The organism is Sphingobium jiangsuense, from assembly GCF_014196495.1.
In the GTDB taxonomy this organism is placed as follows: domain Bacteria; phylum Pseudomonadota; class Alphaproteobacteria; order Sphingomonadales; family Sphingomonadaceae; genus Sphingobium; species Sphingobium jiangsuense.
Map to the genome: position 1 here is coordinate 56,611 of NZ_JACIDT010000012.1, position 56,294 is coordinate 112,904.

The 56,294-nt window shown below is 66.9% G+C and carries 51 protein-coding genes (2 of these 51 only partly in view); 31 read left to right on the plus strand and 20 right to left on the minus strand.

Features of this window, described 5'->3' with window-relative positions; translation table 11 throughout:
- A protein-coding gene (purM, locus tag GGR43_RS15900) for a phosphoribosylformylglycinamidine cyclo-ligase (protein ID WP_188072978.1) crosses the window boundary here: on the minus strand, positions 1–1,088 show its 5' portion. Its footprint begins 31 nt before the window's first position; 1,088 of the gene's 1,119 nt are visible here — the first part of the coding sequence; the start codon lies at positions 1,086–1,088; its stop codon lies beyond the left edge, outside the window.
- A 132-nt stretch (positions 1,089–1,220) separates the two neighbouring features.
- On the opposite strand from purM, the gene GGR43_RS15905 reads away from it, so the two are divergent.
- From GGR43_RS15905 to GGR43_RS15920, 4 genes are read left to right on the plus strand one after another with little or no spacing between them, the layout of a single operon-like run.
- Positions 1,221–2,486 (plus strand): heavy-metal-associated domain-containing protein, encoded by a 1,266-nt coding sequence (locus GGR43_RS15905; RefSeq protein WP_188072979.1) that lies wholly within the window; start codon positions 1,221–1,223, stop codon positions 2,484–2,486.
- Complete coding sequence (locus GGR43_RS15910; protein ID WP_188072980.1) at positions 2,483–3,148, plus strand: HdaA/DnaA family protein; 666 nt, start codon at positions 2,483–2,485, stop codon at positions 3,146–3,148. The genes GGR43_RS15905 and GGR43_RS15910 overlap by 4 nt, the downstream gene beginning before the upstream one ends.
- A 3-nt stretch (positions 3,149–3,151) precedes the next feature.
- On the plus strand, positions 3,152–5,293 hold the full coding sequence (locus GGR43_RS15915; RefSeq protein ID WP_188072981.1) for an RNA degradosome polyphosphate kinase: 2,142 nt from the start codon (positions 3,152–3,154) through the stop codon (positions 5,291–5,293).
- Between the two features lie 13 nt (positions 5,294–5,306).
- Positions 5,307–6,839 carry a Ppx/GppA family phosphatase gene (locus tag GGR43_RS15920; protein ID WP_246343827.1) on the plus strand — a complete coding sequence of 511 codons (1,533 nt, stop codon included), beginning with the start codon at positions 5,307–5,309 and terminating at the stop codon, positions 6,837–6,839.
- Between the two features lie 44 nt (positions 6,840–6,883).
- On the opposite strand, the gene GGR43_RS15925 is transcribed toward GGR43_RS15920, so the two are convergent.
- Together GGR43_RS15925 and rnd are read right to left on the minus strand one after the other, a co-directional pair.
- Positions 6,884–7,195 carry an I78 family peptidase inhibitor gene (locus GGR43_RS15925; RefSeq protein ID WP_425502243.1) on the minus strand — a complete coding sequence of 104 codons (312 nt, stop codon included), beginning with the start codon at positions 7,193–7,195 and terminating at the stop codon, positions 6,884–6,886.
- Between the two features lie 115 nt (positions 7,196–7,310).
- A complete protein-coding gene (gene rnd, locus GGR43_RS15930) occupies positions 7,311–8,474 on the minus strand; it encodes a ribonuclease D (RefSeq protein WP_188072982.1) in 1,164 nt (387 codons plus the stop codon).
- A gap of 128 nt (positions 8,475–8,602) precedes the next feature.
- Here rnd and aspS point away from each other — a divergent pair, with 128 nt between their 5' ends.
- From aspS to GGR43_RS15960, 5 genes are all read left to right on the plus strand, one after another.
- Positions 8,603–10,384, plus strand: coding sequence for an aspartate--tRNA ligase (gene aspS / locus GGR43_RS15935; protein ID WP_188072983.1), 1,782 nt, complete (start codon positions 8,603–8,605; stop codon positions 10,382–10,384).
- A 74-nt stretch (positions 10,385–10,458) separates the two neighbouring features.
- Positions 10,459–11,244 carry a polyphosphate kinase 2 family protein gene (locus GGR43_RS15940; protein ID WP_188072984.1) on the plus strand — a complete coding sequence of 262 codons (786 nt, stop codon included), beginning with the start codon at positions 10,459–10,461 and terminating at the stop codon, positions 11,242–11,244.
- Between the two features lie 77 nt (positions 11,245–11,321).
- On the plus strand, positions 11,322–12,038 hold the full coding sequence (epsC, locus tag GGR43_RS15945; RefSeq protein ID WP_188072985.1) for a serine O-acetyltransferase EpsC: 717 nt from the start codon (positions 11,322–11,324) through the stop codon (positions 12,036–12,038).
- Between the two features lies 1 nt (position 12,039).
- The gene (locus GGR43_RS15950; protein WP_188072986.1) at positions 12,040–12,381 is read left to right on the plus strand and encodes a DUF2794 domain-containing protein; all 342 of its coding nucleotides are present in this window, start codon (positions 12,040–12,042) and stop codon (positions 12,379–12,381) included.
- A gap of 352 nt (positions 12,382–12,733) precedes the next feature.
- Entirely contained in the window at positions 12,734–14,122 is a 1,389-nt protein-coding gene (locus GGR43_RS15960) for an OprO/OprP family phosphate-selective porin (protein ID WP_188072988.1), read from the plus strand.
- Positions 14,123–14,427: 305 nt separating this feature from the next.
- Here the strand turns inward: GGR43_RS15960 and phoB are convergent, their stop codons facing one another.
- From phoB to GGR43_RS15995, 7 genes are all read right to left on the minus strand, one after another.
- On the minus strand, positions 14,428–15,126 hold the full coding sequence (gene phoB / locus GGR43_RS15965) for a phosphate regulon transcriptional regulator PhoB (protein WP_188072989.1): 699 nt from the start codon (positions 15,124–15,126) through the stop codon (positions 14,428–14,430).
- Positions 15,127–15,143: 17 nt separating this feature from the next.
- Positions 15,144–15,830 (minus strand): phosphate signaling complex protein PhoU, encoded by a 687-nt coding sequence (gene phoU, locus GGR43_RS15970; protein ID WP_188072990.1) that lies wholly within the window; start codon positions 15,828–15,830, stop codon positions 15,144–15,146.
- A 27-nt stretch (positions 15,831–15,857) separates the two neighbouring features.
- Positions 15,858–16,640, minus strand: a complete 783-nt coding sequence (pstB, locus tag GGR43_RS15975; protein WP_188072991.1) for a phosphate ABC transporter ATP-binding protein PstB — start codon at positions 16,638–16,640, stop codon at positions 15,858–15,860.
- A 4-nt stretch (positions 16,641–16,644) separates the two neighbouring features.
- Positions 16,645–17,925: a phosphate ABC transporter permease PstA gene (pstA, locus tag GGR43_RS15980; RefSeq protein ID WP_246343829.1), complete on the minus strand. Its 1,281-nt coding sequence runs from the start codon at positions 17,923–17,925 to the stop codon at positions 16,645–16,647.
- Positions 17,922–19,352, minus strand: coding sequence for a phosphate ABC transporter permease subunit PstC (pstC, locus tag GGR43_RS15985; protein ID WP_188072992.1), 1,431 nt, complete (start codon positions 19,350–19,352; stop codon positions 17,922–17,924). The genes pstA and pstC overlap by 4 nt, the downstream gene beginning before the upstream one ends.
- A gap of 42 nt (positions 19,353–19,394) precedes the next feature.
- Entirely contained in the window at positions 19,395–20,450 is a 1,056-nt protein-coding gene (locus tag GGR43_RS15990) for a substrate-binding domain-containing protein (protein ID WP_188072993.1), read from the minus strand.
- Between the two features lie 93 nt (positions 20,451–20,543).
- The gene (locus GGR43_RS15995; RefSeq protein ID WP_188072994.1) at positions 20,544–21,833 is read right to left on the minus strand and encodes a sensor histidine kinase; all 1,290 of its coding nucleotides are present in this window, start codon (positions 21,831–21,833) and stop codon (positions 20,544–20,546) included.
- A gap of 167 nt (positions 21,834–22,000) precedes the next feature.
- Between GGR43_RS15995 and GGR43_RS16000 the strand changes: the two genes are divergently transcribed.
- The 4 genes from GGR43_RS16000 to GGR43_RS16015 are packed head-to-tail and all read left to right on the plus strand — an operon-like array spanning position 22,001 to position 24,568.
- The gene (locus GGR43_RS16000) at positions 22,001–22,396 is read left to right on the plus strand and encodes a hypothetical protein (RefSeq protein ID WP_188073038.1); all 396 of its coding nucleotides are present in this window, start codon (positions 22,001–22,003) and stop codon (positions 22,394–22,396) included.
- 17 nt (positions 22,397–22,413) lie between these two features.
- Positions 22,414–22,701: an HPr-rel-A system PqqD family peptide chaperone gene (locus tag GGR43_RS16005; protein ID WP_188072995.1), complete on the plus strand. Its 288-nt coding sequence runs from the start codon at positions 22,414–22,416 to the stop codon at positions 22,699–22,701.
- A complete protein-coding gene (locus GGR43_RS16010; protein WP_188073039.1) occupies positions 22,701–23,576 on the plus strand; it encodes an HprK-related kinase A in 876 nt (291 codons plus the stop codon). The genes GGR43_RS16005 and GGR43_RS16010 overlap by 1 nt, the downstream gene beginning before the upstream one ends.
- Positions 23,573–24,568 carry a nucleotidyltransferase family protein gene (locus GGR43_RS16015; protein WP_188072996.1) on the plus strand — a complete coding sequence of 332 codons (996 nt, stop codon included), beginning with the start codon at positions 23,573–23,575 and terminating at the stop codon, positions 24,566–24,568. The genes GGR43_RS16010 and GGR43_RS16015 overlap by 4 nt, the downstream gene beginning before the upstream one ends.
- Here the strand turns inward: GGR43_RS16015 and gph are convergent.
- Positions 24,565–25,233 (minus strand): phosphoglycolate phosphatase, encoded by a 669-nt coding sequence (gene gph / locus GGR43_RS16020; protein WP_188072997.1) that lies wholly within the window; start codon positions 25,231–25,233, stop codon positions 24,565–24,567. The genes GGR43_RS16015 and gph overlap by 4 nt on opposite strands.
- 97 nt (positions 25,234–25,330) lie before the next feature.
- On the opposite strand from gph, the gene glmU reads away from it, so the two are divergent.
- Both glmU and glmS read left to right on the plus strand, forming a co-directional pair.
- A complete protein-coding gene (gene glmU, locus GGR43_RS16025) occupies positions 25,331–26,683 on the plus strand; it encodes a bifunctional UDP-N-acetylglucosamine diphosphorylase/glucosamine-1-phosphate N-acetyltransferase GlmU (protein ID WP_188072998.1) in 1,353 nt (450 codons plus the stop codon).
- Complete coding sequence (gene glmS / locus GGR43_RS16030; RefSeq protein WP_188072999.1) at positions 26,684–28,507, plus strand: glutamine--fructose-6-phosphate transaminase (isomerizing); 1,824 nt, start codon at positions 26,684–26,686, stop codon at positions 28,505–28,507.
- Positions 28,508–28,698: 191 nt separating this feature from the next.
- On the opposite strand, the gene GGR43_RS16035 is transcribed toward glmS, so the two are convergent.
- The 3 genes from GGR43_RS16035 to GGR43_RS16045 form a co-directional block, all read right to left on the minus strand.
- On the minus strand, positions 28,699–31,218 hold the full coding sequence (locus GGR43_RS16035; protein WP_188073000.1) for a TonB-dependent receptor: 2,520 nt from the start codon (positions 31,216–31,218) through the stop codon (positions 28,699–28,701).
- A gap of 111 nt (positions 31,219–31,329) precedes the next feature.
- Complete coding sequence (locus GGR43_RS16040) at positions 31,330–31,509, minus strand: YezD family protein (protein ID WP_188073001.1); 180 nt, start codon at positions 31,507–31,509, stop codon at positions 31,330–31,332.
- Positions 31,510–31,675: 166 nt separating this feature from the next.
- Entirely contained in the window at positions 31,676–32,341 is a 666-nt protein-coding gene (locus GGR43_RS16045) for an RBBP9/YdeN family alpha/beta hydrolase (protein WP_188073002.1), read from the minus strand.
- A 278-nt stretch (positions 32,342–32,619) separates the two neighbouring features.
- Here GGR43_RS16045 and trxB point away from each other — a divergent pair, with 278 nt between their 5' ends.
- Positions 32,620–33,594: a thioredoxin-disulfide reductase gene (gene trxB, locus GGR43_RS16050; RefSeq protein ID WP_188073003.1), complete on the plus strand. Its 975-nt coding sequence runs from the start codon at positions 32,620–32,622 to the stop codon at positions 33,592–33,594.
- Positions 33,595–33,708: 114 nt separating this feature from the next.
- Here trxB and GGR43_RS16055 read toward each other — a convergent pair whose 3' ends face one another.
- Together GGR43_RS16055 and GGR43_RS23900 are read right to left on the minus strand one after the other, a co-directional pair.
- On the minus strand, positions 33,709–33,996 hold the full coding sequence (locus tag GGR43_RS16055) for an acyl carrier protein (protein WP_188073004.1): 288 nt from the start codon (positions 33,994–33,996) through the stop codon (positions 33,709–33,711).
- Between the two features lie 15 nt (positions 33,997–34,011).
- Positions 34,012–35,004 carry a GNAT family N-acetyltransferase gene (locus GGR43_RS23900; RefSeq protein ID WP_188073005.1) on the minus strand — a complete coding sequence of 331 codons (993 nt, stop codon included), beginning with the start codon at positions 35,002–35,004 and terminating at the stop codon, positions 34,012–34,014.
- Between the two features lie 111 nt (positions 35,005–35,115).
- Here GGR43_RS23900 and GGR43_RS16065 point away from each other — a divergent pair, with 111 nt between their 5' ends.
- The 12 genes from GGR43_RS16065 to GGR43_RS16120 all read left to right on the plus strand — a co-directional run bounded on the left by GGR43_RS16065 (position 35,116) and on the right by GGR43_RS16120 (position 50,851).
- Complete coding sequence (locus GGR43_RS16065) at positions 35,116–36,681, plus strand: acyl-CoA ligase (AMP-forming), exosortase A system-associated (protein ID WP_188073006.1); 1,566 nt, start codon at positions 35,116–35,118, stop codon at positions 36,679–36,681.
- On the plus strand, positions 36,678–37,913 hold the full coding sequence (locus tag GGR43_RS16070) for a pyridoxal-dependent decarboxylase, exosortase A system-associated (protein ID WP_188073007.1): 1,236 nt from the start codon (positions 36,678–36,680) through the stop codon (positions 37,911–37,913). The genes GGR43_RS16065 and GGR43_RS16070 overlap by 4 nt, the downstream gene beginning before the upstream one ends.
- Positions 37,914–38,162: 249 nt before the next feature.
- Entirely contained in the window at positions 38,163–38,807 is a 645-nt protein-coding gene (locus tag GGR43_RS16075) for an XrtA/PEP-CTERM system exopolysaccharide export protein (RefSeq protein WP_188073008.1), read from the plus strand.
- Positions 38,808–38,857: 50 nt separating this feature from the next.
- Positions 38,858–40,369, plus strand: coding sequence for an XrtA system polysaccharide chain length determinant (locus GGR43_RS16080; RefSeq protein ID WP_188073009.1), 1,512 nt, complete (start codon positions 38,858–38,860; stop codon positions 40,367–40,369).
- Between the two features lie 11 nt (positions 40,370–40,380).
- On the plus strand, positions 40,381–41,406 hold the full coding sequence (locus GGR43_RS16085; protein ID WP_188073010.1) for a P-loop NTPase: 1,026 nt from the start codon (positions 40,381–40,383) through the stop codon (positions 41,404–41,406).
- Positions 41,406–43,034, plus strand: coding sequence for a TonB-dependent receptor (locus GGR43_RS16090; RefSeq protein WP_188073011.1), 1,629 nt, complete (start codon positions 41,406–41,408; stop codon positions 43,032–43,034). The genes GGR43_RS16085 and GGR43_RS16090 overlap by 1 nt, the downstream gene beginning before the upstream one ends.
- A 42-nt stretch (positions 43,035–43,076) precedes the next feature.
- The gene (locus GGR43_RS16095) at positions 43,077–44,180 is read left to right on the plus strand and encodes an XrtA/PEP-CTERM system-associated ATPase (RefSeq protein WP_188073012.1); all 1,104 of its coding nucleotides are present in this window, start codon (positions 43,077–43,079) and stop codon (positions 44,178–44,180) included.
- 31 nt (positions 44,181–44,211) lie between these two features.
- A complete protein-coding gene (locus GGR43_RS16100; protein ID WP_188073040.1) occupies positions 44,212–45,072 on the plus strand; it encodes an XrtA system polysaccharide deacetylase in 861 nt (286 codons plus the stop codon).
- Positions 45,054–46,112, plus strand: a complete 1,059-nt coding sequence (locus GGR43_RS16105; protein WP_188073013.1) for a FemAB family XrtA/PEP-CTERM system-associated protein — start codon at positions 45,054–45,056, stop codon at positions 46,110–46,112. Before GGR43_RS16100 ends, GGR43_RS16105 begins: the two co-directional genes overlap by 19 nt.
- 17 nt (positions 46,113–46,129) lie before the next feature.
- Positions 46,130–47,371: a TIGR03087 family PEP-CTERM/XrtA system glycosyltransferase gene (locus GGR43_RS16110; RefSeq protein WP_188073041.1), complete on the plus strand. Its 1,242-nt coding sequence runs from the start codon at positions 46,130–46,132 to the stop codon at positions 47,369–47,371.
- Positions 47,371–48,900 carry an exosortase A gene (xrtA, locus tag GGR43_RS16115; protein WP_188073042.1) on the plus strand — a complete coding sequence of 510 codons (1,530 nt, stop codon included), beginning with the start codon at positions 47,371–47,373 and terminating at the stop codon, positions 48,898–48,900. Before GGR43_RS16110 ends, xrtA begins: the two co-directional genes overlap by 1 nt.
- Positions 48,901–48,958: 58 nt before the next feature.
- Complete coding sequence (locus GGR43_RS16120) at positions 48,959–50,851, plus strand: XrtA/PEP-CTERM system amidotransferase (RefSeq protein ID WP_188073014.1); 1,893 nt, start codon at positions 48,959–48,961, stop codon at positions 50,849–50,851.
- 3 nt (positions 50,852–50,854) lie between these two features.
- Here the strand turns inward: GGR43_RS16120 and GGR43_RS16125 are convergent, their stop codons facing one another.
- The 3 genes from GGR43_RS16125 to fmt all read right to left on the minus strand — a co-directional run bounded on the left by GGR43_RS16125 (position 50,855) and on the right by fmt (position 53,115).
- Complete coding sequence (locus tag GGR43_RS16125; RefSeq protein ID WP_188073015.1) at positions 50,855–51,175, minus strand: DMT family transporter; 321 nt, start codon at positions 51,173–51,175, stop codon at positions 50,855–50,857.
- 273 nt (positions 51,176–51,448) lie between these two features.
- Entirely contained in the window at positions 51,449–52,201 is a 753-nt protein-coding gene (truA, locus tag GGR43_RS16130; protein WP_188073016.1) for a tRNA pseudouridine(38-40) synthase TruA, read from the minus strand.
- Positions 52,198–53,115 (minus strand): methionyl-tRNA formyltransferase, encoded by a 918-nt coding sequence (gene fmt, locus GGR43_RS16135; RefSeq protein WP_188073017.1) that lies wholly within the window; start codon positions 53,113–53,115, stop codon positions 52,198–52,200. Before fmt ends, truA begins: the two co-directional genes overlap by 4 nt.
- A gap of 54 nt (positions 53,116–53,169) precedes the next feature.
- Here fmt and recR point away from each other — a divergent pair, with 54 nt between their 5' ends.
- The 3 genes from recR (at position 53,170) to GGR43_RS16150 (ending at position 55,931) form a co-directional block, all read left to right on the plus strand.
- Positions 53,170–53,766, plus strand: a complete 597-nt coding sequence (gene recR, locus GGR43_RS16140) for a recombination mediator RecR (RefSeq protein WP_188073018.1) — start codon at positions 53,170–53,172, stop codon at positions 53,764–53,766.
- A gap of 58 nt (positions 53,767–53,824) precedes the next feature.
- Positions 53,825–54,355, plus strand: a complete 531-nt coding sequence (gene def / locus GGR43_RS16145; protein WP_188073019.1) for a peptide deformylase — start codon at positions 53,825–53,827, stop codon at positions 54,353–54,355.
- Between the two features lie 88 nt (positions 54,356–54,443).
- The gene (locus GGR43_RS16150; RefSeq protein WP_188073020.1) at positions 54,444–55,931 is read left to right on the plus strand and encodes a DNA recombination protein RmuC; all 1,488 of its coding nucleotides are present in this window, start codon (positions 54,444–54,446) and stop codon (positions 55,929–55,931) included.
- 213 nt (positions 55,932–56,144) lie between these two features.
- On the opposite strand, the gene GGR43_RS16155 is transcribed toward GGR43_RS16150, so the two are convergent.
- A protein-coding gene (locus GGR43_RS16155) for a holin family protein (protein WP_188073021.1) crosses the window boundary here: on the minus strand, positions 56,145–56,294 show its 3' portion. The gene runs 264 nt beyond the window's last position; only the last 150 of its 414 coding nucleotides appear in the window; its start codon lies off the right edge, out of view; the stop codon is at positions 56,145–56,147.

The following is a 56,294-nucleotide window of genomic DNA, read 5'->3' on the forward strand; positions in this document are numbered from 1 at the left end:
CGCGCGCTCCACGCCTCGGCCGAGCCGCGCACGGTGCAGCCCTTGGCGCCCGGCTCGATCGCGCCGATGCGGTGAACCGTCTCGCCCGCCGCTTCGAGGTCGGTGGTGACGCGGGCGACATTCTCCTCCGCCACGGCCAGCACCATGCCGATACCGCAATTGAAGGTGCGCGCCATCTCGGCGGGCTCTATATTGCCCTGCGCCTGGAGGAAGGCCATCAGCCGGGGCTGCGCCCAGCCGTCCGCATCGACCACGGCGTGGCAGCCGTCGGGCAGCACGCGCGGGATATTCTCCAGCAGGCCGCCGCCGGTGATATGGGCGAGCGCGTGGATATCGCCCTTGCGGATCGAGGGCAGCAGCGCCTTCACATAGATGCGCGTCGGCGCCATCAGCGCGTCGATCAGCAGCACGTCCTGATCGAACAGGGCGGGGCGGTCGAGCTTCCAGCCCTTGTCGGCGGCGAGGCGGCGGACCAGCGAATAGCCGTTGGAGTGGACGCCGGAAGAAGCAAGGCCCAGCAGCACGTCGCCCGCCTGCACCTTGCTGCCGGTCAGCGCCTCGTCCCGCTCCACCGCGCCGACGCAGAAGCCAGCGAGGTCATAATCGCCATCGGCGTACATGCCCGGCATTTCCGCCGTTTCCCCGCCGATCAGCGCGCATCCGGCCTGCTTGCAGCCTTCGGCGATGCCCGCGATCACGCGTTCGGCAATGCCGTTCTCCAGCCGTCCGGTAGCGAAATAATCGAGGAAGAACAAGGGCTCGGCGCCCTGCACGATCAGGTCGTTGGCGCACATGGCGACAAGGTCGATGCCCACCGTGTCGTGCCGCCCGCTGTCGATCGCCAGCTTCAGCTTGGTGCCCACCCCGTCATTGGCCGCGACCAGCAGCGGATCGCGGAAACCGGCCGCCTTCAGGTCGAAAAAGCCGCCGAAGCCGCCGAGGTCCGCATCCGCACCGGCGCGACGGGTCGCCTTGGCCAGCGGGGCGATCGCCTTGACCAGCGCATTGCCCGCGGCGATGTTCACGCCGGCTTGCGCATAGCTGTAGGATTGAGGCCGATCGGTGGAGGAGTCGTTCGCATTGCTCATGCCAACGCCGCCTATCCTATTTGCCGATTTTATCAAGCCGAAGGCGCATCCGCCGCCGGAAATGCGTCGAAATTATCGGCGCGGGCGAATTGCCCGCTTGGATTTCGGACGATTTGCCGCCAAAAGGACGCCGTGATCCAGATTGCGCGCCTCCCGTTCCTTCCCGCGTCCCTGCCTGCCGCCCGGCTGCTCGCCCTTCCCGCCGCCGTGGCGCTGGGGCTGACCGCCGCGACTCTGGTCGCGCAGATGGAGGGGGAGCGGGGCGTCCCGCCGATCGCCAGCAGCGGCGATTTCGAGGTGGGCGACATCCGTGTCGACGTGCAGGCCGACAGCGCCGAGGCCGCGCGCACCGCGGGCTGGCGGCAGGCGCAGCGGCTCGCCTGGCGCAAATTGTCGGCGAGCATGCGCGGCGGGGCGATCGGCCTGTCCGACAGCCAGATCGACCAGATCGTTTCCGGCATAGAGGTGGAGCAGGAGCAGATTGGCCCCAACCGCTATATCGCGACGCTGCGGGTGCTGTTCGACCGCGCGCGCGCGGGGCAGATACTGGGCGTGCGGGGCAGCGCGATGCGATCCCCGCCGCTGCTGGTCATCCCGATCCTGCGCGAGGGCGGCAGCTCCACCGTGTTCGAGACGATCAACGAATGGCAGAAGGCCTGGGCGCGCTATCGCACCGGCGACAGCGCCATCGACTATGTCCGCACCAGCGGCACCGGGCAGGACGCGCTGCTGCTGAACGCCGGGCAGATCGGGCGACGCGGCCGTCTGTGGTGGCGCAACATTCTCGATCAATATGGCGCGGCGGACGTGATCTTCCCCATCGCCCGGCTGGAACGGCAATGGCCGGGCGGGCCGGTGATCGGCAGCTTCGCCGCCCGTTACGGCCCGGACAATGAGCTGCTGGGCAGCTTCTCGCTGCGCGCCAATAACGAGGCGGCGATCCCGAAGATGCTGGACGAGGCGATCGCCCGCATCAACGGCATCTACAGCCAGGCGTTGCTCGACGGCCGCCTGCGGCCCGACCCGTCGCTGGTGATCGAGGAGCCGGTGAGCGCGAGCGAGATCGACCTCGGCAATGTGACCGACCTGCCGGTCGAGACGAGCGACGTGCCGGTCATTTCCGCGCCGGGCGTCGCCAGCTATTCGATCCAGTTCGATACGCCGGACGTGAATTCCGTCAGCGCGGGCGAGGCCCAGCTGCGCTCCATCCCCGGCGTCAAGTCCGCCGCGACGAGCAGCCTCGCGCTGGGCGGCGTGTCGGTGATGCAGGTCAGCTTCGACGGCACGGCCGATGCACTGAAGGCCGCGTTGCAGGCGAAGGGCTATCAGGTCAGCGGTTCGGGCACCACGTTGCGCGTCACCCGCCGGAGCGGCGGCAGCCCGGCAGGTGGTCAGTGACCAACCAGATCGGCCTGCCCTTCGACTGGCAGGCGCAGGCCCGGACCGGCAGCTTTCTGGTCAGTGAGGCCAACCGCCTCGCGCAGCGCCATGTCGAGCGCTGGTCGGACTGGCCGATCCCCATATCCGTGCTCTCCGGCCCGGCCCGGTCGGGCCGGTCGACCCTGGGCCGCCATTTCGTCGCCCTGTCGGGCGGCCTGCTGATCGACGATGCCGACCGGGCCGAGGAGCGGCAGCTGTTCCACCAGTGGAATATCGCGCGGGACAGCGGCCGGCCGCTGCTGCTGATCGGGCGGGAGGCCCCGGCGCTCTGGCCGGTGGAGCTGCCCGACCTCAAATCCCGCCTTGCCGCCGCGCCCCATGTGCGCATCGGCGACCCGGACGACGCGCTGATCCGCCAGCTGATCGAGACGGGGCTGGCGCAGGCCGGGTCCGCCTATGTCGCCGACGTGCCCGAATGGCTCGCCCGCCGGGTGGAGCGCAGCTATGCCGCCGTGGCGGAGATGCTGGTGCGCCTCAACCGCCTTTCGCTGGAAGCATCGCGCAGGATTTCGGTGCCCTTCCTCAAAGAAGCGCTGCAAATGCAACATTTCTCCCCTATAGTCGGCGACGACGACACGCCGCCCCCGGCGGCAAACGATGCACAGGAAGAAGAGCGCTGAGCCATGTCCGAGGCCGACCCGATCCTGAAACTGGCGGAAACAGGGGAGCGCTATTTCAATCGGGAGCTGTCCTGGCTGGCGTTCAACCGGCGGGTTCTGGAAGAGGCGACCAACATCGCGCATCCGCTGCTGGAACGGCTGCGCTTCCTGTCGATCAGCGGCAATAATCTCGACGAATTCTTCATGGTGCGGGTGGCGGGCCTCAAGGGCCAGCAACTCGACAATGTGGAACTGCGCTCCGCCGACGGGCTGACCCCGGTGCAGCAGCTTGCCGCCATCGGCGCCGAGGCGGACCGGCTGATGCGCGACCAGCAGCAGGTCTGGCACCGGCTGCGCGAGGAACTGGAAGCCGTCGGCATCGATGTCATCAGCAGCTATGAGCCGCTCGACGCCGGGGTCGAGGCGTGGCTGGAAGAGCATTTCCAGTCGCAGATCTTCCCGATCCTGACGCCGCAGGCGCTCGACCCGGCGCATCCTTTCCCGTTCATTCCCAATCTGGGCCTTTCCGCGCTGTTCGACCTCATCCGCCTGTCGGACGGGGAGAATGTGCGGGAACTGGTGATGATCCCGTCCTCGCTGCCGCGCTTCGTGCGCATGCCGGGCACGCCCGCGCGCTACATGGCGCTGGAAAGCGTCATCCGTCGCTTCAGCCATCGCCTCTTTCCCGGCTATGAGGTACGGGAAAGCGGCCTTTTCCGCGTGATCCGCGACAGCGATATCGAGATCGAGGAAGAGGCGGAGGATCTGGTCCGCACCTTCCGCAGCGCGATCAAGCGCCGCCGCCGGGGCCGGGTGATCCGGCTGGAGATCGAATCGGGTATCCCCGATTCGGTCGAGGAGATGTTGCAGGAGCTGATGCACGGGCAGGAGGCGATGATCGCCGACATCAATGGCTTCGTCGGCATAGGCGACCTGTCCAACATCGTGGACGAGGACCGGCCCGACCTGAAGTTCGAGCCCTTCGCCGCCCGCTTTCCGGAACGCATCCGCGAATATGGCGGCGACTGCTTCGCCGCGATCCGCGCGAAGGACATCGTCGTCCACCATCCCTATGAGAGCTTCGACGTCGTCATCACCTTCCTGAAGCAGGCGGCGGCGGACCCGGACGTGGTGGCGATCAAGCAGACGCTCTATCGCGCGGGCAAGCAATCGGCGGTGATTCGCGCGCTGATCGACGCGGCGGAGGCGGGCAAGTCGGTGACGGCGGTGGTCGAGCTGAAGGCCCGTTTCGACGAGGAGCAGAACCTGCTGTGGGCCAGCGCGCTGGAACGGGCGGGGGTGCAGGTGGTCTATGGCTTCATCGACTGGAAAACCCACGCCAAGATATCGATGGTGGTGCGGCGGGAAGGGGATGCGTTCCGCACCTACTGCCATTTCGGCACCGGCAATTATCATCCGGTGACCGCGCGCATCTATACCGACCTCAGCTTCTTCACCGCCGATCCGCGCATCGGGCGGGACGCGGCGGCGGTGTTCAACTATATCACCGGCTATGTCGAGCCGCAGCATCTGGAACTGCTCACCATGTCGCCGCGCAACCTGCGCCAGAATCTGAGCGACCTGATCGACGCGGAAATCGCCGATGCGCGCGAGGGCAAGCCCGCCGCCATCTGGGCGAAGATGAACAGCCTGGTCGATCCCGCGATCATCGAAAAGCTCTATCAGGCGAGCAATGCCGGGGTGGAGGTGGATCTGGTGGTGCGCGGCATATGCTGCCTGCGCCCCGGCGTTCCGGGCATGTCGGAAAATATCCGCGTGAAGTCGGTCGTCGGCCGCTTCCTGGAGCATAGCCGCATCGCCGTATTCGCCAACGGCAAGCGCCTGCCGCACAACGGCGCGAAGGTGTTCATCAGCTCTGCGGACTGGATGCCGCGCAATTTCGACCGGCGGGTCGAATATATGCTGCCCATCCTCAACCCGACCGTGCACGATCAGGTGCTCGATCAGGTGATGGTCGCCAATCTCATCGATACCGAGCAAAGCTGGACGCTGGAGCCCGATGGCCGCTATGTCCGCGTCGATCCGGGGGAAAAGCCGTTCAACCTGCACCGCTATTTCATGACCAACCCGTCGCTGTCCGGGCGGGGCGCCGCGCAGACCCATGGCGATGCCGCGCCCAAGCTGAGCCTGCGGCGCAGGGGCTGAGGACGGTCGGCGCATGAGCCTGTTGCAGCAACTGGCGCGGAACCACGACGCTTCCTTGGCCCCGTCCGCCGCCCCGGTGCCGGACATGACGCCGCGCCGCCGGGCGATCGTCGATATCGGCTCGAACAGCATCCGCCTGGTCGTCTATGACGGCCCGGCGCGGGCGCCTTTCCAGCTGTTCAACGAGAAAGTGACGGCCGGGCTGGGTGCGGCGCTGAGCACCACCGGGCGGATCGACGACACCGCGATGCAGCGCGGCATCGAGGCGCTGATGCGCTTTTCCGGCCTCATCCGCGCGATGGAGGTGCGCGACGTGCGCTGCATCGCCACCGCCGCCGTCCGCGATGCCCGCAACGGCGGCGATTTCGTCGCCCGCGCCCGCGCGGAGGCGGGGATGGAGATCGAGATATTGTCCGGCGACGAGGAAGGCCGCGCCTCCGGCCTCGGCGTCATCGGCGCGATACCGGGCGCGGACGGCATAGTCGCGGACCTTGGCGGGGGCAGCCTTGAACTGGCGCGCGTGCGCGGCGGAGAGGTGCTGAAAGTGCTCTCGCTGCCGCTCGGCGTGCTGCGCCTTGCCGCGCTGCGCGAGCGGGGCAAGGACGCGCTGGCCAAATATGTCGCGCGTGCGCTGCACAAGGCGGGCTGGAACGACACCGGCCTGCCGCTCTACATGGTGGGCGGGTCGTGGCGCGCGCTGGCGCATCTCGACATGCAACTGACGAAATTCCCGCTGCCGGTGATCCACCATTACCGGATGGAGGCGTCGCGCGCGGCCTATCTGGTGCGGGTGACGGCGCAGATGGGCAAGGCGCGGCTGCGCAAGATCCGGTCGATCCCGGCGGCGCGCATCCCCACGCTGGGCAACGCCACCGCGCTGCTGGCGGTACTGGTGCGCGAACTGGCGAGCGCGGAACTGGTCGTTTCGGCCCATGGCCTGCGCGAAGGGCTGATGTTTAAAAGCCTGTCGGCGCAGGAGCAGGCGCTCGATCCGTTGCTGGTCGCGACCGAGGCCGAGGGCGAGGCGCAGGGGCGGTTCGCGGGGCACGGCCGTCAGATCGACGCGTGGATCGCGCCGCTGTTCGAGGCCGACCCCCCGGCATGGGCGCGCCTGCGCCGGGCGGCGTGCTTTCTGGGCGATGTGGCGTGGCGCGCGAACCCCGATTTCCGGGCCGAGCGCGGCGTAGAGATCGCGTTGCACGGCAATTGGGCGGGCATCGACGGCGCGGGCCGGGTGATGCTGGCGCAGGCGCTTTATGCCGCCTTCGGGGGCGCCGCGCCGATGAAGGCGGGGTTCGAGCGGCTCGCCGGGGCCGAAGCGCTGGCGCGCTCGACGCAATGGGGCCTGGCCATCCGGCTTGCCCAGCGCCTGTCGGGCGGCGTCGCGCAGCCGCTGGAGGCGACCTCGATCGCGCCCGTCGAGCGCGACCTCGTCCTGTCGCTGGAGCCATTGAGCGCCGACTTGAAGGGGGAGGCGGTGGCCCGCCGCCTCAAGACGCTGGCGCAGGCGATGAACCTTTCACCCCGCATCGAGCCAGCGGGATAAGAGGCAGGGGCGGAACGCATCTCCGCTGCGCCCCGCCGCTTGCTTTATCCGCAGGAAAGGCGTTCGATCACCATATTCTGGTCATAGATCACCGTCAGCCGGTCGGGCCGGAAATCCATCGTCATCGCGGTATTGGGCCCGCCCCAGCGCAGCGTGCGCGCGCCGGAGAATTTCAGCATCTCCGCGCCGAGTTCGGCGGTCGCCTTCTGGCCGACGAAACGGTCGAGCCCGTCATTGCTGCATTGCGCCATCGGCGGCGCGGCGGGCTCTGCGCCCCCATCGGTGGCGGAGGACGCCGCGCAGCCGCCGCAGCCCAGCATCGCGCCGCCTGCCATGATCATGATCGGCCATTTCATATCTCTGTCTCCTCTGCTCCGATGCGGGAACAGGCGAAGATAGGACGCCCCGCCTCAACCCTGCATGAACGCCTGTATGAACGACGGTGAGCGGCGGAATATCCCTTCCGCCCGCTCAGGTGCGCGTCATCCTGAGGCGGCCGTCGACGACCGCGAAGGCCAGCCGCCCCTCGACCAGATCGAGCGCGTCCTGCCCGAACTGCTCGAAACGCCAGCCGTTCAGGATGGAAAGCTCCTGCCGCACGCCCGCGGCCAGCATCTCCAGATCCTCGGTCCGGGCGATCAGGCGCGGCGCGACGTCTATCTCCTTCGCGCGGATCTTGAGCAGCAGCTTCAGCAGGTCGGCGACCAGCGCGCCGTCCTTGCCGAGGCTGGGCTTGCGCGGGTCGCGCTCCGGCATCTCGTCGCGGGACAGCGGCTTCGCGTTCTCGATCGCGCGGATCAGGCGGCAGCCGATGTCGTTGGTCTTCCACGCCGGGGAAAGGCCGCGCACCTTGGCGAGATCCTCCTGCCGCTTGGGCGGGTGAGAGGCGATGTCGGCCAGCGTCTCGTCCTTCACGATGCGTCCGCGCGGCATGTTCTTGTCCCGCGCTTCCTGCTCGCGCCATGCGGCGAGCGCCTTCAACCGACCCAGCACGTCGGGCTTCTTGCTGGAAATGCGCACGCGCCGCCACGCATCCTCCGGCGTGTTCTGATAGTTGGCGGGGTCGGCGAGCCGCTCCATCTCCTGATCGAGCCAGTCGCCCCGCCCGGTACGGCGCAGCCTTTCCAGCATCTTCGGGAAGATCTGGATCAGATAGGTGACGTCGCCGATCGCATAGTCGATCTGCCGCTTGTCGAGCGGGCGGCGCGCCCAGTCGGTGAAGCGGGCGCCCTTGTCCAGCGCCACGCCCATCCACGCATCGACGAGGTTGCCATAGCCGATCTGTTCGCCCAGCCCCAGCGCCATCGCCGCGATCTGCGTGTCGAACAGCGGGAAGGGCGTCTTGCCGGTCAGGTTGTAGATGATTTCGAGATCCTGTCCGCCCGCGTGGAAGACCTTCAGCACCTCGTCATTTTCGACCATCAGGTCGAGCAGGGGACCAAGGTCCAGCCCCGGCGCCTTCGGGTCTATCGCCGCCGCCTCGTGCTCGTCCGCGATCTGGACGAGGCACAGGTCGGGCCAATAGGTGTTTTCCCGCATGAATTCGGTATCCACCGCCACCCAGGGGGAGCGGGCGAGTCTTTCACAAAGTTGGGCGAGGTCTTTGCTGGTGGTAATCAGCGGATGAATTTGCATATGTTGGTCGATCACATTATGGGCAAGCACTCAGGACGGACGTTCCCAAGCAAAAGGAATAGCGCGGCCATAGCCCGATTACATCGATTTGTCATTTCCAAGCAACGCTTAGACAAGAAACGGTTCCCATGCACGCATATCGCACCCACACCTGCGCGCAACTGCGCATTTCCAATGTCGATGAAACGGTCCGCGTGTCGGGGTGGGTGCACCGCAAGCGCGATCATGGCGACCTGGTGTTCATCGACCTGCGCGACCATTACGGCATGGTGCAGATCGTGACCGAGGTGGACGGCCCTGTGTTCCAGGTGATCGAATCGCTGCGCGCCGAAAGCGTGGTGACGGTGACCGGCAAGGTCGTCGCCCGTGCGAAGGAGGCGATCAATCCCAATCTCGCCACCGGCGAGATCGAGATCCGCGCCGAGGACGCGGTGGTGCTTTCCGCCGCCGCCGACCTGCCGCTGCCGGTCGCGGGTGAGCAGGATTACCCTGAGGATATCCGCCTGCGCTATCGCTTCCTCGACCTGCGTCGCGAAACGCTGCACGCCAATATCGTCAAGCGCACTAGGATCATCTCGGACATGCGCCGCCGGATGGAAGCGGCGGGCTTCACCGAATATTCGACGCCGATCCTGACCGCCTCCAGTCCGGAGGGCGCACGCGATTTCCTGGTGCCCAGCCGCATCCATGCGGGCAAGTTCTACGCGCTGCCGCAGGCGCCGCAGCAATATAAGCAACTGCTGATGGTCGCCGGCTTCGACCGCTATTTCCAGATCGCGCCCTGCTTTCGCGACGAGGACCCGCGCGCCGACCGGCTGCCGGGCGAATTCTACCAGCTCGACCTCGAAATGAGCTTCGTCACGCAGGAGGACGTCTGGACCACGATGGAGCCGGTGATCGCCGGCGTGTTCGAGGATTTCGCAGACGGCAAGCCTGTTACCCCGGCGGGCAGCTTCCCGCGCATCCCCTATGACGAGGCGATGCTGAAATACGGGTCGGACAAGCCGGACCTGCGCAACCCCATCCTCATCAAGGACGTGACCGAGCATTTCCACGGGTCGGGCTTCGGCATCTTCGCCTCGCTGGTGGAAAGCGGCAGCGTGATCCGCGCGATCCCCGCGCCCGGCGCCGGGGCGGGCAGCCGGAAGTTCTTCGACGACATGAACAACTGGGCGCGCGGCGAGGGCTATTCGGGTCTCGGCTACATCAACATCAAGGATGGCGTGCCCGGCGGCCCGATCGCCAAGAATCACGGCGAGGAAGCGACCGCGAAGCTGATCGAGGCGCTGGGCCTCGGCCCCAATGACGGTGTGTTCTTCGCCGCAGGCAAGGAGGGTCAGGCGGCCAAGCTGGCGGGCCTCGCCCGCATCCGTATCGGCGAACAGCTGGACCTCATCGACAAGGACCGGTTCGAGCTGTGCTGGATCGTCGACTTCCCGTTCTACGAATATGACGAGGACGAGAAGAAGGTCGATTTCGCGCACAACCCCTTCTCCATGCCGCAGGGCGGGCTGGATGCGCTCAACGGGCAGGACCCGCTGACGATCAAGGCCTATCAGTACGACATGGTCTGCAACGGCTATGAGATCGCGTCGGGCTCGATCCGCAACCAGTCGCCGGAGCTGATGGTGAAGGCGTTCGAACTGGTCGGCCTTTCCCGGCAGGATGTCGAGGATCGCTTCGGCGGCCTCTATCGCGCGTTCCAGTATGGCGCGCCGCCCCATGGCGGCATGGCGGCGGGCGTCGACCGCATCGTGATGCTGCTCTGCGGGGCGCAGAACCTGCGCGAGATCACGCTGTTCCCGATGAACCAGCGCGCCGAGGACCTGCTGATGGGCGCGCCCAGCCCGGCCGAACCCCGGCAGTTGCGCGAGCTGCACATCCGCGTGGTCGAGCCGCCCAAGGGCTGACCTGCCCCGTTTTGGGTCACTTTCCGGCCGCGCGCTGCTCGACAGGCACGGCCGGGAGCCGCTAGGGTGCGATCATGGCGATCCATCTGTCCCATTATGAAAAGGGCGAGAAGTTCGAAGGCGATTTCGACAAGGCGCTGCGCAAGCTCCAGCAACGGATGGAGCGGGTGCAGGTCGCCCACATCGTCCATCGCCGCAAGAGCATCATCCTGTTCGAAGGCTGGGATGCCGCGGGCAAGGGCGGCATCATCAAGCGGCTGACCGCGCTGCTCGACCCGCGCTATTACGACGTCTGGCCGATCGGCGCGCCGACGCAGGAGGAAAAGGACCGCCATTTCCTCTGGCGCTTCTGGACCAGGTTACCCACCGCGCGGGAAATCGCCATTTTCGACCGCAGCTGGTACGGTCGCGTGCTGGTGGAGCGGGTCGAGGGCTTTGCGAGCGAGCGCGACTGGAAGCGCGGCTATGACGAGATCAACGAGTTCGAGGCGCAGCAGATCGACGCCGGCACCAACATCGTCAAGCTGTTCGTCCACATCACGCAGGAGGAACAGGACCGGCAGCTGGCCGAGCGGCTCGACGTGCCGTGGAAGCGCTGGAAAACCGGCGCGGAGGATTATCGCAACCGCGCCCGCCGCGCCGACTATCTGGAAGCGATGCACGACATGTTCCGCAACACGGACACCCGCTGGGCGCCGTGGACGGTGATCGACGGCAACGATCGCAAGGCGGCCCGCATCGCCGCCATCACGACGATCGTGGAGCGGCTGGAGCAGCTGGTGCCGATGGACATGCCCGACGCCGATCCGGCCATTGTCCGGCTGGCGGAAAAGGCGTTCGGTTACCGGCCGGAGGATTAACGACACGGTGCCTGCGCGCCGCATCTGGAAAAAGGGGCCCGGTGCGCCTATATGGGGCGCCTGAAAGGGGAACGGTCATGTTCGGCGCGCTTGTCGCTTATCTCGATTCCATAAAGGCGCGCGACCCGGCGCCCCGTTCCCGCGTGGAAATCCTGCTCTATCCCGGCGTCTGGTCGGTGGTGTGGCACCGGCTGGCCCATCGCCTGTTCAAGGCGCGGCTCTTCTTCCTCGCGCGCATGGTGAACCATCTCGCGCGCTTCCTGACCGGCAACGACATTCACCCCGGCGCGATCATCGGCCGCAACCTGTTCATCGACCATGGCTTCGTCATCATCGGCGAGACCGCCGAGATCGGCGACAATGTGACCTTGTACCAGAGCGTGACGCTGGGCGGCACCGATCCGGCCAACGGCATCGGCGGCAAGCGGCATCCGACGCTGATGGACGGGGTCATCATCGGGTCGGGCGCGCAGGTGCTGGGGCCGATCACCGTCGGCGCGCGCGCGCGCGTCGGCGCCAATGCCGTCGTCACCAAGGACGTGCCCGAAGGGGCGACGATGGTGGGCATCCCCGCGCGGCAGATGCTGGTCGACATCACGGCCTATCAGCGTGACTTCGTGCCCTATGGCACGCCCTGCCGCGATGCGTTCGACCCGGCGACGCAGAAGCTCGAAATGTTGCAATGCGAGGTGGAGCGCCTCAACAAGCGGCTGGGCGAGGTGATGGCCGAGCTGGAGGAGCATGTGAAGCGCAACGGCAAGGACGGCGAAGATCAGGAGCGCGGTTGCGCCTGACATGGGTGAGATAACCCCTTTTCCCCGCCCATTGCCCGCAGCACAGACCGGTTTCGACCGCGCGGAACTTTCCCGCATCATGGATCTTTACGGCCGTATGGTTTCGGCCGGGCACTGGCGCGACTATGCGCTGCATTTCGGCAAGGATGTCGCGGTCTTCTCCGCCTTCCGCCGCGCTGCCGAGCGGCCGGAATACCGAATCGAGAAGCGGCCCGCCCTGCGCCACCGGCAGGGCATGTGGGCGCTGGTCGGGGAAGCGGGCGCGGTGCTGAAGCGCGGGCAGGAACTGGCGGGCGTCCTCGCCCCGGTCGAACGCAAGCTGGTGCGCCTGATCGAGAAATAGGCGATCATATTCTTTGCGGACGGTTTCGGGTGGAAAGCACTGAGCCTGTCGAAGCCCCGCATTTTCTTAAGGTTGCAAGGCGTCGTTGAAATAGAAGGACATGGCCTTGCTACCCGTCGCCAAGTGCAGTGCGGTCATATTCCCGTCATTTCCGCAGCCGAAGCAGGGGACGGCCGCCTTCGTCCAACAGGAGCGCGTGGTGGCTGACATAAAAATGAAACATGACAGTCATTCAGATGTCATGAAAGGGAAATAGCGGCGTCACACGACCGGAGGTGAAAGCTGTATGTCCTTGCCATTTCGATCCATCAGCCAGGTTGCGCTTCTTGCCGGATGTGCGAGCCTTTCGACCATGGCGCACGCCCAGCAGGCCCATAACCCTCAACAGGCGCTGACTGCGGAGGATGCCGCCGCCCTGCGCGCGGAAATCGCAGCGCTGCGGGCGCAGGTCCAGTCGCTGCAACAGCGGGTGGACCGGGCCGATGCCGAGCGGGCGGCGGCGATCGCTTCCGCCGCATCTCCCGCTTCGGCCTCCACCGCGCCTTCGAATGTCGCGCAGGCAGGGCAGGCGGCCCCGACCCCGCCTGCCGCGGCCGCGAAGCCCGCGGTCGAAACGGCGTGGAAGGGCGCGCCGCAGATTCGGCAGGGCGACTGGAGCTTCAAGCCCAAGGGGCGGATGCAGTTCGATACCGTCGCGGTCGCCGCGCCGGACAGCATCCCGGACAAGGGGCTGGGCCTCGCCACCGAGGTGCGCCGCATCCGGCTGGGCGGCGAGGGATCGATGCCCGGCAACTTCGGCTACAAGCTGGAGGTCGAGCTGTCGGACAACAAGGTCGATCTGGTCGACAGCTATATCAGCTGGCAGTCCGGCCCCTTCGGCATCAGGCTGGGCAACCAGAACCAGTTCCAGTCGCTGGACGAGCTGATCGGCGACACCAGCGGATCGGTGATGGAGCGCGCTGCCTTTACCGACGCGTTCAATTTCGAGCGCCGCCTCGGCCTCGCCGCCGAATGGCAGAAGGGGCCGTGGCTGGTGCAGGGCGGGCTGTTCACCGATGACGTCAACGCGCTGTCGGCCAGCAATGGCGACGAGAACAACAGCTATGGCGTCGATGGCCGCCTGGTTTTCGCACCGAAGCTGGGCGATACCCAGCTGCATTTCGGCCTGTCCGGCCACTGGCGCGACCTCAACAGCACCGGGGAGGCCGGGGTCCGCTATCGGCAGCGGCCCTATTCCCACGTCACCGACACGCGTTTCCTCGACACCGGCACCTTCAAGGCGAGCAGCGAGACCCATTATGGGCTGGAATTCGCGGCGGTCCGGGGCCGCTGGCATGTCGCGGCGGAAACGCACTGGCTGACCGCCGGCCGGATCGGCGGCGCGGACCCGACCTTCTTCGGCGGCTATGCGGAGGTCGGCTATTATCTGACGCCCGGCGATACGCGCGCCTACAAGGGCGGGATATTCGACCGCTCCGCGCCGAAAAACCCGGTCGGGCAGGGCGGCATGGGATCGTGGCAGCTGACGCTGCGCTACGATTATCTGGACCTCAACGATCGCGACATCCGGGGCGGCACGCAGAACGGCTATATCGCCGGGCTGGTCTGGTCGCCGATCAACTATCTGCGGTTCAACCTCAATTATGCCCATCTCGATTATCGCGACGCCGTGCTCTATGCGGGCAGCCGCAACGATTATGGCGTCAATGTCGTAGGCTTCCGGGCCGAACTGGATTATTGAGGCGCGGCCCCGGTACCCCGGCGCAGGTTGAAGGCGTTGGCTTTGGCGCGCCGCCTCCTGAGAGGCCAGCCTGCGCTGGCATGGCGGTAAGACAAAGAGGGTCTTACATCCGTTCGGGCTGTTGAGCGAGACACTCGCCTCGCTTCAACGTCGAAGCCCTGTCCTCCTTTGCCTCAATAGAAAAGCAGTCGTTGGGCTTCGCCAGCCTTTCGGGTCGATAAGCTCAGCCCGAACGGTGAAAACGGGTATAAAAAAAGGCGCATCCGTCATGACGGTGCGCCTTTTTTCTATCCTTTGATAGGGGCTCACCCCGCCGCTTCAGAATCCAGCGCATAGCCTGCCGAACGCACGGTGCGGATGATGTCGCGCCGCCCGCCGATGTTGATTGCCTTGCGCAGGCGGCGGATATGCACGTCGACCGTGCGCAGCTCGATATCGCTGTCCCGGCCCCAGACGCTGTCCAGCAGCCGCTCGCGGGAAAAGACCCAACCCGGATGCTCCAGGAAATGCTTGAGCAGGCGATATTCGGTCGGGCCCAGCGGCACCGTTTCGCCGTCGCGCCTCACCTTGTGGCCGACCGTGTCCATCTCGATATCGCCGAAGGTCAGCGTCTCTCCGGCCAGCGCCGGGCGCACGCGGCGCAGCACCGCGCCGACGCGGGCGACCAGTTCGCGCGGGGAGAAGGGCTTGGTCACATAATCGTCCGCGCCGGTTTCGAGGCCGCGCACGCGGTCCTCCTCCTCGCCGCGCGCGGTCAGCATGATGATCGGCACATTGGCGGTGGCGGAACTGCGCCGCAGCCGGCGGCAGACCTCTATGCCCGACAGGCTTTCGACCATCCAGTCGAGCAGCACGATGTCGGGCGTATGCTCCTGCGCCAGCAGCAGCGCCTCTTCGCCGTCCACCGTGTGGGCGACGTCGAACCCTTCCTTGCGGAAATGCCAGATGAGCAGCTCCGCCAGCGCGGCGTCGTCCTCGACCAGCAGCATATGGGCTTGATTCATGGGGATGCGTCCTCCCGTCAGCTTTCGATCCCGGTGTCGCGCCCGCGTTCCGGCAGATAGTCGCCGGTCGCGGCATAATAGACCATCTCGGCCATGTTGGTCGCATGGTCGCCGATCCGCTCGATATTCTTGGCGATGAACAGCAGATGCGCGCATTCGCTGATCGTCTTGGGGTTTTCGACCATATAGGTGAGCAACGCGCGGAAAATGCCGTTGTAGAAGCTGTCCACCACATGATCGCGGGCGACCACCGCCTCGGCCAGCGCCGCGTCGCGCGCGGCGAAGGCGTTGAGCGCGTCGCCCACCATCTCGCCCGCCACCTGCGCCATCGCGGGCAGCAGCGAGAGCGGCTCGATGGTCGGATGCGCGCCCAGCTGCGGCACGCGCTTGGCGATGTTCTTCGCATAATCGCCGATGCGCTCGACCACGCCGACAATCTTCAGCGCGGCGATCACGTCGCGCAGGTCGTTGGCCATCGGCGCGCGCAGGGCGATGATCTGGACGACCAGCTTTTCGACCTCCGCTTCCAGCAGGTCGATCTTGCGGTCCTCCGAAACGACGCGGCGGGCCTTGTCGTTGTCATGCTCGACAAGGGCCGCCATCGCGTCCTCCAGCGCGGTTTCGACGCGGCCGCCCATTTCGGCGACCAGCCCCCGCAGCCGGTTGATCTCTTCGTCAAAGGCCTTGATCGTGTGTTCGGGCATAAATCCTCCTCCAGTCGCCAGTCCGGGTCAGCCGTAGCGGCCGGTGATGTAATCCTTCGTCCGGTCCTCGCGGGGATTGGTGAAAATCTCCGAGGTCACGCCATATTCGACCAGCGTGCCCAGGTGGAAAAAGGCGGTCCGCTGCGAAACGCGGGCGGCCTGCTGCATATTGTGGGTGACGATGGCGATCGCGTAGCGGCCGCGCAGCTCGTGGATCAACTCCTCGATCTTCGCCGTCGCGATCGGGTCGAGCGCGGAGCAGGGCTCGTCCATCAGGATCACCTCCGGCTCCACCGCGATGGCGCGGCCGATGCACAGGCGCTGCTGCTGCCCGCCGGAAAGGGCGGTGCCGCTGTCCTTCAGCCGGTCCTTCACCTCGTCCCACAGCCCGGCGCGGCGCAGCGCGGATTCGACGATCACGTCGAGGTCCGCCTTGCTGTTGGCGAGGCCATGGATGCGCGGGCCATAGGCGATATTGTCGTAGATCGACTTGGGAAAAGGGTTCGGCTTCTGGAACACCATGCCGACGCGGGCGCGCAGTTGCACCACGTCCATCGACGGGTCGTAGATATTCTCTCCGTCGAGCGTGATGTCGCCTTCGACCCGCGCGCCCGCCACCGTGTCGTTCATCCGGTTGAGCGTGCGCAGGAAGGTCGACTTGCCGCAGCCGGACGGGCCGATGAACGCGATCACATGATCATTGTCGATCTCTATCGACACGTCGCGGATCGCCTGTTTGTCGCCGTAGAAGACGTTGACGTGGCGGGCCGCCATCTTGGGCGGGGCGGATGGGGTCGTCTGTTCGGTCATTATGTTACCACCGCTTCTCGAATTTGTTGCGCAGGTAGATGGCGATGCTGTTCATGCCGAGCAGGAACAGCAGCAGCACGATGATCGCCGCCGAGGTCTTTTCGACGAAGCCCTTGCTGATCTCGTCGGACCACAGGAAGATCTGCACCGGCAGCACGGTCGCCGGGTCGGTCACGCCGCCGGGCGGGCTGGCGATGAAGGCGCGCATGCCGATCATCAGCAGCGGCGCGGTTTCGCCCAGCGCGCGGGCCATGCCGATGATCGTCCCGGTCATGATGCCGGGCAGGGCGAGCGGCAGCACATGGTGGAACACCACCTGCACCGGTGAGGCGCCGATGCCCAGCGCGGCGTCGCGGATCGAGGGCGGCACCGCCTTGATCGCGTTGCGCCCGGCGATGACGATGACCGGCATCGTCATCAGCGCCATGGTGAGGCCGCCGACCAGCGGGGCGGAGCGGGGCAGGTGCATCATGTTGAGGAACACGGCGAGGCCGAGCAGGCCGAAGATGATCGAGGGCACCGCCGCCAGATTGTTGATCGACACCTCGATCATGTCGGTCCAGCGGTTGCGGGGCGCATATTCCTCCAGATAGAGCGCGGCCAGCACGCCCACCGGAAAGCTCAGCAGCAGCGTCACCAGCATGGTGAGCAGCGATCCCTTGAATGCGCCCCAGATACCGACCTGCGTCGGGTCGGTGGCGTCGCTGGCGGTCAGGAACGGCATGTTGATCGCGCGGGAAACATGGCCGCCCTGCTTCAGCCGCGCATAGGCGGCTTCGGCCTGCGCCGTTCCCTGGCTCTTGGCGGCGAGGTCGATATCCGCCGAGGCGGGCAGGGACAGCACCGCCTCGCGCTGGAGGATGGAGGGATCGTCGCGGATCGCGTCGCGCACCGTCAGCCACGCATTGGAGGAGATGAGCGCATCCCCGCCCTCTCCCAACGCGGCATTGGCGGCCTGCGCGGTGACGACGGGCAGGTTGGCCCCGGCAAGCACCTGATCGGCATTGCCGCCTTCCAGCATCGCCGGGTCGACGACCATCGGTGCCCTCGGAAAATCGAACTTCACCGCGATTTCGGTGCGGGTGAAGCCGGAAAGGCCGTTGCCCAGCATCGAGACGAGCAGGAAGGCGAGGAACCCGGCGGACAGCAGGATGGAGGCGAGGCCGATCAGGCGGAAGCGCCGCTCGGCGCGGTAGCGCGCGGCGATGCGCCGTTGCATCGCCTGTCCCTTCCAGTCGGTCGGGATGCGCCGCGTCAGGGTTTCATCCGGGGGTGGGCTGGTCATTCATAGGCCTCCCGATAGCGCTTCACGACCTGAAGCGCGACGATGTTGAGCAGCAGCGTGACGATGAACAGCACGAGGCCGAGGGCGAAGGCCGCCAGCGTCTTGGCGCTGTCGAATTCCTGGTCGCCGGTCAGCAGCTGGACGATCTGCGTCGTCACCGTGGTGACGCTGGCAAAGGGATTGAGGGTGAGGTTGGCGGCAAGCCCGGCCGCCATCACAACGATCATCGTCTCGCCGATCGCGCGGCTGACGGCGAGCAGCACGCCGCCGACCACGCCGGGTAGCGCAGCGGGCAACAGCACCTGGCGGATCGTCTCGCTGGTGGTCGCGCCCATGGCGAGGCTGCCGTCGCGCATCGCCTGCGGCACCGAGCTGATGCTGTCGTCGGCCATGGAGGAGACGAAGGGGATGATCATCACCCCCATCACCAGCCCGGCGGCCAGCGCGCTTTCCGACGAAGCGCTGGAAATGCCGATGGAAACCGCGAAATCGCGCATCGCAGGCGCGATCGTGAGCGCGGCGAAATAGCCGTAGACCACGGTCGGCACCCCGGCGAGCACCTCCAATATGGGCTTGAGCCATTTGCGCGCGGCGGGGCGGGCATATTGGGTGAGGTAGATCGCGCTCATCAGGCCGAGCGGGATCGCGACCGCCATCGCGATGATCGCGCCGATGAAGATCGTGCCCCAGAACAGCGGCACCGCGCCGAACGCGTTTTCATTGCCATAGCCGAGCGCTGCCGATTGCGGCGACCATTTGGTGCCGAACAGGAAATCGACCGGATTGACCAGCGAGAAGAAGCGGATCGATTCCCACAGCAGCGAGGCGACGATGCCGACCGTGGTGATGATCGCGATCAGCGAGGCGATCAGCAGGCCCAGCATCACCAGCCGCTCGACCCGCGTGCGGGCGCGGAAATCCGGGCGGATGCGGGTGAAGGCATAGGCGCCCCCGGCAAAGGCCAGCAGCAGGGCGATGACCCCGCCGCCGATCGAATAGAAGCGCTGCGCCTCGCGATAGGGCTCGACGAAGGCGTTGGAACGCGGGTCGAAGGCGGCGGCAGCCTTGCCCTGCGCGATGGCGCGGCCCTCGCTCAGGATCGCGCCGCGCGAAAAGGCGTCCTGCGGCAGGGTGGCGGCGGCCGGATCTTGCAGCACCCGGTCGGTCACGAGTCCCGGCATGAGGCTGGTCCACACGGTGAGGAACAGCAGCGCGGGCACCGCGACCCAGATCGCGGCGTACCAGCCATGATAGGAGGGAAGGGAATGGAGGAGCGGACCGCGTGGGCGCGCTTCCGGTGCCGGCGAGGGCGCGGAGGGCGGACTCGCCCGTCCCGCGTGGGCGAGGCGCAGCGCCCTTGCCCGCGCGCTCAGCCAGGCGATGAGGCCCAGCCCGATGATCAAGATGGTGATGGCGGTGCCGCTCACGTCCGTTTCCTTCCGCCGTTTTCGTTGCGGGGCGTCCCGATATTATTTGAGCATCGAACCGTCGAGGACGGTCAGGTTCCGCACGATTTCCGCATTTTTCGCGCGGACCTCCTCGGGTGCGGCGACCATGCCCCGCTTGGCCAGATAGCCGTCCGGCCCCCAGCCGGACGCGACCTCCTCGATATATTCCTTGAGGCCGGGGATGACGCCCAGATGCGCCTTCTTGACGTAGATGTAGAGCGGGCGCGCGCCGGGATATCGCCCGGTGGCGACCGTTTCATAGGTCGCCTCGACGCCGTCGATCGGCACGTCCTTCAGCTTGTCGCGATTTTCCTCCAGATAGCTGAAGCCGAACACGCCCAGGCTGTTGGGGTTGGCGGCGAGCTTCTGGACGATCAGATTGTCGTTCTCGCCCGAATCCACATATTTCCCGTCCTCGCGAATGCGGGTGCAGGTCGCCTTGAACCGGTCCTCATCCTTCTCCTTCAACTCCTTCATCGCCGGATCCGTCAGGCAGCCCTTTTCGAGGATCAGTTCGGCGAGGGAATCGCGGGTGCCGGAGGTGGAAGGGGGGCCGAAAACCGATATCGCGACCTTGGGCAGGCTCGGGTCGACATCCGCCCAGGTCTGCGCCTTGTTCTTGCCCTTGCCGAACGGATCGTCGGCCAGCGCCTTGTAGATGAGTTCGGGCGTCAGCCTGAAGCCCGGCCCCTTGTTCGATTCCGCAAGGGCGATGCCGTCGACGCCGATCTGGATCTCGACGATATCCGTCACGCCATTGGCGCGGCACTGCTCGAACTCGCCCTTCTTCATGCGGCGCGAGGCGTTTTCGATGTCGGGATGCTGTGCGCCGATGCCCGCGCAGAACTGCTTCATCCCCGCGCCGGTGCCGGTCTGCTCGATGATCGGGGACTTCCGGCCCGGATTCTTCTGCACGAACTGCTCGGCCGCGGCGGTGGCGAAGGGATAGACGGTCGAGGAGCCGACCGCGCGGATCTGGTCGCGGCTGCCGCCCGCGCCGCCGCCCGCCTGGTCCTGACAGCCCGAAAGCGCGGCGGCGAGCGCGATCGCCGAAATGGCCAAAACAGCTTTATGCATCACGAAAGCCTCCTGTAACATCGGCAGGTCGCCCGCCTTCCCGGCCTTCCTAGCGGCCGCTGAGGTTGCCACTGTGACAGTTTGATTTCACTTTTATGACATGCCGCCCGCCCGCGCGCTATTTCCTTCGCCGCTCGTCTTTTCCTGATCGGCCTTTTCCCCCTCCATCGCGGGCAGCAGCACGGAAACGGTGGTGCCCTTGCCGGGCGTGCTGGAAATATCGAGTCGCCCGCGATGCCGCTCCACGATGTGCTTGACGATGGCGAGGCCGAGCCCGGTGCCGCCGATCGCGCGGCTGCGGCCCGAATCGACGCGGTAGAAGCGCTCGGTCAGGCGGGGCAGGTGGTCGGAGGCTATGCCTTCGCCCTCGTCGATCACCTCCAGCCGGATCATCGAGGGCGGGGCGGGCACCAGCCGGACCGTGATCGGCGTGCCGGGGCGGCCATATTTGGCGCTGTTGCTCACCAGATTGTGGAGCAACTGCGCGATCTGCGTGCGGTCGCCCTGCACCGGGCAGACGTCGTCGCCGACCGCGGCGATGATGTCCTGCCCCCGCTCGCCGAGATTCTGGCGGCACAGGCCCAACACTTCCTCGACCAGCGCGCCCATCTCGATTCGCGTTTCGGGCAGGCGGTATTTGTCCGCCTCTATGCGGGAAAGCGACATCAGGTCGTCGATCAGCTGCTGCATCCGCCGCGCTTCCTTTTCCAATATGGACAGGAAGCGCTGACGCGTCTGCGCGTCGTCCCCGGTTTCGGGGTCCTGCAAGGTTTCGATGAAGCCGAGAATCGCGGCCAGCGGCGTGCGCAGCTCATGGCTGGCATTGGCGACGAAATCGCCGCGCATCCGTTCGGCCGCGTGCAGGCCGCTCTCGTCGGTCAGGTGGACGAACAGCTTTTGCGGTCCGTCACTCCCGCCGAAGGGGATGACGCCCATCGCCCAGCGCTGGTTGCGCGCGCCCAGGCCGACGATGTCGATCCTGATCGGCTCGGCCAGGTGCTCCTGGCCCGTCAGGCGCTGGGCGGCGGCCGGGTGGCGGATGGCGATGCGGACGTCCTCGCCCAATATATGCGCGCCCAGCAGTTTGCGCGCGGCGCCGTTGGCGAGCAGGACCTTGCCCTGCTCCACCACCAGAACCGGCTCGACCAGCCCTTCCACGATCGTGCGGAAATCCGCGCTGTCGGCCAGATCGGGCGGCGCGACGGGCGAGGCGAGGACGACGGGATCGGCATGATCGCCCCGCAGCAACAGGAACAGCAGCAGGCACGCCATCAGGAACAGGGCGAGAATTTCCCACCGCGCACCCAGCAATGCCGCCGACAGAAACCCGGCCGCGATAACGGCCAGCGCTGCAATATGTTGTAAAGGCCGGGCTTGAATCATGGTTATCGCTCTGGATTATTCATGAAAATATTGCGATGGAATGTCATTGAATATTTTTCCGGCTGACCCGCTATGGGGCGGGCCGGTTTATTCCGGGGGCAGGCGTGGACGAGCGGAAGGAACAGGATCAGGGCGCCGGTCGCGACGGGGATTGCGAAGCGCAAGGCGTGCCCGGCGCGGGCCCCAGCGCGGGCAATGCGCGGCGCAGGCTGCTGCTCGGCGGCGGGCTGGCGGCGGCCTCGGCGGTCGTCTCCATCCGCCCGGCGCTTGCCAACACGGCCGCCTCGGTGCTCAACTGCCAGATCCCGGTGCCCGACCCGGCCAAGGGAATGGGGCAGATGATCGCGCCCGACGGCAAGCTGGTGCCCAAGGGAACCAAGGGCGCCTTTCCCGCCAGCAGCAAGCCCTTCACGGGCGAGGAAGTGAAGGCCGCGCTGCGCGGCGGGCGCAGCCTGCCGGGCACCAGCTATGAGCAGAACCGCGCCTATCTCAACTATATCCGGCGGTTGCAGAACGGCACCAGCGGCTTCACCTGCTACGCCTCGTTGCAGATGCCGCGCTGACGCGCCTCTCCCTTCCCATGACGCAGGCGGAACGGCTCTATTACCGGGATGATCCGGACGAAATGCTGCTGCGTCCGCTCGATGGGCTGACGCTGATCTACCATCGCCCGTCCGGCATCACGCACATCGTCGACAGCCCGGTGCCGGAGATATTGGCCGCGCTGTCGCACGAGCCGCTGCCCGCCCGCCTGCTGCTCGAAAGCCTGTCCGCCGACTATGATCTGGAGGGCGAGGGCGAGGCGCTCGACAATCTGGCCGCGCATCTGGAGGAACTGTGCGCCCTCGGGCTGGCGAGGGCGCGGTGATGCGGCACCATCTGCTGCTTGCCATCGGCCCTGCCCGGTTCCGCATCGGCTCGGCGTGGCGCGGGCCGATCGACGCGCTGCGTCGCCTTTATGCCGCCTATCCGCAATCCTCGCAGGACGATGCCGTCGCCGATTTCACCGTGCGGCTGGAACCGGCGGGCATCGGGCGGCGCTGGTGGCGCCCTTCGGTGCGCATCGCCGGCGACCATCATCTGCCCGACGCGGTGCCGATGGCGCTGCGCCACGGCCTGCTCGCCGCCGAGATGGGGATGAACCTGCAAATGGCGCTCGGCTGGCGCAGGCACCTCCTCATCCATGCGAGCAGCGTCGAGAAGGACGGCAAGGTGCTGGTGATGGCGGGTGAATCCGGCTCCGGCAAATCGACGCTGGCCGCGCTGCTGGGGGAGCGGGGCTGGCGGCTGATGGGCGACGAATTCGCGCTGCTGGATTTCGCGACCGGCGCGATCCACCCTTTTCCGCGCCTCGTCTCGCTCAAGAACCAGGCCATAGACGTGATGCGGCGGGAGGTGGACGACGCGGCCCGCTTCGGCCCGTTGATGGCGGCCACGCCCAAGGGCGACATCGCCCACCTCATCCCCGCCGCCGAGGCCGTTTCCCGCATGAGCGAGGCCGCGCCGCCCGCGCTGCTGCTGTTCCCCCGTTATGGCCATGCGCCGGATATCCGCGCCGTCGGGGAAGGGGAGGCGTTCATGCACCTGACGCAGGCGTCGACCAACTATGTGGCGTGCGGAGAGGCGGCCTTCACCGCGTTGCACCGCTTCGTGACAACGGTGCCCTCCATCGCGCTCGACTTTTCTTCCGGCGATGAGGCGGATCGGATGATCGGCCGGCTCTGGCGGGAGTATGCGGGATGAGCGCGGCGCTGCTGGCATCGCTGCTGCGCGCGCCGCAGGGGGCGGGGCGGCTGGGCGCGCGCGACTGGAACGCCGTCATGGCGGCCGCGCGGGCGGAGCGGCTGCTGGCGACGCTGGCCTTTCGGCTGGAGGGCGTGGCCCTGCCCGATCCGGTTCGCGCGGTGCTGGACGATGCGCGCTTCGACGCCGAACGGGAGAAGCGGCAGGCGCTGTGGGAGGCCGACCGCGCGGCGGCGGCGCTGGCGCCGCTCGGCATTCCGGTCGTGCTGCTCAAGGGCGCGGCCTATGCGGCGGCGGGGCTGAAGGCGGGCGAGGGCCGCATGATCGGCGACCTTGACATATTGGTGCCGCGCGACCGGCTGGAGCAGGCGGAGCGGGCGCTGCTCGCCGCCGGATGGGAATGGGTGAAGCCCGATCCCTATGACGATGCCTATTACCGGCAATGGATGCACGAGCTGCCGCCGCTGATCCATCGCGAGCGGGACCGGATGATCGACGTGCACCACACCATCCTGCCGCTGACCGCGCGGCCGGTGCCCGATGCCGGGGCGATGATCGCGGATCGCGTCGATCTGGGCGGCGGGCTCTCGATCCTGTCGGAGGAGGACCGCGTCTGCCATGCCGTCGCGCATCTGCTGGCCGATGGCGACATGGCGGGTGGATTGAGGAATCTATGGGATATCAGATGTCTGTTATCCGATATTGAGGATATTTCGCGGCTCGAACAGCGCGCTGCCCTGCATGGGCTGGCGCAGCCCGTGGCGCGGGCGCGCAGGCTGTGCGAGCATCTTTTCGGGCGTGGCTCGCTGGATCTGGGGATGGTGGACCAGATGTTCGTCGCCCGCCTGCTGTCGGCCGATGGCTGGGGCCGCAACGGGCGCAGGCTGCTGGGGCAGGGCTTCTATGTTCGCTCCCACCTGCTGCGCATGCCGCCGCTGATGCTCGCCCGTCATCTATGGACGAAATGGCGCAAGGGCCACCGCCCCGCTTAATGGTTCCAGTTGCGGACCAGCGGCACCAGTTCGTCGAAATGGTCGATCACCGCCGTGCCGCCCAATTCGGCGGGCGGGCCGTCGCAATAGCCGAAGCTGACCACCACCGACGGCACGCCCAGCGCCGCCGCCGCGAGGGTATCGTTGGAGGAATCGCCGACGAACAGGCAGCGCCCGCCGCCCGCCTTTTCCACCATCGCCCGCAGCGGCGCTGGGTCGGGCTTCAGCAGGCCGGTGGTATCGCCGCCGATGACCGCGCAGAAATATTCCGCAAGATTCAGTTTCTCGATCAGCGGCAGGGTGAAGCGCTCGATCTTGTTGGTGCAGACGGCAAGGCGCACGCCTGCCCCGCGCAACTCCTCCAGCGCGTCGATCAGGCCCGGATAGGGGTGGCTGTGCACCGCGACATGGGCCTCATAATGGTCGAACAACAAGGGCAGCAGCCTCTCCAGCAGCGCCGGATCCTCCTGTCCCGACGCCGCGAGCGCCCGGCGCAGCATGACGCGCGCGCCCTTGCCCACATAGGTGCGAATCTCCGCCTCGGCAAAAGGGGCCAAACCGATGGTGCCGATCGCATGATTGACCGCCGCGGTCAGGTCCCCGCAGGTTTCCAGCAAGGTTCCGTCGAGGTCGAAGCCGATAAGATCGAAGGCAAATTCCGTCATGGCGTGCTCCCATGCCTTCAGCGTTATGGAATATGCAAGGCAAACATGGCAGAGGGGCAGAAATGTCAGCATCAAGGCCCAGCCACAGGGAATCGGAATGACCATCAGTCAACGCCCGCTCGCCGCCATCATCCTCGCCGCAGGGCAGGGGACGCGCATGAAATCCGCCCGGCACAAGGTGCTGCATCCGGTGGCGGGGCGGCCGATGCTGCTCCACCTGCTGGAGGCGGTGGAGGCGCTGGGCGTCGATCGCAAGGTTGTGGTGGTCGGCTCCGGGCGGGAGCAGGTGGAGGCCGCCGTCGCGGGCAAGGGCGTTTCGATCGCGGTGCAGGACCGGCAACTGGGCACCGGCCATGCCGTCGCGCAGGCGCATGACGCGCTCGCCGGCTTCGCCGGGGATGTGCTGATCCTCTATGGCGACGTGCCGCTGGTGCGGACCGAGACGATGCGCGCGATGGTCGAGCGGCTGAACCGGGGCGACGAGCCGCGCGCGGTGGTGCTGGGCTTCCGTCCCGATGATGCCGCAGCCTATGGCCGGATCGTCGCCGATGCGCAGGGCGTCATCGCCAAGATGGTCGAATATAAGGATGCCTCGTCGGAGGAACGGGCGATAACCCTTTGTAACAGCGGCCTTATGGCTGTCCGGTCGAGCGACCTGTTCGTGCTGCTCGACCGCATCGGCAACGACAATGCGGCCGGGGAATATTATCTGCCCGACATCGTGATGCTGCCCGGCGCGACCAGCGCGGTGATCGAGACCGACGCGGACGAAGTGGCGGGCGTCAACAGCCGCGCCGAACTGGCCGGGGTGGAGCGCATCTGGCAGGATCGCCGCCGCGCCGAGGCGATGCGCGAGGGCGTGACGCTGATCGCGCCGGAAACGATCTTCTTCTCCCACGATACGAAGCTGGAGCGCGACGTGGTGGTGGAGCCGCACGTGGTGTTCGGCCCCGGCGTGACGGTCGAGGAAGGCGCGGTCATTCACAGCTTCTCCCACATCGAGGGAGCAATCGTCCGTAAGGGCGCGGAAATAGGGCCTTATGCTCGGCTACGCCCCGGCGCGCAGATCGGCGTCAAGGCGAAGGTCGGCAATTTCGTCGAGATCAAGAAGGCGGTGCTGGGCGATGGCGCCAAGGCCAACCATCTTTCCTATATCGGCGACGCCGATGTGGGCGCGGGGGCGAATATCGGCGCGGGCACGATCACCTGCAATTATGACGGCTTCTTCAAATATCGCACGCAGATCGGCGCGGGCGCGTTCATCGGTTCCAACAGCGCGCTGGTCGCGCCGGTGAAGGTGGGCGACGGCGCGATCGTCGCGGCGGGCAGCGTGCTGACGGCGGACGTCTCCGCCGATGCGCTGGCGCTGGTTCGCCCGGCGCAGACGGAAAAGCCCGGCTGGGCAAAGCGATTTCGCACGGCGATGCAGGAACGAAAGGCAAAACGGTAAATGTGCGGCATTATCGGTATAGTCGGCAAGGAAGAGGTGGCCGATCGGCTGCTCGATGGACTGCGGCGTCTCGAATATCGTGGCTATGACAGCGCCGGGGTGGCCAGCGTGCATGACGGCGCGATCGAGCGCCGCCGGGCCGAAGGCAAGCTCGCCAATCTCGCGAAGGAACTGGTCGCCGAGCCGCTGCCCGGCACGACCGGCATCGCCCATACCCGCTGGGCGACCCATGGCGCGCCCACGACCAGCAACGCCCATCCTCATGCGACGCAAGAGGTTGCGCTGGTACATAACGGAATTATCGAGAATTTTAAGCCGTTGCGCGAAGAGCTGATCGCGCGCGGCCGCCATTTCGACAGCCAGACCGATACAGAGGTCGTCGCCCATCTGGTCAGCGAACTGGTGGAGCAGGGCGCCAGCCCGCAGGAAGCGGTGCAGCAGGTGCTGCCCCGCCTGCACGGGGCCTTCGCGCTGGCGATCCTGTTCCGCCGGCATCCCGACCTGCTGATCGGCGCGCGGCTCGGCTCGCCGCTGGTGGTGGGCTATGGCGAGGGCGAGACCTATCTCGGCTCGGACGCGCTGGCGCTCGCGCCGCTGACCCAGCGCATCGCCTATCTGGATGAGGGCGACTGGGTGGTGATCACCCGCGAGGGCGCGCAGATTTTCGACCGCGACAATGTTCCGGTCGAGCGGCCGGTGACGCTGTCCGGCGTTTCCGGCGCGATGATCGACAAGGGCAACCATCGCCATTTCATGGCCAAGGAGATCTACGAGCAGCCCGTCGTCGTCGCCCAGACGCTGCGCTCCTATCTGCGGCGGATGGAAAATCAGGTGGCACTGCCGGATATGGATTTCGACCTGGCGGGGGTGAGGCGCATCACCATCGTCGCCTGCGGCACCAGCTATTATGCGGGGCTGATCGCGAAATACTGGTTCGAGACGTTCGCGCGCGTGCCGGTCGACATCGATGTCGCCAGCGAGTTCCGCTATCGCGACCCGGTGCTGGAGCCGGGCGGGCTGGCGCTGTTCATCAGCCAGTCGGGCGAAACCGCCGACACGCTGGCGGCGCTGCGCCATGCGCGAGCAGAACGGCAGATCATCGCCGTGGTCGTCAACGTGCCGACCAGCTCGATGGCGCGGGAGGCGGACCTGCTGCTGCCGACCCATGCCGGGCCGGAGATCGGCGTCGCCTCGACCAAGGCGTTCACCTGCCAGCTGGCGGTGCTGGCGGCGCTGGCGGCCAATCTGGCGCGCGTCAAGGGTCGGCTCAGCCCGGAGGAGGAGGCGGAGATTGTCTACCATCTGTCCGAAGCGCCCGCGGCGATGAACGACGCGCTGTCGCATGACGAAGAGATTGAGGCGATGGCCCACCTGATCGCGCCCGCGCGCGACGTCCTCTATCTGGGGCGCGGGCAGGATTATCCGATGGCGCTGGAAGGTGCGCTGAAGCTTAAGGAAATCAGCTATATACACGCCGAAGGTTATGCGGCGGGAGAGATGAAGCACGGCCCGATCGCGCTGATCGACGATGCGGTGCCGGTGATCGTCATCGCGCCGTCCGGGCCGCTCTTTGAAAAGACCGTTTCCAACATGCAGGAAGTGCAGGCGCGCGGCGGCAAGGTGGTGCTGATCTCCGACGCGGAGGGCATCGCGGCGGCGGGCGACGGTTGCATGGCGACGATCGAGATGCCCAGGGTGCATCCGCTGATCGTTCCGCTGGTCTATGCGGTGCCGGTGCAACTGCTTGCCTACCATGTCGCGGTGGCCAAGGGCACGGACGTCGACCAGCCGCGCAACCTCGCCAAGTCGGTGACGGTGGAATAGGCGGCTTGATTCCGTTTCCTGCCATTCCTGTTCCGTCATGCCAGCGCAGGCTGGCATCTCGGGAGGTGTCGTGCACCATGGCCTGCGACCCCAGCCTACGCTGGGGTGACGATCCCGAAACAGTATCCCATCCCCCAAAAATTCGGGCCGGTCCCTTGTGAGGACCGGCCCGTAGGGAGCCATGGGATGGATCAGAAAGCGGCCTTCAATGTCAGGCCGTAGGTTCGCGGGTCGCCGGGTTGACCGGCAATAAGGCCGGTACTTCCGGATGTTACAGACAACATCTCATAATAGTCCACATCAAAGGCGTTGCGCACCCAGCCGAACACGTCGAAGCCGCTGTCCGTGCGGAAACCGGCGCGGACATTGGTGAGGGCATAGCCCTTGATCCAGGTATAGGCCGATTCCGACGGGTTGGACGAGAAGCGCGAGCGGTAGCTGCCGTCGACGCCCAGATAGACCTGCCCTTCCTGGCCCAGCAGGCCGGTCGGCGCATTGACTTCGGCGCCATAGGAAAGGCTCCACTTGGAAACGCCCGCAAGGCGCTGGCCGGAAATGTCGCAGCTGGCCGGACTGACGCCGCCGGGCGTGCCCGCGGGGCTGGCGTTCGCCTGATCGGGCGTGGTCGAGGGGCCACCCGACAGTTCCGGCGGGCAGGGCGCGCCGGTGAAGCGCACATAGGTGGCGTCGGTATAGGTGCCGCTCGCATAGGCGTTGAAGCGCTCGCTCGGCCGGAGGGAGAGATCCGCCTCGATGCCCTGCGTGCGCACCTTGTCCGCATTGGCGAGATAGCCGCGCGTCGTCGACACCGCGCCCGAATTGACCAGCGCCTGGAAGTTCCTGATATCGGTGCGGAAGGCGGAAAGGTTGAAGGTCGCCCGCCGATCCCAGAACTGGGATTTGATGCCCGCTTCGAAATGATGAACCTTTTCTGGCTTGATCGAGCCGACCTGCACCAGCGGGTTGCCGCTGGAATCGTTCGGCACGCCATTGAGGTTGATGCCGCCCGTCTTGAACGTCTTGGCATAGGTCGCATAGACCAGAACGTCCGGCGTGACCTTGTAGCTGACGTTGAAATCATAGGAGAAGTTCCACGCGCTGAAGCGTGGCTCGATCCGCTGCGGGGTCAGCTGGTCGCGCTGGGCGGCCACGCGTGGGTCGGTGATCAGCACGCCGTTGGCGTCGCGGAACAGCACCGGATTGCCCGCGCCGTCGAAAACGGTGCGCGAATAGAGACCCTTCTTCTTGTCATAGTTGACGCGCAGGCCGGGCTGGACCGTCAGCGCCTCGGTCACCTTCCAGCTGAGCTGGCCGAACAGGGCCGCGCTGGTATTGTCGAGGCGAATGTCGTTATAGGCGGTCACGCCCTCAAGCACGCTCGGATCGCAGGCCAGCTGGTTCGAGGCCGAGGGGCCGCAGCCGGAGCTGCCGGGCGGCACCTGCGCCACCGTGCCCGGATTGAGCAGCCAGCGGCTCGCCGCCGGGCCGAGCTGCTCGGTGCCCTGCGTGCGGACGGTCTGGTGGAAGCCGAAGGCGCCGACGACGAAGTCGAACCGGCGGCCCGAATAATTATAGCGGAATTCCTGCGTATACTGGTTCTGCTGCGACGGGTTCTGCGACAGGGTGGTGATCGGCAGGCCGGTGAAGTCGCGATCGTTCGCCGGTTTCCAGTCCCAATAGCGCCATGCCGTCACCGAGGTCAGCGTGCCCGGCCCGACATCCCATTTCACGCGCAGCGCCGCGCCGCCCAGTTCGTTCCCGGCGTTCAGATCGGCGTCGATGTCGGTCAGGCGATCAAAGCCGTTCCTGCTGACGACCGTATAGTTCTGCGCCGCCGCCAGCGCGTCATATTGGCGGTTGAGCGGGCGCTGCGTCTGCCCGACGCGCGCGAACACGGTGCCGCAGCATTCGGCGTTCTGCTTGTTGAAATCGCCCGACAGGGTGATGTCGAGATCGTCGTTCGGCCGGAACAGGATCTGGCCGCGCAGGCCGATATTGTCCTGCGCATTGATCCAGCGGTCGGTGGCGACGTTGTAGATGGTGCCGCGCCGGCTGGTCGAGGAGACGGCGAGGCGCGCCGCGACCGTATCGGACAGCGGGCCGGAGATGGCGGCCTTGGCCTGCTTGAAGCGCAGGTCGCCCACCGTCACCTCGGCGCGGCCCTCGAAATCGAAGGTCGGCTGCCGCGTGGTGATGTTGATCGCGCCTGCCGTGGTGTTCTTGCCGTAGAGCGTGCCCTGCGGGCCGCGCAGCACCTCCAGCTGGGCGACGTCGAGGAAATCGAGCGTCGCCGACGCGACGCGGGCATAATAGACGTCGTCGACATAGATGCCGACGCCCTGCTCGAAGCCGTCATTGGTGAGGCCGAACGGCGCGCCGATGCCGCGAATGCTGAGCGAGGTGTTGCGCGGGTTGGACGAATAATATTGCAGCGTCGGCGTCAGCTGTTGCAGGCGGTTGACGTTGAAGCTGCCGGTATTCTCCAGCGTGTCGGCGCTGACCACCGAAATGGCGAGCGGCACGTCCTGCGCCGATTCGGCGCGGCGGCGCGCGGTCACGGTGATCGCGCCTGCGTCATTGGCGCTCTCGGCCGCGGCGAGGGGGGAGAGCGCCGGCGGGCCGGTCTCTTCCGCATGGCTGGTGCCGATGGTGGCGCCGGCGATCAGGGCCGCACCGGCGCAGCCGGCGAGCCAATGGAAACGTGCGATCATGTTTTTCCCTTTCCGGTTCGATCACAGCGCCTCCGGTGGTCCGGTCAGCCTTGTTTTTCGATCTTTCCCTGTGTGTGTCTGGTTGATGATGATATTATTGTTTGCGCCCGTTCAGCGCGGGGTGAAGCGCCTCTTTTCCGTCACGTCGATCTGGACGACGCGGCCTTCATGGACCGTGACGGTGATGCTGCCGAAGCGCAGCCCTTCCAGCGCCTGCCTGATGCTGTCCAGGCTTTCGTTCAGTGCGTCCGAAGCCGATGGGGCGGCCGGTGCGGTTTGCGATAAACTCATGCCTCAGTCTCCTTCGTGCTTCGGTTTTATATCTATCTAAACAGTAGACAATAATTCAATATGTTTTGCATGCCCTAGTTTAGCTTTAGCGGCTCAGCCTTGGCCGGATCGGGAACAGGGAAGGCCGGGCAGGGCGATGATCGCGCCGCCGCCCGGCATATTTCTCTCAGAAACTCAGCGCCAGCGGCGAGAGCGGCGCGCTGGGGGCGAATATCCCGCTGTTGGCGCGGGCCGCGCCGATCCGCGCGCGGCGGACGAGGCGGCGGAGCAGATAGAGACCGAAATCCCAGCTGCCGATACCCGATTCGGCGTTGATATGGCCGATCTCGCCCGCGTCGGCGAAATCGCTGCCCCAGAAGAAGGCCAGACGCCGCGCCCGCTGAAGATCGATATAAGGATCGTTGCGGCTGGCCGCGAGGATGGACGGGAAGGGCAATATGCCCCGCGCGGCGGGCGCGAAGGGGGTCAGCCTCGGGTCGATCGCCGCATGGTCCAGTTCCGGCGGCGCGACCAGCAGCGCGCCCGCGACCGGGCCGCCGAAGCCGGGCTTCTGCTGCTGCGCCCAGCGGGCGACCGCGTGGCAACCCAGGCTGTGCGCGACGAGGAACACCGGTGCCTCGGCCTGCGCGATCGCCGCGTTCAGGCGGTCGGGCCAGAGATCCGGGTCGGGCTTTTCCCAGCTGCCGAGGTTCACCCGGCGGCAGTTCGGCAAGGCTTCTTCCCAGAGGCTTTGCCAATGGTCGGGACCGCTATTGTTGAGGCCCGGAACGGTCAGAATGTGCGGCGCGTCGCCGCCTTCGTCATGGGGCGTGAATAAGGTCGATATGTGCATAGCCACTATCCCTTCTGAAAAGAAGCAGGCCGGTCGACTCGGAATACGTCCCGACAATTGCATGATATCTCAACCATTGAAGTAGACAAGTTCGCGGCGACGAACCGGTGGCGGCATGAGGCGGGTTGCGACGAGTCGAGTGGGAGAGCGGAAGACGGGAGCGGGCGGAAGCGAGGGCGAAAGGCGCGATTGTCCGGCCCCAAGCTTTCCCCCTCTTGCGTTCCCGATGGGGAAACCTATGTGCTTTCCCGCATCGACGGAAAACAGGGAAAGACCGCATGACCACCACGACCCACAGCCGCATGTTGATTCTCGGATCGGGGCCGGCCGGGCTGTCCGCCGCCATCTATGCCGCGCGCGCGGGGCTGAAGCCGGTGGTGGTGCAGGGCATGCAGCCGGGCGGCCAGCTGACCATCACCACGGATGTGGAGAATTACCCCGGCTTCCGCGAGGTGATCCAGGGGCCGTGGCTGATGCAGGAGATGCAGGCCCAGGCCGAGCATGTCGGCGCCGGGATGGTGTGGGATCAGATCGTCGATGTCGACCTGTCGCAGCGTCCCTTCCGCCTGACCGGCGACGGCGGGAACGTCTACACCGCCGACACGCTGGTCATCAGCACCGGCGCGCAGGCCAAATGGCTGGGCGTCGAAGGGGAAGAGGCGCTGTCGGGCAAGGGCGTTTCGGCCTGCGCGACCTGCGACGGCTTCTTCTATCGCGGCAAGAAGGTGGTGGTGATCGGCGGCGGCAACACCGCCGTCGAGGAAGCGCTCTACCTCACCAATCATTCGCAGGACGTGACGCTGATCCATCGCCGCGATTCGCTGCGGGCCGAGAAGATATTGCAGGAGCGGCTGTTCGCCCATCCCAACATCAAGATACTGTGGAACAAGGCGGTGAAGCGCTTCGTCGGCGGCGAAGGGGCGGCGGGCCTTGTCGGCGTCGATCTGATCGACACCATGACCGGCGAGGAGACGCACGAGCCGACCGATGGCGCGTTCGTCGCGATCGGCCACAAGCCCGCGACCGAATTGTTCGAGGGCAAGCTTGAACTGGACGAAGGCTATATCGTGGTCGAGAAGGGCACGTCGAAAACCGCCATTCCCGGCGTGTTCGCGGCCGGTGACGTCACCGACAAGATCTATCGCCAGGCGGTGACGGCGGCGGGCATGGGCTGCATGGCCGCGCTCGATGCGGAGCGCTTCCTTGCCGAAGCGGATTTCGAGGCCACGAAGGCGGCTGCGGCGGCGGAGTAAGCCTGTTGTCCGTCATCCCAGCGGAGGCTGGGATCGTGTGAGGCTGGGTTCCGTGCTATCGAGAACGATGCCAGCCTGCGCTGGCATGACGATGATGGTGGGATGAGAAGGCTGTCAGCCCAGCTTGCCCCGGACGAAATCGGCCAGCGAACCGAAGCTTTCGAAGGTCTCGCCGTCCACATCGTCATCGTCGATCAGGATCGAGAATCGGTCCTCCATCTCCGTCAGCAGGGTGGCGACGGCCATCGAATCGAGCTCCGGCAGCGCCCCGAACAAGGGCGTTTCCGGGGTGAAGGCGTTCACGCGCTCGGCGGAAAGGCCCAGCACGTCCTGCAATACGGCCCGCAGGGTGTCGTCGATGGACGCTCGCGGCGCGTCTTCTTTCAAGGGGTCTGCACGCATGACGGGCCTCTACCCTCAACCGGGCCGGCGGACAAGTTGGGAAATGCGCGTCCGCAGCGCGGGCAGCCACATGCGCGCCTTGCGCGGGTCGAAGCAGTCGAGCCGCAGCATCGGCCGCGTCCGCTCCATCCAGTCGCGCTTATAGGCGTTGTTGCCGGTGCCATAGTCGATATGGGCGACCTTTTCCCGGTCGATCATGTGATGGAACAGGAAATGGCTGAGCAGCGTGCCGGGCGAGTTGCGGTCATGGGCGCTGTCATGCGCGATCTTGTGCACGCAGGCGGTGTCGCCTTCGATCGTCCAGAGCTGCACGGCCACCGGTGCCCCTTCCGCGCGGGCGATGCCCAGGCGCAGCGCCCCGCGCGCGGCGGCCTCTTCCGCCAGCGCGCGCACCATCGCGGGAAAGGGCTCGGCATTCTTCCAGCTGGCGCTGTAGACCGCCTGATAATCGAGCCACAGCGCGTCGGTCATTTCCTCATGGATCTCGAAACCATAGGGCTGCAACCGCCCCTTGCGGCGGACGGCGGAGCGCAGCTTGCCGGGGCGGCCAGCCCAATAGGTCGCGAAATCGCGCCCGTCGAGGTCGAGATAATGGTTGCTGTTCTGATCGGTCAGCAGCGCGATCCACCCCGCCGAGGCGAAGGCGTCGCGCATCAGGCGCGCGGTGCCGTCGTCGAGCAGCGGATAGAAGCTGACGCGGTTGTACCGCCCCCGCAGCCGGGCGGCGATCTCCGCCACCAATGCCTGCTGCCCGGCGCGGGACGGGTGGCCCTCGACAATGGGGCCGTAGGAAAAGCTGTAATAATTGGCGAGCGCGCCCAGCTGGTCGCCGTCCTCGACCAGCGGCAGGGTAATCGACCGGCCGTCCGCCTCCGCCCGCAGCCAGAGGCACGACCTATCCGCGAAGCAATGGCGCGCCAGCATCTCGAACCAGGCGGCGCGCGCAAATCCATGGCCGCCGCCGGTCGCGGACATGCCTTGCGGGCGGTGGGATTCGATGATGGGCACCCGGTCTTTCCTCATTTGGGCCTGCCTGTCCTCGCCGCAGGCCCGTCTTTCCTTGCCGCCGGAATGTCTCTATCCCGCGACCGCATGATATTATAGCGCGAAGTGGTGCAGATGAGGTTAAGTGAATCGCCTTTACGGCCCATTGACCATCTCCCCGCCATGGGCCGGGCGGATGCGCTCGCCCTTGCGGGCAAGGCCGGGGCGCTGAGCTATGCCGGGCTGGAGCAGGCGACGGGCCGCCTCGCCGCCTGGCTGGCGGCGCAGGGTTTGCCGCGCGGCGGCAGGGTGGCGAGCTGGGTCGCCAAGGGGCGGCTCGCCTGCCTGATGCCGCTGGCCGCGCCGCGCGCGGGGCTGGTGCATGTGCCGATCAATCCGTTGCTCAAGCATGCGCAGGTCGCCCATATCCTCGCCGACAGCGGGGCGGGGCTGCTCATCGCCTCGTCGGCGCGTCTTGCGAGCCTTCAGGATGGGGACGCGCCCGGCTGCATGCTGCATGACGAAGGGGAGGTGCCGGCGCAGGCGGAAACGCTCGACCCGCTGCCGCCGGGCGAGGGCGCTCCCGACGATCTCGCCGCCTTGCTCTACACCAGCGGATCGACCGGGCGGCCCAAGGGGGTGATGGTCACGCACGCCAATCTCTGGCTGGGCGCGGTGTCGGTGGCGGAGTATCTGCGCCTGACGCCGCAGGACCGGGTGCTGGCGGTGCTGCCGTTCAGCTTCGACTATGGGCAGAACCAGCTGTTCTCGACCTGGGCGGCGGGCGGAACGGTGGTACCGCTCGACTATCTGACCGCGCGCGACGTCATCAAGGCGGTGGAGCGGGAGGGGATAACCGGCCTTGCGGGCGTGCCGCCGCTCTGGGTGCAACTGACCGAGGCGGACTGGCCCGCCGAAACCGCTGCGCGGCTGCGCTACCTCACCAACAGCGGCGGCGCGCTGACGCGGGGGCTGGTGAGGCGGCTGCGCGCGCTGTTCCCCAATGCCGATATCTATCCGATGTACGGGCTGACCGAGGCGTTCCGATCGACCTATTTGCCGCCGGAACTGGTCGCCTCCCACCCCGAAAGCATGGGGCGGGCGATCCCGCATGCGGAGATTCTGGTCTGCCGTCCCGATGGCAGTGTCACGGCGGATGACGAGCCGGGCGAACTGGTCCATTGCGGCCCGCTGGTCGCCAGGGGCTATTGGAACGACCCGGCGCGCACCGCCGAGCGCTTCCGCCCCGCGCCGCCCGCTTCCCGCCATGGCGGCATGGCGGTATGGTCGGGCGACAGGGTGCGGCGCGATGCCGGGGGGCTGCTCTATTTCGTCGGCCGCGACGACGCGATGATCAAATCCGCGGGCAACCGCATCAGCCCGACCGAGATAGAGGAAGCCGCGCAAGCCGTGCCCGGCGTCGCCGAGGCGGTGGCGCTGGGCATGCCCGACCGGCGGCTGGGACAGGCGATCCTGCTGCTCGTGCGGCCTGACGGGGGAGGGGCCGATGCGGGCGGCAGGGCGGACGCCGCCGCGCTGGAGGAGGCGATACGTGGGCGGTTCCGCGCCGAAATGCCCAATTACATGATGCCGGGGGAAATCAGGATGGTCGGGCAGTTCCCGAAAACCCCCAACGGCAAGATCGATCGTGTCGCGCTGGCCGGCGTCCATGCCCATCCGGCGGAGGAGAATAACGCATGAAACCATCAGGTCCGATCCCGCTCTGGTTCGAGGCGGAGGACGGCATGCTGCTGATCGGCGATTGCGGCGCGCGCTCGCTGATCGACGAGGCGGGCGATACGCCGCTGTTCGTCTACGACATGGGGACGGTGCGCTCCACCATCGGGCGGTTGCGGGTGGCGATGCCCGACGGGCTGCACCTTCATTATGCGATGAAGGCCAATCCGTTCCCTCCGCTGCTGGCGGCGATGACGGGGCTGGTCGACGGTTTCGACATAGCGTCGGGCGGGGAACTGGCGATGGCGCTGGAAGCCGGGATGGCGCCCGATCGCATCAGCTTCGCCGGGCCGGGCAAGCGTGACGACGAACTGCATGCCGCCATCGGCACGGGGGTGACGATCAACCTCGAATCCGAAGGCGAGGCACGGCGGGCGCTTGGCATGGCCGAGCGCCTCGGCGTCACGCCCCGCCTTGCCGTGCGCGTCAATCCGGATTTCGACCTCAAGGGGTCGGGCATGAAGATGGGCGGCGGCGCCAAGCCCTTCGGCGTGGACGCCGATCGCGCGGCGGCGCTCGCCCGGCAGGTGATCGACGCGGGGGCGGACTGGCGCGGCTGGCATATCTTCGCGGGCAGCCAGGCGCTCGACACGCTGGCGATCATCGAAGCGCAGGCGCAGACGGTCGCGCTGGCCGCGCGCCTTTCCGAAGAGGTCGGGCGCACGCCGCCGCTGGTCAATATCGGCGGCGGGCTGGGTGTGCCCTATTTCCCCGGCGACCTGCCGGTCGATGCCCGCGCGATCGGCCTCGCGCTGGAGGAGGCGCTGACCCTGCCGCCCGAAATATTGGAGGAAAGCGCCTTCGCGATGGAGCTGGGCCGCTATTTCGTCGCGGAGGCCGGCGTCTATCTGACCCGCGTGGTCGACGTGAAGGAAAGCCATGGCGAGCGCTTCGCCATCGTCGACGGCGGCCTGCACCATCAACTCGCGGCCAGCGGGAATTTCGGCACGGTGGTGCGGCGCAACTATCCGGTCGCCATCGCCAACAAATTCGGTGTGGAGAACGCCGCCGAGCCAGTCACCATCGCCGGGTGCCTGTGCACCCCGCTCGACCGCCTCGCCGACAAGGTGCTGCTGCCCCCGGTCCAGGAAGGGGATATCGTCGCCGTGTTCATGGCCGGGGCCTATGGCGCGACGGCCTCGCCCTCGGCTTTCCTCGGTCATGCCCCCGCGCGGGAAATGCTGGTGGGTGGGTAGAGCGTTTTCAAGTCAGATGGAACATCTGACGGCTCGGAAAACGCGACAAGCAAGGAATGCAGGACTCTGCCCGGTTCAATCTGAACAGGGTAGAGTCCGGGCCCCGCCGCCCGATACAGCTTTTTACCAATAGACTAACGCTATTTTCACCCTTTTCGGTCATTAGGCGGAAAAGGGTGTCCTTGCGTTACGCCTTCATTCCGGACGGAAGAAGGGGTAGATTGGGGCAGCAGAAATGAGGTGAATGACATGGCTTTCGGCCATATTTCGAAGCTTTTCATCAGTCTGGTCCTGTCCGCTCTCGTCCTGTCGGGATGCGCGGGCAGCGCTTCCGGGCCACAATTGCCGCCCGCTTCCTTCGTTTCCACGCAGGAAGGACCGGGTGAGGAATATGTGATCGGCCCGCTGGATGAACTGACAATTTTCGTCTGGCGCAACCCCGAACTGGGCGCCAAGGTGCAGGTGCGCCCGGACGGCCGCATCACCACGCCGCTCATCACCGACATGCCAGCGGTCGGCAAGACCTCGAAGATGCTGGCCGACGACATCAAGCTGGCGCTGTCGCAATATATCCAGAATCCGCTGGTCTCGGTGATCGTGGACAAGTTCTCCGGCACGTTCAGCCAGCAGGTGCGCATCGTCGGCGCGACCGACAAGCCCGCCTCGCTGCCCTATCGCGCCAACATGACGCTGCTCGACGCGATGATCGCGGTCGGCGGCCTGTCCGAATATGCGGCGGGCAACAAGGCGCGGCTGGTCCGGTTCGACAAGGACAGCGGCAAGCAGCGGGAATATGCGCTGCGCATCAACGATCTGATCAAGAAGGGCGACACCAAGGCCAATGTGCTGCTGGCGCCCGGCGACGTCATCATCATTCCCGAAAGCATGTTCTGACGCAAAGCCCGCCCTGAAAGCCGGTAAGGACGAGAGAAAAGAACGGACCGATGCCCAGTCTCTACGATGAACTGCTGATCGCCCTGCATGGCATATGGAACCGCCGCTGGCTGGCGCTGGGCGTCGCCTGGGCGGTGTGTGCGCTCGGCTGGCTCGCGGTGTCGATGATCCCCAACAGCTATCAGTCGCGGGCGAAGGTCTATGTGACCACCCAGTCCGTCATTCAGGACAAGGTCGGCATTTCCCCCGCCGAGCAGGAAAAGAGCCTCGCCGCGCTGCGCCAGACGCTGATGAGCTCGGACAATCTGGTGAAGGTGGTGCGCGGCACCGACCTCGCCGGAACCGTGGCCAGCGATGCCGATATCGCCGCGCGCGTGGGCATGCTGCGCAAGAACATCACCATCGTTTCCAACGACGACAATATGTTCGAGGTGTCGACCGTGATGAACGACAGCTCGATCTCCGACCGGGCCAATGCGCGCATCGCCCGTCAGGTGACGCAGAAGCTGATCGACCTGTTCCAGCAGGCGAACATCGCCGGCAACCGCGACGAAACGCGGCAGGGCCTCGCCTTCCTCGACCAGCAGATTTCCGAAACCGGCAAGGCGCTGGCCGCTGTCGAGCAGAAGCGGGTCGAGTTCGAGCAGCGCGTGGGCCTGCTCCCCGGCTCCGGCTCCATCGCCGACCGGGTGACGGCGGCGCGTAGCGAGCTGAACCAGCTCGAACCGCAGCTCGCGGCGGCGCAGAGCGCGCTGGCGGCGATCAACGGCCAGCTGGGCGGCACACCCGCCACCATCGCGGGCGCAGGCCCCTCCGGCGGGCCGACCGCGCTGACGCAGGCGCAGGCCGATCTCGCCGCCGCGAAGGCGCGCGGCTGGACCGCCGAACATCCCGACGTCATCGCCCTCCAGCGCCAGATCGCGGCGCTCGGCGCGCAGGGCGGCGGCGCGGCGGCGGCGACGGGCACGGCCAACCCCGCCTATCTCTCGCTCAAGTCGATGCAGGCCGAGCGCGCCGCCACGGTGCAGATGCTGCAAAGCCGCAAGGCGCAGATACAGGCGGACATCAACAGCATGGTGTCCCGCCAGATCACCCAGCCGGGGCTGGCGACCGAGCAGGAAAAGATCAACCGCGACTATGACGTTCTGAAGAACCAGTATGACAAGCTGCTGTCCGACCGCGAGGAAGTGCGGCTGCGCGGCGATGTGCAGAACGAGACGACCGGCACGACCTTCCGCGTGATCGACCCGCCGGGCGAACCGGGCGCGCCCGCTTCGCCCAACCGGCCGCTGCTGCTGGTCGGCGTGCTGATCGCGGGCGTGGGCGCGGGCGTCGGTTCGGCTTTCGCGCTGGGGCAGGTGCGTCAGACTTTCCCCACGGCGCAGAAACTGGCAAAAGCAACCGGGGCGCCCGTGATAGGATCGGTGACGGAAACGTTGAATCCGGCCCGGATGGCGGAACGTAATCGCAAGTTGAAGATGTTCATGGGCGGTTGCGCGGCACTGGGTTGTGCCTGCCTGCTGCTGATCGTGGTGGAATTCGTCCAGCGCGGCATGGCGTGAAGGGGAAGAGCATGGGTAAGCAGAATTTCCCGTTTGGCGGCGATCCCTCGTCGATCCGCCCGGCCCCGGCCAAAAGCGTGCTCGACCGCGCGAACGACCTGTTCCATTTCGAGCAGGCGATACGCGGCGACGCGCTGCCGCCGCTCGACATTCCTGCCGAGATGATCCCGCCGCCGCCCGAACCCGCGAAACCGGCCGATCCGGCCACCTTCGCCGCCGGGCAGGAGATCGGGGCGGAAGGGGAGGAAAGCGCTTCCGCTGCCTCTGCCCCTGCCGCCCCGCGCGCCCGCGACTGGACCGGCCCGGCGCGCAAGCTGGATCATGAGGCCATGGAGGAGGCGGGCTATCTGGTGCCCGGCGCCCCTGTCGGCCGCACTAGCGAGGAATTCCGCATCATCAAGCGGGAATTGCTGGCCCGCATCCGGGGCAGCCGCCAGCAGGAGGCGATCCCCAACGGCAATATCATCCTGATCGCCTCGGCCCATCCGGGCGACGGCAAGACCTATTGCGCGGTCAACCTCGCCCTGTCGCTGGCGGCGGAAAGTGGGCTGGAGATATTGCTGATCGATGCCGATATCGCCAAGCCCGGCATCCCGTCCAGCCTCGGCCTGACGCCGGGCAAGGGGATGATGGACGCGCTGGCCGACCCGCACCTGCCGGTGGAGGATCTGGTCATCCGCACCGACATCCCGTCGCTCTGCGTCCTTCCGGCAGGGCAGAGCACCGACCGGGATGCCGAATATATCTCGTCCGCCCGCATGGACGCGCTGATCGCGGCGCTGGTCGCCGGGCGGCCGGAGCGGGTGCTGATCTTCGATTCCCCGCCGTTGCTGGCGGCTTCCCCGGCGGCGGCTCTCGCCGGCCATGTGGGGCAGACCGTGCTGGTGGTGCGGGCGGATCGCACGACCGAAGGCGCCCTGCGCGATGCCGCCGGGTTGCTCAAGGAATGCCCGCATGTTCAGCTGCTGCTGAACGGCGTCCAGTTCTCGACGAGCGGACGCCGCTTCGGGAGCTATTATGCGAGGGAAGCGGACTGATGCCCTTTTTCTCTTCCTCCGGCGCGATGCCGCTGCGCCTCGGCGGCGCGGCGCTGGCGCTGGCCGTGACCGGGATCGCGCCGGGCAAGGCCTCCGCGCGCGTGGAGATCGCCCCCTATATCGAGGTCGACCAGACGGTCGTCACCGACATCAAGGGCGGCGACGGCGACCTCCTGACCTATACGACGCTCGCCGTGGGCGCGGACGGTTCGGTCGCGACGCGCCGGGCCGAGGCGCAGGTCAGCCTGCGCTACGAGCACCAGTTCGGCTGGAACCGCCGCACGCCCGATCAGGATATCTTTTCCGGCGTGGCGCGGGCGCGTTACTGGGCGATCCCCGAAACGCTGAGTCTTGAAGCCAGCGGCTTCGCCTCGCGGGTCCGCAGCGACGGTTTCTACGGCGCCAATAATTCGCTGGTCAGCGCGGGCAAGGCGACGGACGACGTCTATTCCTTCTATGTCGGCCCGACCCTCACCACCCATATCGACGACCTCTTCGTCAACGCCGCCTATCGCTTCGGCTATACGGAGATCGACACCGATGTGGGCTTCGATTCCAGCGGCAACCGCCAGCATTACGGCGCCTATGGCGACAGCACCTTCCATTCGCTGACAGGCTCTGTGGGCATGAAGCCGGGCGACCTGCCCTTCGGCTGGGTGGTCAGCGCGGGCTATGACCGCGAGAATTCCTCCGAGCTGAAGCAACGCTATACCGACGCATGGGTGCGGGGCGACGTCACCGTGCCGGTGACGCCCACGGTCGCGCTGGTCGGCGGCGTCGGCTATGAGAAGATCAGGATCACCCAGCAATCGGTGCTGGTGGATACTGTCACCGGGCTGCCGGTCATCGACGACAACGGCAATTATGCGGGCGATCCGTCCGTGCCCAGGGTGATCGCCTATGATACGGACGGCATCATGTGGGATGTCGGCGTGCTCTGGCGCCCCAGCCGCCGTACCTCGCTGGAGGTGCGGGTCGGCCGCCGCTATGATTCGATGCATTATGTCGGCACCTTCAGCTGGCAGACCGGGCCGGGCGGATCGTTCCAGATCGCCTATTTCGACACGATCGACAGCTTCGGGCGCGGGCTCAACAACAGCCTGTCGACGCTGCCCTTCGCCTTCGACGCGATGCGCAATCCGTTCACCGGCGACCTCACCGGCTGCCTGAGCGGGGAAAGCGGCGTCGATTGCCTCAACGATGCGCTGGCGGGGATCACCGCCGCCAATTACCGCCGCCGCGGCATACAGGCGCAATACAGCCTGTCGCAGGGCCGCTGGAACTGGGGCGTCGGCCTGGGCTGGTCGCAGCGCAAGTTCCTGGCGCCCGATACCGGCGTGCTGGCCGTGGTCAACGGCCTGAAGGACGATTATTATTACGGCACGGGCTTTGTCGGCGTGCGGCTCGACGCGGCGTCGTCCCTCACCGGAACGGTCTATGGCAATTACATGGATTCCGGCATGGGCGGGGTCAATGTGAGCAACTACGGCGCATGGGTCACCTATGCCCGCCAATATGGGCGGCGCCTCACCGGCCATGCCTCGGTCGGCCTGGACGCCCTCGATGCCACCGATGTCGAGCAGATCATCAGCCTGCTCGGCCGGATCGGCGTGCGCTATCAATTCTGACGGAAGCCGGGGGCGGCCGCGCCCCCAATGGAGATGAGAACGATGTACGATCAGTTTTATCAATTCCAGGGCAGACCGTTCCAGCTGACGCCCGACCCGCATTTCTATTTCGAGAGCGGCACGCATCGCAAGGCGCTGTCCTATCTGGGCTATGGCCTTGCGCAGGGCGAGGGCTTCATCGTCATCACCGGCGAGATCGGCGCGGGCAAGACCACGCTGGTCGGCCATGTGATGAACACCATAGATCCGGCGCGCCTGACCGCGATCAAGATCGTGTCGACGCAGGTGCAGGGCGACGACCTGCTGCGCCTGGTCGCGCAGGGCTTCGCCATCACCGACGAGCATCTGCCCAAGGCGCAGATGCTCCAGCGGATCGAGGCGTTCCTCCACGCGCAGGCGCGCAAGGGGCTGCGCACGCTGCTGATCGTCGACGAGGCGCAGAACCTGCCGCACAGTGCGGTCGAGGAGCTGCGGATGCTCAGCAATTTCCAGCTGGGCGGGCAGGCGCTGTTGCAGATATTCCTGCTCGGCCAGCCCGAATTCCGCGACCTGATGCACGGCCCGGAGATGGAGCAGTTGCGCCAGCGGGTGATCGCGACCCATCATCTCGAACCGATGCTGGAAAGCGAGATAGAGCCCTATATCGCGCACCGCCTGTCGCTGGTCGGCTGGCAGGGCGACCCGCATTTCACGCCGGAGGCGTTCGCCGCGATCTTCCGCGCGACCGACGGCATTCCGCGCCGGGTCAATGCGCTGATGAGCCGGGTGCTGCTGCTCGGCGCGGTCGACCAGCTGCATGAGATCGACGCGCAGGCGATAGAGACGGTCGCCGCCGACATGGCGGGCGACGGCACCTCCGCTTCCTCCGCACCGGAACCGGAGGCCGGGGACGCCGAGATGGCGCCCTCCACCGGGGATCAGCTGCATCAGGTGCGTGACGAGCTCGACGATCTGCGCCGGTCCATCGGTCAGAGCGCCAGCCTGACCGACGAACAGCGCGAGCTGGCCTCGCGGCTGGCGGGTATCGGCGACCGTCTGGCCCGGCTGGAACGGCAGAATGAGGAGCAGGAGGCGGCGCTGCGCCGCGTGCTGACGCTGCTGGTCGACTGGGTCGAGGCCGACGACCATGCCGTCCGCGCCGCATGAGATGCTTAATGCCCAGATGATCAATGCCCAGATGGTCAATGCCTTGTCGGTCGATGTGGAGGACTGGTTTCAGGTAGGGGCGTTCGAACGCACGATCGACCGCCGCGACTGGGATGGCCTCGAATGCCGGGTCGAGCGCAATGTCGATGCGGTGCTCGGCCTGTTCGCCGAAGGCGGCGTCAAGGCGACCTTCTTTTCGCTCGGCTGGGTGGCGGAACGCTTCCCGGCCGCGATCCGACGGATCGTCGAGGCCGGGCATGAGCTGGCGAGCCACGGCTATGACCATCAGCGCGTGTTCACCTTCACGCCCGATCAGTTCCGCGCCGACCTGCGCAAGGCGCGCGACCTGCTGGAGCAGGCGGGCGGCGTGGCGGTGAGCGGCTACCGCGCGCCCAGCTTCTCCATCGACGCGCGCACCCCCTGGGCGCATGAGATACTGGCCGAGGAAGGCTATGCCTATTCCAGCAGCGTCGTCCCGGTGGTGCACGACCATTATGGCTGGCCCGAAGCGCCGCGCTTCGCCTTCCATCCGGTACGGGGCAGCGATCTGGTGGAGCTGCCGGTCACGACCGCGCGCCTTGCCGGGCGTACGCTGGCGGCGGGCGGCGGGGGCTTTTTCCGCCTGCTGCCCTACGGCTTTTCGCGCTGGGCGGTGCGACAGGTGAACGGGCGGGATCGCCGCCCCGCGATCATCTATTTCCACCCGTGGGAGATCGATACCGGCCAGCCGCGCGTGGCGGGCGCGCCGCTCAGGTCGCGCATCCGCCATTATACCAATATCGGCGTGATGGCGCCCAAGCTGCGCCGCCTGATCCGCGATTTCCGCTGGGAACGCATCGACAGGCTGGTTGCCGGGCAGAAGGAGGCGGCGCCATGCTGGCCCACGCCCTGAATATCGATCTGGCCGATTTGTCCGACGCGCGGGAGGTCGAGGCGATCGACCGCTGGATCTGCGCGCGCGGGGATACGACGCCCTTCCACCGTCCGGCATGGATCGGCGCGGTGGCGAAGGGATGCCGTCAGCAGGCGCTGATGCTGGTCGCGCGCCGGGCAGGCGACATCTGCGGCGTGCTGCCGCTCAACCTCATCGCCTCGCGCCTTTTCGGCCGCGCCCTGGTATCGAGCGGCTTTGCCGTCGATGGAGGCATAGTGGCGGACGACAGCGCGACGGTGGAGGCGCTGGCCGGGCAATGCTGGCAATTGGCGGAGCGGCATCGCTGCCCCACGGCGGAGCTGCGCGGCGGCAGGTTGCCGGAGGACGGGTGGACGCGCAAGGGCGGCGCCTATCTCAACTTCGCCAGGCCGCTGGAGGCCGATGACGAGGCGCAGCTTCTCGCCGTGCCGCGCAAGCATCGCGCGGAGCTTCGCAAGGGCCTTTCCTTCGACCTCGATATCGAGATCGGGCGGGACAGGCGGCTGCTCGACATTCATTATCGCCTCTATGCCGAGAATGTGCACCGCCTCGGTACGCCGGTCTTTCCAAAGGCGATGTTCGAGGCCGTGCTCGCCGCCTTCGGCGAGGACGCCGACATCCTGCTGGTGAGCAAGGACGGCGCGCCGCTGACGACCATCTTCACCCTTTATCACGGGCAAAGCTGCATGCCCTATTGGCAGGGATCGGCGCTGGCGGCGCGGGCTTTCCGTTCCAACGAGGTCGCCTATTTCCACCTGATGGGCCATGCGCGGGCGCGCGGCTACAGCATATTCGATTTCGGCCGGTCGAAGGTCGGCACCGGTCCCGCCGCCTGGAAGAAGAGCTGGGGCTGGGAGGGCGAGCCGCTGGTCTATGCCGCCCGCGCCGCGCCGGGCCGGGAAGCGCGGGATATCAACCCGCTCTCGCCGCAATATCAGCGCAAGGTCGAATTGTGGAAGAAGCTGCCGCTGCCGCTCGCCAGCCTGCTTGGCCCCCATATCGCGCGGGGGCTGGGGTGAAGGCGGAGACGATGGGCATCGACGGCGAAATCCTCTTCCTCTGCCACCGCATTCCCTTCCCGCCGGACCGGGGCGACAAGATCCGCTCCTGGCATCTGCTGGAGGCCGCGACGAAGCTCGCCCCCGTCCATGTCGGCTGCTTCGCCGACGACGACCGGGACATGAGCTTTTCCGCCGAGATGGAGCGGGTGGCGGTCAGCCAGTGCGTGCTGATGCGCGACCGCTCGCGCGCGGTGGCTGGGCTTTCGGGCCTCATCCGGCATCAGCCGATGCTGGTCGCGCTCTACGACAAGGCGGAGATGCGCCGCTGGGTCGCGCGGCTGCTGCGGGAAAGGCCGATCCGTGCGATCATCGCCTATTCGGTGCAGATGGCGCATTTCCTGCCGAAGGACCTGCCCGCCGATATCCGCTTCCTGATGGATTTCGTGGATTTCGACAGCGCCAAATATGCCGCCTATGGCGCGGGGCAGGGCGGCCTGATGGGCTGGATCAACCGGCGCGAGGGCCGCCTGCTGCACGATTATGAACGCAAGGTCGCGCGCCGGGCCGATATCTCGGTATTCGTCAGCGAGGCGGAGGCCGCGATGTTCCGCCGGGCCGGCGGTGTCGACGGGTGCCGCATCGGCGCGCTCGAAAATGGGGTGGACCTCGAATATTTCCGCGCCGATGGCGATTATCCGGCGATCGATCCGCCGGGCGCGCCGCTGCTCGTGTTCACGGGGCAGATGGATTATCGCCCCAATATCGAGGCGGTCGAAAGCTTCGCGAGAGAGGCGCTGCCCGCGATCCGGCGCGTCCATCCGCAAGCCTGCTTCGCCATCGTCGGACGCAGCCCGACGCCGCAGGTGGAGGCGCTCGCCGCGCAGCCCGGCGTGATCGTGACCGGCGGCGTGCCCGATGTGCGCGGCTGGCTCGCCGCTGCCGATGTGGTCGTCGCCCCGCTGCGGATCGCGCGCGGTATCCAGAACAAGGTGCTGGAGGCGATGGCGATGGCGCGGCCCGTCGTCGCCAGCCCGCAGGCGGCCGAGGGGATAGACGCCCATGACGGCGCGCATCTGCTGGTCGCCGCCGATGCGCCGGGCGAGGCGCAGGCCGTCCTCTCCCTGCTCGCCGACCCCGCCCGTGCCGTCGCGCTGGGGCTGGCGGCGCGCCGCCGGGTCGAGGAACGTTACGACTGGGCGGCGACGCTCGCGCCGCTGCGGGCGATGCTGACCGGCGAGGCAGAAGGAAAGGACAGCCGCGAGGCAAGCGCCGCATGATGCAGGCCCGCGCCCTTCCTTCCGCATGGGCAGGCGATGCGGGCTGGCCGCGCCAGCTGCGTGCGCTTGCCGGCCTGTGGCTGGCGATCCTGCTGCTCTATTGGCGCGACGCGGCGGATATGGTGGCGATCTGGTGGACCTCCTCCACCTATGGCCATTGCCTGTTCCTGCCGCCGATCATCGGCTGGCTGGTCTGGCAGCGGCGCGAGGGGCTGGGGCGGATCACGCCCCGCTTCTGGGCACCGGGCCTCGTCTGGATGGCGCTGGGCGCGGCTTTCTGGCTGCTCGGCGATGCGGGCAGCCTCGGCGTGATCCGCCATGGCGCGCTGATCCTGCTGTTGCAGGGCGCGGTGGCGGCGACGCTCGGCCCGGCGGTGGTGCGGGGGCTGCTCTTCCCGCTCTTCTACGCCTTCTTCATGGTGCCGGTGGGCAGCGAGCTGGAACCGGCGCTGCAATTGCTGACGGCGCGGATCGCCGTCGCGCTGCTGCATCTCTTCCAGGTGCCCGCGCATCTGGAAGGCATTTTCATCACCATCCCCACCGGCTATTTCAAGGTGGCGGAGGCGTGCTCCGGCGCGAAATTCCTGGTGGCGATGACCGCCTATGGCGTGCTGGTGTGCAATGTCTGCTTCCGGTCGTGGACGCGGCGGGCGCTCTTCCTCGGCGGCGCGTTGCTCGCCTGCCTGCTCGCCAACGGGGTGCGGGCGTTCGGTACCATCTATGTCGCCCATCTGACGACGATCGACGCGGCGGTGGGGTTCGATCATGTCGTCTATGGCTGGCTGTTCTTCGCGCTGGTGATGGCGGGGGTGATGGCCGTCGCATGGCCTTTCTTCGACCGCAGGCCGGGCGATCAGGCGATCGACGGCGAGGCGCTGGCGGCAATCCCCGCGCGCGCCGTCCCGCCGATGCCGGTCGCGCTCGCCGCCGCGCTGGCGCTGATCCTCGCCCCGCCCGTGTGGAGCCGCATCTCGACCCATTGGGGCAGCGCCGACCTCGCGCCGCCGCTACTGCCGCAGGTCGCGGGCTGGCACCGCGTCGCCACGCCGATGCGCGCGCCGTGGCAGCCGCGCTTCGACGGCGCCGATCATCGCGTCATGGCCCGCTATGCCGACGGGCAGGGCCATGTCGTCGATCTCGCCATCGCCAGCTTCGGGTGGCAGCAGGAAGGGCGGGAGCTTGTCGGCTTCGGTCAGGGAGCCGCCGATCCGGAGGGCGACTGGTCGTGGACCTCCCCCGCATGGGCGCCCGTCGGGGCACGGGGGGAAGCGATCGCCGCGCCCGGCCCGGTCCTGCGCCATGTCGTGACCTTCTACCGCGTCGGCGGCGGCGCTGTGACCGGCAGCGAGGCCACGGTGAAGCTCGAAACCATGAAGGCGCGGCTGCTGGGGCGCGACCAGCGCGCGGTCGCTATCCTGATCTCCGCCGAGGAAGGCGAGGGCGCGCCCGCCGATGCCGCGATCCGCGCGTTTCTGGCCGCGCTGGGCGATCCGGTCCGGCTTGCGGAGGCGGCCGCGCCGCCGCGATGACAGCTTTTTACGCAAAAGCGGTTCCCACATCCGCCGCAAATGGATTAGAGCCTCCATCATGTGCGGGATAGCGGGCATCTTCCATCTCGAAACGGCCAAGCCGGTCGACCCGGACCGGGTGCGGCGGATGATCGACGTCATGCCGCATCGCGGGCCGGACGGCGCGGGCGTGTGGACTGCCCCCGGCGTCGGGCTGGGGCACCGGCGGCTGTCGATCATCGATCTGGCGGGCGGCGCGCAGCCCATGGCCAATCCGGACGAGAGCCTGATCGTCACCTTCAACGGCGAAATCTATAATTTCGCGGAAATCCGCGCCGAACTGGAGGAACGCGGCCACCGCTTCCGTTCGCACAGCGATACCGAGGTGATCCTGCACGCCTATCGCCAATGGGGCGAGGATTGCGTGCACCGCTTCAACGGCATGTTCGCCTTCGCCCTGTTCGACAAGGGCACGCAATCGCTCTGGCTGGTGCGCGACCGGCTGGGCGTGAAGCCGCTTTATTATGCGCGGGTGTCGGACGGCAGCCTGATCTTCGGCTCGGAGCTGAAGGTGCTGCTCGCCCATCCGCTGCTGCGGCGGGAGCCGGATCCGAGCGCGATCGAGGATTATCTGGCGCTCGGCTATGTGCCGGACGACGCCTGCATCGTCGCGGGCGTCAGGAAGCTGGGCGCGGGCGAGCATCTGCGCCTGGTGCGGGGCAGGGGCATGCCGGAGCCGCGCCGCTATTGGGACGTCAGCTTCGCCGACCGCTCGACCGCGAAGCCCGCCGCGCTGATGGAGGAACTGACCGCGCTGATGCGCGATGCCGTCCGCTCCCGCATGGTGGCGGACGTGCCGCTGGGCGCGTTCCTGTCGGGCGGCGTCGACAGCAGCAGCGTCGTCGCGCTGATGGCGGAAGCCTCGCCGCGCGCGGTCAAGACCTGCACCATCGGCTTCGACGTGCCGAGCCTCGACGAGACCCGCCACGCCGATCATGTCGCCCGCCGCTTCGCGACCGACCATCGCACCCGGCTGGTGTCGCCCGACGATTTCGGCCTGCTCGACACGCTGGTCGCCCATTTCGACGAGCCGTTCGCCGATGCCTCGGCGCTGCCCACCTACAGGGTGTGCGAACTGGCGCGCGAGGAGGTGACGGTGGCCCTCTCCGGCGACGGGGCGGACGAGGCTTTCGCGGGCTATCGCCGCCATCTGTTCCAGCATCGCGGCGACGCGGCGCGCAGGCTGGTGCCGGATACTGTGCGCAAGCCGCTGTTCGGCGCTCTGGGCAGCCTCTATCCCAAGGCGGACTGGGCGCCGCGCTGGCTGCGCGCCAAGACGACCTTCCAGCAGTTGGGGATGAGCGGGGCGGAGGCCTATGCCCATGCGGTCGGCGTCACCCCGCCGGAGATGCGGCGGCGGCTTTACAGCGAGGGGTTCGCCCGTCAGGTCGGCGGCCATCGCGCCGAGGACAGGATCGTGCGCGCAATGGAAAACGCCCCCGCGCGCGATCCGCTCGACCGCGCGCAATATGCCGACATCCGCATCTGGCTGCCCGGCGATATCCTGACCAAGACCGACCGGATGAGCATGGCCGTCGGCCTGGAGGCGCGCGAGCCGCTGCTCGACTATCGGCTGGTCGAATTCGCCGCGCGCCTGCCGGTGGGGCAGCGCATCCACGGCAACAGCGGCAAATATCTGATGAAGCGGGCGATGGAAGCCTATCTGCCGCAGGATATCCTCTATCGCGACAAGATGGGCTTCGTGACGCCGATTTCGCACTGGTTCCGCGGGCCGCTGGCGGGCGAGGCGGAGGCCGTCGCCCACCGCTCGGCGCTGGCGCAGAGCGGCTGGTTCGACGCCGGGACGATGGCGCGCGTGGTGGACGACCACAAGGCGGGCCGCGCCGACCATGGCCGCCTGCTCTGGCAGTTGCTGGTGCTGGACAGGAGCCTGACCCGCCTGTTCGGCTGACTCTCAGCCGGGGCTGGCCGCCTTCATCAACATGATGCCGCCGACGATCAGCAACGCGGCAGCGATGCGCATGGCGCTGGCCGCCTCGCCGAGGAACAGCACGCCGATCAGGAAGGCGCCCGCCGCGCCGATGCCGGTCCACACCGCATAGGCGGTGCCGAGCGGGAGCGACCGCATCGCCCAGGCGAGCAGGCCGAAGCTCGCCGCCATCGTCACGATCATCAGGATGGTTGGTCCGGGCCTGGTGAAGCCGTGGGATTGTTTCATCGCCACCGCCCAGATGGTTTCCAGCACGCCGGCAATCACAAGGGCTATCCACGCCATATTCGTCTCCATGAACAAGATGCCGCCGGGCCGTCCCGGTCTTGAAACCCATGGAGGGGCGGGAACGTGGTCGCCGCGCCTTGTCCTTTACCGGTGGAGGGCGGGGGGAGCAAGATGGATCAGATCGGGGACGGGCCCCACCTCCGTTCGCCCTGAACCTGTCGACCCGAAGGGCGGGCGAAGCCCAACGGCTGTCTTTCTCTTTGTTCCAAAGAAGGACAGGGCTTCGACAAGCTCAGCCCGAACGGATTTATAGTCCGGAAATAACCGCTTTCACCCCTCGCCGGGATACTCCGCCCGCACGAAATACAGCCCATCGGGCGGCGCGTTGAGGCCCAGCCTGCTGCGATCCGCCGCCTTCAGCGCCTCGGCCATGTCCTTCACATCCCATGTCCCCATGCCGACCAGCGCAAGGCATCCGACCATCGAGCGCACCTGATGATGCAGGAAGCTGCGCGCCTGTGCATGTACGTCGATCCGCTCGCCCTTGCGGATCACCTCCAGCCGGTCGAGCGTCTTGACCGGGCTGTCGGACTGGCACTGGGTGGAGCGGAAGGTGGTGAAGTCATGCTTGCCGACCAGCAGCGCGGCCGCCCGCGCCATCGCCTCATGGTCGAGCACCTGCGGGATCTGCCACGCCAGCCCCTTTTCGAAGGTCAGCGGCGCGCGGCGGTTGACGATGCGATAGACATAGGACCGGCGGATGCAGGAAAAGCGCGCATGCCAGCCCTCCGGCGCTTCCTCGCAGGCGATGATCGCGATCGGTGCGGGCCGCAGCCGGGCATTGAGCGCCTCCATCAGCCGGAAGGGCGCGATCGTCTTTTCGATATCGGCATGGGCGCGCATCGCGAGGCCATGGACGCCCGCATCGGTCCGCCCGGCGCAATGCAGCACCGCCGTCTCGCCGGTGACGGCGTGAATGGCTTCCTCGATCGATTGCTGGACGGTCGGGCCATGGGCCTGCCGCTGCCAGCCCATGAACGGGCGGCCGTCGAACTCGACGGTGAAGGCGAAGCGGGTGGTCATGCGTCGACCGGGTCCAGCTTCGTGCCCGCCGGGATCGGATAGCCGCGCAGCAATTCCTCCACGCCCATCGCGCCCTTGCCTGCCCTCTGTATCATTATGGGACGGATCGAGTCCGCCCCGCAGCCGATCAGCAGCCGGTCGTCCACTATCGCGCCGGGCGCGCCGCCCTGCGCCTCGATGCCGGCGGACAGGATGCGGAAGCGTTCCCCGTTCAGCAGGAAAAAGGCGCCGGGGACCGGGTTGAACGCCCGGATCTGCCGCTCGGCCTGCGCCGCGCCCGCCGCGAAATCGATCCGCGCCTCCTGCTTGGCGATCTTGGCGGCATAGGTGACGCCTTCCTCCGGCTGAGCACGGGGCGGGAAGGCGGACAGGTCCGCCAGCACCTCCACCATCAGCGCCGCGCCGCTGCGCGCCAGTTCGTCGGTCAGCATTCCCGCCGTCTTGCCGTCGATCGGGGTGCGCACCTCGGCCAGCATCGGCCCGGTGTCCAGTCCCGCCTCCATCGCCATGATGGTGACGCCGGTTTCCGCGTCTCCGGCGAGGATCGCCCGTTGGATCGGCGCCGCCCCCCGCCAGCGCGGCAGCAGCGAGGCGTGGATGTTGAGGCAGCCCAGGCGCGGCGCATCCAGCACCGCCTGCGGCAGGATCAGCCCATAGGCGGCGACCACCGCGATATCGGCCCCCAGCGCCGCGAAGGCCGCTTGCTCCTCCGCCCCCTTCAGCGATAGCGGCGTGCGCACCGGCAGGCCGAGCGCTTCCGCTCGCGCCTGCACCGGCGTCGGCATCAGCTTCTTGCCGCGCCCGGCGGGGCGGGGCGGCTGGCTGTAGACGGCGGCGATATCATGCCCGGCCGCGACCAGCGCATCGAGCGCGGGCACGGCGAAATCGGGCGTTCCCATATAGACGATCTTCATGGGCGTCTCTCAACCCCTTGTGCGGCGCAAGTGCAAGCCCTTATGTGCATGGATATGGCATCACCGGAAATAGAAGCCCTCTCCCAAGCCCTCGCCCGCCTGCCGGGGCTGGGCCCGCGTTCGGCGCGACGCGCTGTCCTCTACCTGCTCAAGCGGCGCGAGTCGGCGCTGGGGCCGCTGCTTGAGGCGCTCGACCGGGTGAACGAGCGGCTCTCCACCTGCTCGGTCTGCGGCAATGTCGATACCGTCAATCCCTGCGCCATCTGCGCCGACCCCCGGCGCGACGACCGCGCGCTCTGCGTGGTGGAGGATGTGCCGGACCTCTGGGCGCTGGAAAAATCGCGTCTCTTCCCCGGCCGCTTCCATGTGCTGGGCGGCAGGCTCTCCGCGCTCGACGGCGTGCGGCCGGAGGATCTGGGCATAGACAGCCTCGTCGCGCGCATCGCGGCGGGCGGGATAGACGAGGTCGTGCTGGCGATGAACGCGACGCTGGAAGGGCAGACGACCGCCCACTACATCGCTGAAAGACTGGAAGGATATCCCGTTCGCCTCACCCAGCTCGCCCATGGCCTGCCGGTGGGGGGAGAGCTGGATTATCTCGACGAAGGCACGCTCGCCCAGGCATTGCGCGCCCGGCGGCCCATTGGTTAAGCCGAAATTAGCCGCCGCGCATCTTGATATTCTGGCTTCGTTCTCATATCTGACGCATATGGCAGTTCTACCGATCCTTGAGGCGCCCGATCCGCGCCTGCGCACGATTTCGACGCCGGTCGACACCATCGACGATGCGCTTCAGACGCTGATCGACGATATGTTCGACACCATGTACGATGCGCCGGGCATCGGCCTCGCCGCCATTCAGGTCGGCGTGCCGAAGCGGGTGCTGGTGATCGACCTGCAGGAACCGGAATCGGACGAGGAGGACGCCAAGCCCGTCCGCAACCCCATGGTGTTCATCAATCCGCAGATCATCGAGGGGTCGGACCAGCTTTCGGTCTACAACGAAGGCTGCCTGTCGGTGCCCGACCAGTTCGCGGAGGTGGAGCGGCCCGCGACCATCCGCGCCAGCTGGATGGACCGGGAAGGGCGTATCCACGAACAGACGCTCGAAGGGCTGCTCGCCACCTGTCTCCAGCATGAGATGGACCATCTCGAAGGCATTCTCTTCATCGATCATCTGTCGCGGCTGAAGCGCGACATGCTGCTGAAGAAGCTGCAAAAGGCCCGCCGCGCGGCCTGAACCGTCCGGCGCTTCGATCCGGTACTTGCCAGCCAGCATCAGGGGCGATATGTTCTCATTTCGTTCTTTATGCGGGGGCTGATCGCCGATGGATGCGCTGGTTCTGATTTTCGTCATCGTCGCCTTGCTGGCCGGGCTTGCCGCCGGCTGGTTCCTGGCGTCGCGCCCCGTGGCGGACCTGCGCCGGCGGGAGCGGGAGGCGATGGACACGCTCCAGCGGCTTGAGCAGCAATTGGGCCATGTCGAGGAACAGCGCATTTCGGCGCTGCGCGACCTCGCGGTCGAGAAGGAGCGCGCCGATCAGGCGGCGGCGCTGCGCGACGGGCTGGAGCGGATACGGGCGGAGCGCGATGCCGCCCGCGCCCGTCTCGCCGCGATGGAGGCCGAGGCGCAGGCGCGGATGGAAAGCTTCGAGGCGCAACTGAAGCTGCTGGGCGAGGCGAAGGAACAGCTTTCCGCCCAGTTCAGCGAGATTGGCGGACGGTTGCTGGGCGATGCGCAACGGGCCTTTCTCGAACGCGCCGACCAGCGCTTCTCTCAGGCGCATGAAAAGAGCGAGGCGCAGTTGAAGGCGCTGTTGCAGCCGGTGGGCGACACGATCAAGAATTACGACACGCGCATCAGCGAGGTGGAACGCGCGCGGACCGAGGCCTATGGCGAGCTCAAGGGCCTGATGGATTCGATGCGCGCCGGGCAGGAGCGGGTGCAGGCCGAAGCGCAGAAGCTCGTCAATTCGCTGCGCGCCGCGCCCAAGGCGCGCGGGCGCTGGGGCGAGCAGCAGTTGCGCAACGTGCTCGAAATATGTGGCCTGTCCGAATATGCCGATTTCCGTACCGAGGTCAGCGTCGATAATGGCGACGGGCGGCTGCGGCCCGACGTGATCATCCGCGTGCCGGGCGGGCAGTCGCTGGTGATCGACGCCAAGGTGTCGCTCAACGCCTATCAGGATGCGTTCGATGCCGGGGAAGAGGCGCAGCGGCGCGAGCATCTGGCGCGCCATGTCGCGGCGATGCGGGCGCATGTCGATATATTGGGGCGCAAGGATTATCAGTCGCAATTCGCCGACGCGCCCGATTATGTGATCATGTTCGTGCCGGGCGAGCATTTCCTCACCGCCGCGCTCGATCAGGAACCGACGCTGTGGGACTATGCGTTCGGCAAGCGCGTGCTGCTGGCGACGCCGACCAACCTCATCGCCATCGCGCGCACGGTCGCTGCGGTGTGGCGGCAGGAGAAAATGGCGGACGAGGCAAAGAAGATCGGCGCGCTGGGCAAGGAAATCTACGAGCGGCTGGCGGTCGCGGCCGGTAATCTGCGCAAGATGGGGCGCAGCCTCAAGGGCGCGGTGGACGATTACAACAAGTTCACCGCCAGCTTCGAAGGCCGGGTGCTGGTGACGGGCCGCAAGCTGCGCGATCTCAACATCGACACCGGCGGGCGCGAGATAGAGGAACTGGAACAGGTGGAGGTCATCACCCGCGATCCCTCCGCGCCGGAAGCGATGAAGCTGGTCGCGGTGGAGGAGGAGGGCGGCATCGCGCTGCCGCCTGCCGGGGATAGCGAGGCTGCGGAGTAGAAGGCGAGTCTGTGTTTTCATCGTCATGCCAGCGCAGGCTGGCATCTGTGGAGGCAGGGTGCGTCATGGCCTGCGACCCCAGCCTGCGCTGGGGTGACGAATGAGGAAGAACGATCCGCTCTCCATCCTATCCCGTGATTCTATCGACAAGGACCATATTCGATCAAAGGCAAAGGGAGGCGGCAGAACCCACCGCCGCCTCCCTCCCTCAATCTACCGATCCACACCCTTCACCTTCCCCCAGGTGCGGGCCGCCGTATAGCCGAGATAGCCGGTGGCGAAGAGCGCGTAGAGCGATTCGGGGATGCCGTTGAGATAGGCGTTCATTCCGCGCGCGATGGCCTCCGCGGTTTCGGGCCGCAC

What these genes read in the sequence shown, in the direction of transcription:
- GGR43_RS15915 (WP_188072981.1), top strand. Translation starts at nt 3,152, where the DNA reads ATGTCCGAGGCCGACCCGATCCTGAAACTGGCGGAAACAGGGGAGCGC.
- GGR43_RS15920 (WP_246343827.1), top strand. Translation starts at nt 5,307, where the DNA reads ATGAGCCTGTTGCAGCAACTGGCGCGGAACCACGACGCTTCCTTGGCC.
- GGR43_RS15925 (WP_425502243.1), bottom strand. Translation starts at nt 7,195, where the DNA reads ATGAAATGGCCGATCATGATCATGGCAGGCGGCGCGATGCTGGGCTGC.
- rnd (WP_188072982.1), bottom strand. Translation starts at nt 8,474, where the DNA reads ATGCAAATTCATCCGCTGATTACCACCAGCAAAGACCTCGCCCAACTT.
- aspS (WP_188072983.1), top strand. Translation starts at nt 8,603, where the DNA reads ATGCACGCATATCGCACCCACACCTGCGCGCAACTGCGCATTTCCAAT.
- GGR43_RS15940 (WP_188072984.1), top strand. Translation starts at nt 10,459, where the DNA reads ATGGCGATCCATCTGTCCCATTATGAAAAGGGCGAGAAGTTCGAAGGC.
- epsC (WP_188072985.1), top strand. Translation starts at nt 11,322, where the DNA reads ATGTTCGGCGCGCTTGTCGCTTATCTCGATTCCATAAAGGCGCGCGAC.
- GGR43_RS15950 (WP_188072986.1), top strand. Translation starts at nt 12,040, where the DNA reads ATGGGTGAGATAACCCCTTTTCCCCGCCCATTGCCCGCAGCACAGACC.
- GGR43_RS15960 (WP_188072988.1), top strand. Translation starts at nt 12,734, where the DNA reads ATGGCGCACGCCCAGCAGGCCCATAACCCTCAACAGGCGCTGACTGCG.
- phoB (WP_188072989.1), bottom strand. Translation starts at nt 15,126, where the DNA reads ATGAATCAAGCCCATATGCTGCTGGTCGAGGACGACGCCGCGCTGGCG.
- phoU (WP_188072990.1), bottom strand. Translation starts at nt 15,830, where the DNA reads ATGCCCGAACACACGATCAAGGCCTTTGACGAAGAGATCAACCGGCTG.
- pstB (WP_188072991.1), bottom strand. Translation starts at nt 16,640, where the DNA reads ATGACCGAACAGACGACCCCATCCGCCCCGCCCAAGATGGCGGCCCGC.
- pstA (WP_246343829.1), bottom strand. Translation starts at nt 17,925, where the DNA reads ATGACCAGCCCACCCCCGGATGAAACCCTGACGCGGCGCATCCCGACC.
- GGR43_RS15990 (WP_188072993.1), bottom strand. Translation starts at nt 20,450, where the DNA reads ATGCATAAAGCTGTTTTGGCCATTTCGGCGATCGCGCTCGCCGCCGCG.
- GGR43_RS15995 (WP_188072994.1), bottom strand. Translation starts at nt 21,833, where the DNA reads ATGATTCAAGCCCGGCCTTTACAACATATTGCAGCGCTGGCCGTTATC.
- GGR43_RS16005 (WP_188072995.1), top strand. Translation starts at nt 22,414, where the DNA reads ATGACGCAGGCGGAACGGCTCTATTACCGGGATGATCCGGACGAAATG.
- GGR43_RS16010 (WP_188073039.1), top strand. Translation starts at nt 22,701, where the DNA reads ATGCGGCACCATCTGCTGCTTGCCATCGGCCCTGCCCGGTTCCGCATC.
- GGR43_RS16015 (WP_188072996.1), top strand. Translation starts at nt 23,573, where the DNA reads ATGAGCGCGGCGCTGCTGGCATCGCTGCTGCGCGCGCCGCAGGGGGCG.
- gph (WP_188072997.1), bottom strand. Translation starts at nt 25,233, where the DNA reads ATGACGGAATTTGCCTTCGATCTTATCGGCTTCGACCTCGACGGAACC.
- glmU (WP_188072998.1), top strand. Translation starts at nt 25,331, where the DNA reads ATGACCATCAGTCAACGCCCGCTCGCCGCCATCATCCTCGCCGCAGGG.
- glmS (WP_188072999.1), top strand. Translation starts at nt 26,684, where the DNA reads ATGTGCGGCATTATCGGTATAGTCGGCAAGGAAGAGGTGGCCGATCGG.
- GGR43_RS16035 (WP_188073000.1), bottom strand. Translation starts at nt 31,218, where the DNA reads ATGATCGCACGTTTCCATTGGCTCGCCGGCTGCGCCGGTGCGGCCCTG.
- GGR43_RS16040 (WP_188073001.1), bottom strand. Translation starts at nt 31,509, where the DNA reads ATGAGTTTATCGCAAACCGCACCGGCCGCCCCATCGGCTTCGGACGCA.
- GGR43_RS16045 (WP_188073002.1), bottom strand. Translation starts at nt 32,341, where the DNA reads ATGCACATATCGACCTTATTCACGCCCCATGACGAAGGCGGCGACGCG.
- trxB (WP_188073003.1), top strand. Translation starts at nt 32,620, where the DNA reads ATGACCACCACGACCCACAGCCGCATGTTGATTCTCGGATCGGGGCCG.
- GGR43_RS16055 (WP_188073004.1), bottom strand. Translation starts at nt 33,996, where the DNA reads ATGCGTGCAGACCCCTTGAAAGAAGACGCGCCGCGAGCGTCCATCGAC.
- GGR43_RS16065 (WP_188073006.1), top strand. Translation starts at nt 35,116, where the DNA reads ATGAGGTTAAGTGAATCGCCTTTACGGCCCATTGACCATCTCCCCGCC.
- GGR43_RS16070 (WP_188073007.1), top strand. Translation starts at nt 36,678, where the DNA reads ATGAAACCATCAGGTCCGATCCCGCTCTGGTTCGAGGCGGAGGACGGC.
- GGR43_RS16075 (WP_188073008.1), top strand. Translation starts at nt 38,163, where the DNA reads ATGGCTTTCGGCCATATTTCGAAGCTTTTCATCAGTCTGGTCCTGTCC.
- GGR43_RS16080 (WP_188073009.1), top strand. Translation starts at nt 38,858, where the DNA reads ATGCCCAGTCTCTACGATGAACTGCTGATCGCCCTGCATGGCATATGG.
- GGR43_RS16085 (WP_188073010.1), top strand. Translation starts at nt 40,381, where the DNA reads ATGGGTAAGCAGAATTTCCCGTTTGGCGGCGATCCCTCGTCGATCCGC.
- GGR43_RS16090 (WP_188073011.1), top strand. Translation starts at nt 41,406, where the DNA reads ATGCCCTTTTTCTCTTCCTCCGGCGCGATGCCGCTGCGCCTCGGCGGC.
- GGR43_RS16095 (WP_188073012.1), top strand. Translation starts at nt 43,077, where the DNA reads ATGTACGATCAGTTTTATCAATTCCAGGGCAGACCGTTCCAGCTGACG.
- GGR43_RS16100 (WP_188073040.1), top strand. Translation starts at nt 44,212, where the DNA reads ATGGTCAATGCCTTGTCGGTCGATGTGGAGGACTGGTTTCAGGTAGGG.
- GGR43_RS16105 (WP_188073013.1), top strand. Translation starts at nt 45,054, where the DNA reads ATGCTGGCCCACGCCCTGAATATCGATCTGGCCGATTTGTCCGACGCG.
- xrtA (WP_188073042.1), top strand. Translation starts at nt 47,371, where the DNA reads ATGCAGGCCCGCGCCCTTCCTTCCGCATGGGCAGGCGATGCGGGCTGG.
- GGR43_RS16120 (WP_188073014.1), top strand. Translation starts at nt 48,959, where the DNA reads ATGTGCGGGATAGCGGGCATCTTCCATCTCGAAACGGCCAAGCCGGTC.
- GGR43_RS16125 (WP_188073015.1), bottom strand. Translation starts at nt 51,175, where the DNA reads ATGGCGTGGATAGCCCTTGTGATTGCCGGCGTGCTGGAAACCATCTGG.
- truA (WP_188073016.1), bottom strand. Translation starts at nt 52,201, where the DNA reads ATGACCACCCGCTTCGCCTTCACCGTCGAGTTCGACGGCCGCCCGTTC.
- fmt (WP_188073017.1), bottom strand. Translation starts at nt 53,115, where the DNA reads ATGAAGATCGTCTATATGGGAACGCCCGATTTCGCCGTGCCCGCGCTC.
- recR (WP_188073018.1), top strand. Translation starts at nt 53,170, where the DNA reads ATGGCATCACCGGAAATAGAAGCCCTCTCCCAAGCCCTCGCCCGCCTG.
- def (WP_188073019.1), top strand. Translation starts at nt 53,825, where the DNA reads ATGGCAGTTCTACCGATCCTTGAGGCGCCCGATCCGCGCCTGCGCACG.
- GGR43_RS16150 (WP_188073020.1), top strand. Translation starts at nt 54,444, where the DNA reads ATGGATGCGCTGGTTCTGATTTTCGTCATCGTCGCCTTGCTGGCCGGG.